The sequence below is a fragment of the Kosakonia sp. BYX6 genome, assembly GCF_038449125.1.
Lineage (GTDB): Bacteria > Pseudomonadota > Gammaproteobacteria > Enterobacterales > Enterobacteriaceae > Kosakonia > Kosakonia calanthes.
Map to the genome: position 1 here is coordinate 3,090,044 of NZ_CP151800.1, position 57,671 is coordinate 3,147,714.

A 57,671-nucleotide genomic window follows, 5' to 3' on the forward strand; every position below is an offset into this window, starting at 1 on the left:
CGCGAGATTGGTGTGGACGTGATGCGTCACGACACCAATATGCTGTTTGTCCGCGTGGGCGATAACGCCGAAGCGCTGGGCGCCTTTATGCGCGAGCGCGACGTGCTAATTAACGCCTCACCGGTGGTTCGCCTCGTTACGCATCTCGATGTGAATCGTCAGCAATTGACTGACGTCGTGCACCACTGGCAGGCATTTTTACAGCGCTAAGGAGAGAAACGTGGCGCAGCGGATACTGGTACTCGGTGCCAGCGGCTACATTGGGCAGCGGCTGATCGCGGCATTAAGCCAGCAGGGTCATCAGGTAAAGGCGGCGGCGCGCAACCTGGCGCGGCTGCAAAAACAACCTTTGCCGGGCGTGAGCTATCACGTGATTGACCTGTACTGGCCGCAGGATCTGCCCGCACTGCTCACCGATGTCGACACGCTTTACTATCTGGTGCACAGCATGGGCGAAAGTGGGGATTTCGTCGCCCATGAGCGGCAAATCGCCCTGAATGTGCGCGACGCGCTGCGTGAATCCTCGGTAAAACAGGTAATTTTCCTCAGCTCTTTACAAGCCAAAGGCCTGACGAATTCCGATCACCTTTTAGCGCGGCAATACACCGGCGATCTGCTGCGCGCGGCAGGCATTCCCGTTACCGAACTGCGCGCCGGGATCATTGTTGGCGCGGGTTCGGCAGCTTTTGAAGTAATGCGCGATATGGTATTCAACCTGCCGGTACTCACCCCACCGCGCTGGGTGCGCTCGCGAACCACGCCGATTGCGCTGGAAAATTTACTGCATTACTTGCTGGCGCTACTCAATCATCCGACGCAGGCGCACCGGGTGTTTGAAGCCGCCGGGCCGCACGTGCTGAGTTACCAGCAACAGTTTGCGCGCTTTATGGCGGTGAGCGGTGTGCATCGCCCGCTGCTGCCCATTCCGCTGCCGACGCGGCTGATTTCCGTCTGGTTTTTGCATCTCATCACCTCGGTTCCTCCAACCATCGCAAAAGCATTGATCCAGGGGCTGAAACACGATCTGCTGGCTGACGATCGGGAGTTACGCCGCCTGATCCCACAGACTTTGATCCCCTTTGATGAGGCGGTGCGCCGTACCTTACAGGAAGAGGAAAAGCTGGTGAACTCCAGCGACTGGGGTTATGACCCGCAGGCCTTTTCCCGCTGGCGCCCGCAATATGGCTACTACCCCAAACAAGCCGGTTACCGCGTAAAAACCCGCGCCAGCGCGCGTGCACTGTGGGAAGTCGTGAACCGCATCGGCGGTAAAGAGCGTTACTTTTTCGGCAACCTGCTGTGGCAAACCCGCGCCGCGCTGGACATGCTTATCGGCCATAAACTGCCGCGCGGGCGACCTGAGCGGCCTTTTTTGCAGGTCGGTGATGCGGTCGATAGCTGGAAAGTGATCATTGTTGAGCCGGAACAGCAGCTCGCTTTACTGTTTGGTATGAAAGCGCCAGGGCTGGGTCGTTTGTGTTTTACGGTGCAGGATAACGGCGATCACCGGGTTTTGGATGTGCGCGCCTGGTGGCATCCGCACGGTATGCCGGGGTTGTTTTACTGGTTGTTGATGTTCCCGGCGCACCTGTTTATTTTTCGCGGCATGGCGCAGCGTATTGCCAGGCTTGCAGAAGAAAATAGAGAAAAAGTCTGACCGGGAACGCTTTTCTTTTATCAATCCCATTGCATCGCGGCGTAATTCACGGAAAATGCCGCGATAAATGCTTTTCAACACAGTGGATTGATATGAAGGTTCTGGTCACGGGCGCAACCAGCGGTTTAGGCCGAAACGCGGTCGAGTATCTGCGTCAAAAAGGTATCGCAGTCCGGGCGACGGGTCGCAACGAAGCCATGGGCAAGTTGCTGAGCAAAATGGGCGCAGAGTTTGTGCATGCGGATTTGACCCAACTGGTCTCATCGCAGGCTAAAGTGATGCTCGCCGACATCGATACGCTGTGGCACTGCTCCAGCTTTACCTCGCCGTGGGGCACGCAAGAAGCCTTTGATCTCGCCAACGTGCGCGCAACGCGCCGTCTCGGCGAATGGGCGGTGGCGTGGGGCGTGCGTAACTTTATTCATATCTCCTCCCCTTCACTCTATTTTGATTATCACCACCATCGCGATATCAATGAGGATTTCCGCCCGGTGCGTTTCGCCAATGAGTTTGCCCGTAGCAAGGCCGCTGGCGAGCAGGTGATCGATCTGCTGGCGCAGGCCAACCCGCACACTCGCTTCACCATTTTGCGCCCGCAAAGCCTGTTCGGCCCGCACGATAAAGTCTTTATTCCGCGTCTGGCGCAGATGATGCAACATTACCGCAGCGTGTTATTGCCGCGCGGCGGCGATGCGCTGGTGGATATGACCTACTACGAAAATGCGGTACACGCGATGTGGCTGACGAGCCAACCGGCGTGCGATACGCTGCCTTCCGGGCGCGCGTATAACATCACCAATGGCGAACCGCGCTCGCTGCGCAGTATCGTGCAAACGTTGATTGATGAACTGGGTATTCATTGCCGCATTCGCTCCGTGCCTTACGCGATGCTGGATATGGTCGCCCGCAGCATGGAGCACTTTGGCGATAAGCGCGCGAAAGAGCCGGCGTTTACCCATTACGGCGTGTCGAAGCTCAACTTTGATTTCACGCTGGACATCGCACGCGCCCAGCAAGAACTGGGCTATACGCCGATGGTGACGCTGGATGAAGGCATCAAACGCACAGCGTATTGGTTGAAAGATCACGGCAAGTTGCACCGCTAATCTCATTAAAACGGCCCGGACTTTATCTCTGAAACCCGTTGGCCGTTTTTATCGATGTAAAACCACTCGCCACCGCCCAGCCCGATATGTTCTCCCTCACCCTGCGGCTTGCAGCCCGTACAAACCAACGCTTTGCCTTCCTGAAATTGCCAGGCGTAATCATATTTCGCCGCAATGTGGTTGTTAAACGCATCGTCCCAATAACCGACTTTGCCATTCTGCCGCGAGCGCACCAGCCCTTCGACAAACCAGTCTGGCCCGTTATCAAAATGAATGACCGACAGGTAACTTTCCGGCCCGCGCACATAGTAATCGGCATCCGGTAGCCCTGCCTCGCGGGTGTAATCGTACAAGCCCACCCACGACATGCCATCAACATCCTGCGTTTTGGCGAACAGCGCCGGTAAAAACACCAGTTTGCCATCCTTCAACACGGCGCAGTCGTCGAGGGTTTCGACATTGTCGGTTTTTTTATCCCAGTAAGAACAGCTAAAAGGGGGCGTTGGCGCGCCGTGTGCGGCAAAAGCCGCCATCAGCAGGGCGCCTGTGATGATGCGAAACATCATATCCATTGACCTCGTCACATAAAGGCCGGCAGGTATCATCCCGCCTGACCATATTTTTCCAGTAATGCCTCGGCAATGGCCTGGCTTTCGGCGTCAGCAACGCCGTTCCATAACGCCGGGCGAAAATGCATCTGAAACGCCATAATCACCCTTTTTTGCTGCGCGGGTGTCATTTGCGGATTGACGTCATAACCATAACGCGCCAATAAATCGAGCAGCGACGCGGTCTCCACCGGCTCATAGGCGGAACGACCATTAAGATAAAACGCCACGCGCGCCGCATCGGGCCACGCGCCAATCCCCTGTGCCGCCAGCGCTTGCCACGGGAACAGCGGGCCGGGGTCGTCTTTGCGCTGCGGGGCAATATCCGCATGCGCCACCACGTTTTGCGGCGCAATGTTGTAACGCGTGAGGATATCTTTTACCAGCGGAATCAACGCGGTAATTTGCGCTGGCGCAAACGGAGCGAACTGTTTTCCCGCCGCCGTGTTTCGCCAACCGCGGTTTTCCAGCTCAATTCCGATGGAGGTATCATTGATGCGCGTTGCGCCGCGCCAGAAACTGGGACCGGCGTGCCAGGCGAGTTCTTGCTCTGGCACCAATTGCCAGATGCGCGGTTTGCCCCGGTGCAATGGTGGGTTTGCCGGGATCAGATAATGGGCGCTGACCTGTTTATCTGTCAGCGTGGCGAGCGAAACGTCGAAGTCATCCGCCGTGTAGTGGATAACCAATACTTTGATGCGCGGATACGCTGCCTGCGCCGCATGACGGGTATCCAACTGATACCCTTCTTTATCGATAACGCCTTTTTCGCTGACACAACCCGCGAGAAGCAGCGCCAACAGCACGAATCCCCACTTTTTCATGCGCGTGTTTTCACTGCCGTGCCGCTGACGCAGACCATCAGCATGCTGCCGTCTTTCCCTACGGTTTCGTAATCGACATCAATGCCCACAACGGCATTGGCACCAAGCTGCTGCGCCTGTTCGCCGAGTTCGCGAAAAGCGATTTCACGCGCTTTGCGGAGCTCTTTTTCATAGGCGCCGGAACGCCCGCCCACGATATCGCGGATACCGGCAAAGAAATCGCGAAACACATTCGCCCCGAGAATGGCTTCCCCGGTAACGACACCGCAATATTCGACAATCGGCTGCCCTTCCAGCGTCGGCGTAGTTGAAAACTGCATAGGGTTCTCCTTTTAACGTTCAATGCGTTACCCCACACATTATCAGATCAATACACTATTCTTGAAAGGTCGTGACTTCTGAAGAGAAATAAGGAAATCAATATGCGCTATTCAGTTTTGACTCTTGTCCTGCCGTGCGCGCTGCTGTTAAGCGCTTGTACCACCGTAACGCCCGCCTTTAAGGACACCGGCACACGCAGCGGTCAGTGCGTAGAAGGCGGCCCCGACAGCGTGGCACAACAATTTTATGACTACCGCATTGCCCATCCGAAAAGCGACTGGTCGGCGCTGCGCCCTTATCTGAGTGATGATTTGACTAAAATGCTTACCGCCGCTAACCGTGATGCACGTAACAACGCGCTGCTGAAAGCCGATCCGTTCTCCAGCCGCGCGGTGACGCCGGAACACGCCGATGTCGCCAGCGCATCGACCATTCCGAATACCGATGCGCGGAATATTCCACTGCGTGTGAAGCTTAGCCAGGGCAGCCAAACGTGGCAGGATGAAGTGCTGATGATCCGCGAAGGCCAGTGCTGGGCCGTAGATGACGTGCGTTATCTCGGCGGCAACGCGCACGCCCCGGCGGGCACATTGCGCCAGTCTATTGAACACCGCTGATTATTAAGTAAACCTATCGTTAATCCCCGTAAAATGTCTGGCATTCCATGGTGAATGCCGACATTTATGCCTGGTTCCCTCGACGTTCGGTATTTTGTGCTAAGTTTAGGTAGGAACTTGGTTTCTTTTTAAGTTTTAACGCACAAATATTGCATAACTATTCTGTCAACGTTACTATTTGCGGCCTCAATTGCTATCAGACTGCTTCGATGAGTATTAAATTAAACAGCATCAATTGCTTTTATGGCGCGCACCAGGCGCTATTCGACATCACACTGGATTGCCCGCAGGGCGAAACGCTGGTGCTGCTCGGCCCAAGCGGCGCGGGTAAAAGTTCGCTGTTGCGCGTACTCAACCTGCTCGAAATGCCGCGCTCCGGCCAGTTAAGCATCGCAGGCAATCATTTCGACTTTGCAAAAACCCCGTCTGATAAAGCGATCCGTGAGTTACGCCAGAACGTGGGCATGGTATTCCAGCAATATAATCTTTGGCCGCATTTGACCGTGCTGCAAAACCTGATTGAAGCGCCGTGCCGCGTGCTCGGTTTAAGCAAAGATCAGGCGCTGGCGCGCGCCGAAAAGCTGCTGGAACGTTTACGTCTCAAACCGTATAGCGATCGCTATCCGCTGCATTTGTCCGGCGGCCAGCAACAGCGTGTGGCCATTGCCCGCGCGCTGATGATGGAACCGCAGGTACTGTTGTTTGATGAACCTACCGCTGCGCTCGATCCGGAAATCACCGCGCAGATCGTCAGCATCATTCGTGAGCTGTCGGAAACCGGCATTACGCAAGTTATCGTGACCCACGAAGTGGAAGTGGCGCGCAAGACGGCCAGTCGCGTGGTGTATATGGAAAACGGTCACATTGTTGAGCAAGGGGATGCGGGCTGCTTTGCCGCGCCGCAGACCGACGCGTTTAAATACTACCTATCTCACTGAAGACTCGGGAATAATGACAATGAAAAAAGTACTGATTGCCGCGCTACTTTCAAGCGTCAGCCTTAGCGCCACAGCAGCCCAGACCATTCGTTTCGCCACCGAAGCGAGCTACCCTCCGTTTGAATCCACCGATGCCAACAACAAAATTGTCGGCTTCGATGTGGATCTGGCCAACGCGTTGTGTAAAGAGATCGATGCCACTTGCACCTTTACCAACCAGGCCTTCGACAGCCTGATCCCAAGCCTGAAATTCCGCCGCTTCGACGCGGTAATGGCCGGTATGGACATCACCCCTGAGCGTGAAAAACAGGTTCTGTTCACCACTCCGTATTACGACAACTCCGCGCTGTTCATCGGCCAGCAGGGTAAATTCACCGGTGTTGACCAGTTAAAAGGTAAGCGTGTTGGCGTGCAGAACGGCACCACGCATCAGAAATTCATCACGGATAAACACCCGGAAATCACCACTGTTCCTTACGACAGCTACCAGAACGCGCGTCTGGATCTGCAAAATGGCCGTATCGACGCGGTGTTTGGTGACACAGCGGTGGTGACCGAGTGGCTGAAGGCTGATGCGAAACTGGCAGCCGTAGGCGATAAAGTGACCGATAAAGATTACTTCGGCACCGGCCTCGGCATCGCGGTTCGCCAGGGCAACACTGAGCTGCAGCAGAAATTCAACGCCGCGCTGGAAAAAGTGAAGAAAGATGGGACTTACCAGACCATCTATAGCAAATGGTTCCAGAAGTAATACTTAATGAACGAAATGTTTCCATTAGCAAGCGCCGCCGGGATGACCGTCGGCCTTGCCGTCTGTGCATTGATCATCGGCCTGATTCTGGCGATGATCTTTGCCGTCTGGGAGTCCGTTAAGTGGCGTCCCATTGCCTGGATTGGCACTGCGCTGGTGACACTGTTGCGTGGCCTGCCGGAGATCCTGGTCGTCCTGTTTATCTATTTCGGCTCCTCGCAACTGCTGCTGATACTCTCTGATGGCTTCGTCATCAATTTGGGTATCGTGCAGATTCCGGTGCAAGTGCAGATTGAGAACTTCGATGTCAGCCCGTTCCTGTGCGGCGTGATCGCCCTCTCCTTGCTCTACGCGGCTTACGCTTCGCAGACCCTGCGCGGAGCGTTAAAAGCGGTGCCGGACGGGCAGCGTGAATCCGGCCAAGCGCTGGGTTTAACGAAGGCGGCGATTTTCTTCCGTCTGGTGATGCCGCAAATGTGGCGTCATGCGCTGCCAGGGCTAGGTAACCAGTGGCTGGTGCTGCTGAAAGATACCGCGCTGGTGTCGCTGATAAGCGTGAACGATTTGATGTTGCAAACCAAAAGCATTGCCACCCGTACGCAGGAGCCGTTTACCTGGTATATCGTGGCGGCGGCGATCTATTTGGTGATCACGTTGTTCAGCCAGTGGGTGCTCAAGCGCATCGATCTGCGCGCGACGCGCTTTGAACGGAGGCCGGGATAATGCTTGAGTTCATGCCTGAGCTGTTCAAAGGCCTGCATACCAGCCTGACGCTGACCGTGGCGTCACTGATTGTGGCGCTGGTTTTATCGCTGCTGTTTACCATCGTCCTGACGCTGAAAACGCCGGTACTGACGCAGATTGTGCGCGGTTACATCACGCTGTTTACCGGTACGCCACTGCTGGTGCAAATCTTCCTGATTTACTACGGGCCGGGGCAATTCCCGTCGTTGCAGAACTATCCGGTGGTCTGGCATCTGCTGTCTGAACCGTGGCTGTGCGCAATGCTGGCGCTGTCGCTGAACAGTGCGGCGTATACCACGCAATTGTTTTACGGCGCGATCCGCGCAATTCCGGACGGCCAATGGCAATCCTGCGGTGCGCTGGGGATGAGCAAGAAAGACACGCTGGCGATTTTGCTGCCTTATGCATTTAAGCGTGCCCTTTCTTCCTACTCCAACGAAGTGGTGCTGGTCTTCAAAAGTACCTCGCTGGCTTACACCATTACACTGATGGAAGTGATGGGGCACGGTCAGTTGCTGTATGGACGCACGTATGATGTGACGGTATTTGGCGCGGCAGGCCTGATTTATCTGGTGGTCAACGGCTTGTTGACGCTGATGATGCGCCTGATTGAACGCAGAGCGTTGGCCTTCGAACGGCGCAACTAATTGCATAAATACCAGAAAAAGGCGAGTTAATGCATTCATTACTCGCCTTTATTTTTATCTTATGTGAAATAATTAAGCATTATTATTGAATATAAATTCAGTTGATGGCATTGTTAGCCCCATGCCTCAGACACGGCAACAACAATAAGATTGACCGACAGGAGCTTGATAATGAAAAAACTGATACTGGCCGCCCTTCTCGCAACATTCGCCGCAGGTGTCTCTGCGGCTGACAAAATTAATTTTGGCGTCTCTGCGACCTATCCACCGTTTGAATCCATGGATGCCAGCAACAAGATTGTCGGTTTCGATATCGATCTGGCGAATGCGCTCTGCAAGCAAATGCAGGCGGACTGTACCTTTACCAACCACGCTTTCGACAGCCTGATCCCGTCGTTGAAATTCAAGAAATATGACGCGGTCATTTCCGGGATGGATATTACCCCGGAGCGTAGCAAGCAAGTCTCCTTTACCGACCCGTACTACGCCAACTCCGCGCTGGTGATCGCCAAAAAAGAAGCCTTTAAATCCTTCGACGATCTGAAAGGCAAACGCATCGGCATGGAAAACGGCACCACGCACCAGAAATACCTGCAAGATAAACACCCGGAAGTGAAAACCGTCGCTTACGACAGCTATCAAAACGCGATTATCGACCTGAAAAATGGCCGTATTGATGGGGTGTTTGGCGATACCGCCGTGGTTAACGAGTGGCTGAAAACCAACCCGCAATTGGGTGTCGCGACGCCGAAAGTGACCGACGCGCAATATTTTGGTACTGGCCTCGGCATCGCGGTTCGCCCGGATAACAAAGCGCTGCTGGAGAAATTGAACGCCGCGCTGAAAGCGATTAAAGCGAATGGTACGTACCAGAAAATCAGCGATCAGTGGTTCCCGCAGTAATATTTTTGCCCGGTAAGCGCAGAACCACCGGGCGAGGTGACAAAAAAGCCGCTTGTGCGGCTTTTTTTATTGCTTAACCAATAGCGTCAACACTTCGTAATGTGCAGTATGCGGAAACATATCGAACAACTGCACTCGCGCAATGCGGTAGCCTGGCAACCGCGCGATATCGTTCGCCATCGTCGTGGCATTACAGCTGGAATAGATAATAAATGGCGGTGCCATGCGACTCAGGTATTCGCACAGTTGCGCACCAATCCCGCGGCGCGGCGGGTTGACCAGCACCAGGTCCGGCACATCGCCCTGCGCGGTGGCGAACTGCGTGGAATCCAGCGCCTGGAAATGCAGATTGTGCAGGCCAAGCGCCTGTGCCGATTGTGTCGCACAGGCGATGGCTTCCGGCGCGATTTCAATACCGGTAAGGCGCATTTCAGGCGTGGCGCAGTGCAAACCAAAGCCGCCAACACCGCAAAACAGATCCCACATATGCGCCACCGGTAACGCGCGTACCCAGTCGCGGGCAGTGGCATAAAGCTGGCTGGCAACGGTTGGGTTGGTCTGGAAAAAACTTTGCGGGCGAATCCACAGCGGCACGCCGTTGAAACTTTCCGCCAGTGCCTGCTGTTCGGTCAGGAAAATCTCTTTCTCCCCTTCCATGATCGCCATGTGCACCGGCTGAATATTCACAGAAATCACCGTCAATTGCGGTAACTGCGCCTGCAACCACGGCAGCGCGGCGCGTAACTGCTCCAGCTTCTCTTCCGAGCGCAACACAAAACGCAGCATCATACCGCCGTCTTGCTGGCTTTCGGTTAACAGCAGGTATTTCAACTCGCCGCGTTTGCGCGCCACGTTATAGGGCGTCAGCCCGGCACGGGCGATAAAGGGTTTCAGCGCCGCGAACACCGGCGCAAAAGAAGCAGGATAAAGAGAACATGAGGTGAGATCTTCTGGCGTACCGTCGCGATGCAACATGCCGAGCAGCGGTTTTTCAACACTGCCGCTGACCACCATTTTGGCTTTATTGCGAAACCCTTGTTCAGGGCCGCTGACAGGCGCGCACCACGCTTCGACCGGTAATTCCGCCAGCAAATTCTGTAGGTCGTTCATTTTGGCGGAAAGTTGCAACGAGACCGGTTGTTCGATCCACTGACAGGAACGACAGCGACCAGCATCAAAGAGTGCGCACTGCATAATAAAGCCTTTCGTTTTGCGGGGCCGGGATTGTACCACCGTTATCGCAAGCGGAAAAAGCGTCGGCTGGGCGCGGGAACAAACAGCAGAAACAGCACCAGCAGATCGGGCAATTTTTGCATCATCAGCGAGCTGAAAATCTCGTGGCGCGAACCGCCGGCAATACTGAACAATTCCGGGTAACCGTAACCCAGCGAGGCGGCCCACAAATAGCCAGTCGCGACGACTTGCGAGGCGAGGTAAAGCCAGCGCGCCCAATTCCGGCCTTTGACCACCGAAAAGGCGCAGAGGATTTCGATAAACACCAGCAGCAGGCTGCCGAGAAAAATCAACGTCAGACTCCAGGTCTGCGCGCTGCGCTGGACAAAATCCACCAAGCCGCGCAGCCCCAGTAAATTAAACACCATCAAAACATCAACACAGCGAATGATAATAATGGCGATAGCCGCCACTTGCACCAGCGCAGGTACGTTTAGCGTAGCGTGATGAGTGGTCTTCTTGAAGAACCCCAATCTGATGATTTCCCTGTGAAAAAATGCCGCGCAAGCGCGGCATCAGCGACACAATTTCCCGATTCTAATGAGTTCAGCCTTGTCTTGCACGCTGGATGTCACGGATACGTTGTTTTTCCGCGCGCGCCATCAAATACCAGGCGATCAAGCCCACAATACCCACTACGCCGAGGATCAGCGTCGCCAGCGCGTTGATTTCCGGGTTCACCCCCATACGCACGCTGGAGAAGACCAGCATCGGCAGCGTGGTCGCCCCCGGCCCGGAGACGAAACTGGCGATCACCAGATCATCCAGCGAGAGGGTAAACGCCAGCAGCCAGCCGGAAACAATCGCCGGCATGATCATCGGCAGCGTGATGACAAAGAAGACTTTCAGCGGCGTTGCACCTAAGTCCATCGCCGCTTCTTCAATAGAGCGATCCAGCTCGCGTAAACGTGAGGAGATCACCACCGCCACATAGGCGGTACAGAACGTCACATGCGCCAGCCAGATGGTCAACATACCGCGGTCGGCCGGCCAGCCAATGGCATGGGCAAGCGCGACAAACAGCAGCAGCAATGACAAACCGGTGATCACATCCGGCATCACCAGCGGCGCGGTGATCATAAAGGCAAAACCGTTGGAGCCACGGAAGCGGCCAAAACGCACCAGCACAACGCCGGCGATAGTGCCGAGGATCGCCGCCATCGTCGCCGCACAAGCAGCAATCGTCAGGCTTAACCCCACCGCGCTCATCATCGCGTCATCGCGAAACAGTTCGCCATACCAGCGCGTCGACCAGCCCGCCCACACCGTTACCAGCTTGGAACTATTGAAGGAGTAAACCACCAGCATCAGCATTGGCGCATACAGGAAAGTAAAGCCGAGCACGAGAATCAAGATACGCCAAGGCGAGCGCACTACCGGTAAAGTGTTCATTCCTGCTCCCCCGTCTGTTTCTGCTGATGTTTGTGGAACCACATGATCGGCACAATCAGCAACAGCAGCATAATGACGGCAACCGCCGACGCCACTGGCCAGTCGCGGTTATTAAAGAACTCCTGCCATAACACGCGGCCAATCATGATGCTATCCGGGCCGCCGAGCAGTTCAGGGATCACAAACTCGCCGACCGCCGGGATAAACACCAGCATGGAACCGGCGATAATCCCGCCTTTGGTCAGCGGCACAATCACGCTAAAGAAGGTTTTCAGCGGACGGGCGCCGAGATCCAGCGAAGCTTCCACCAGCGAGTAATCAATACGCGTCAGCGCGGTGTAAATCGGCAGCACCATAAACGGCAGATAGGCATAAACAATGCCGATATACACCGCCAGGTTGGTGTGCAGGATCGTCAGCGGCTGATCGATGACGCCAAGCCACAGCAGGAAATTATTCAGCACGCCGTTGTTTTTCAAAATCCCCATCCAGGCGTAAACGCGGATCAGGAACGAGGTCCACGACGGCAAAATCACCAACAGCAGCAAGATATTACGCGTCGATGACTTGCTGTGCACCACCGCCCAGGCCAGCGGGTAACCCAGCAGCAGACAGCAAATTGTCGAAATAGCCGCCACCTGTAATGACTGGAGATAGGCTTCGAAATAGAGTGGATCGTCCGTCAGTTGCAGGAAATTGCCGAGATTCAGCGTGATACTAAGTTGGCCGTCGGCCCACTCAAGCAGATCGGTATACGGCGGGATCTGGCGCGCCATTTCCGCGAGGCTGATTTTGAAAACGATCAAAAATGGCAGCAAAAACAGCAAGATTAGCCAGATATATGGCAGCGCAATCACCAGTTTACGCCCGTGGCGCATCTGCATACGCGCCAACCACAATGTCAAACCGCCCGGTTTTTCGACGCGGGCCGGTGGCTCCAGTGTACTCATCACCGCTCCTTAAACCGTCAGAACCACACAACTATCAGCATCCCAACACAGGCGAACTTCATCCCCCCAGGTTGGCGTGCCTTTACGGTAGCGATGCGCGTTCTGCAACTGGGCGCTTAACATCTGCCCGCTTTGCAAACGCACGTGATAAATAGAGAGGTCGCCGAGGTAAGCAATATGCACCACTTCGCCAACGGCAAAGTTGTAGCCATCGGCTGGCGGTTCCTCGCAGAGCATGATTTTCTCCGGGCGCAGTGCGACATACACCGGCACGTTGTCCACCACCGAAGCATCTGCATCGACTTTCAGCGGATGAACCAGCCCCGGCGAATCGATCACCAGACCGTCTTCCTGGCGCTCTTTCAACAGCCCTTCAAAGACATTCACGGAACCGATAAATTCCGCGCTGTAACGAGTAGTCGGATGTTCGTAAATCTCTTCCGGCTCGCCAATTTGCACGAACTTGCCGCGATTCATGATCGCGATGCGCCCGGCCATGGTCATCGCCTCTTCCTGATCGTGGGTTACCATCACGCAGGTCACGCCGACGCGCTCAAGGATGTCCACCACTTCCAATTGCATGCGGTCGCGCAATTTTTTATCCAGCGCGCCCATCGGTTCGTCCAGCAATAGCAATTTCGGGCGTTTCGCCAGGCTTCGGGCCAGCGCCACGCGCTGACGCTGACCGCCAGAAAGCTGGTGCGGTTTGCGTTTGGCGAATTCGCTCATGTGCACAAGGCTCAGCATTTCGGCGACGCGGCTGGTGATTTCCGCTTTCGGCAGCTTGTCCTGCTTCAGGCCAAACGCAATGTTCTGTTCTACCGTCATGTGCGGAAACAGGGCGTAAGACTGGAACATCATATTGATGGGGCGAAGATACGGCGGAACCTGCGCCAGGTCGACGCCATCAAGCATAATTTGCCCTTGTGTCGGTTGCTCAAAACCCGCAAGCATGCGCAGCAGCGTCGATTTGCCGCAGCCGGACGCGCCGAGCAGGGCAAAAATTTCGCCTTTATAAATAGTCAGGCTGACATCATCAACGGCATGCTGGCCGTCAAATGATTTGGTCAGGTTACGAATTTCCAGCAGCGGCGTCAGATCCTTGCGGCTCTTCGCCTGTGGGCGGGGAATAGCGTCATTCACTCCAGTGCTCTCCGGCATAAACATCACCCTGTTTCAACAGGTTGTCTTACAAATGACAGGACAGAGGCGCAGTACCTCTGTCCATTTTTGGGGCGACTGCACCGCCAGGGTGCAGCCCTTTCACCAGTCAGGCGATTGATTTATTTGCCACTTTTAACTTTAGTCCATGCGCGGGTTCTTACGCGGTCAATCTTCGGATCCTGGACTTTCAGTGTGAACAGCTTGGCGAAAACGTCCGGCGGCGGGAAGATTGCCGGGTTGTTACGCACTTCTTCGCTGATCATCGGTACAGAGGCTTTGTTACCGTTCGCGTAGTACACGTGGTCGCTGATATGGGCGATCACGTCCGGGCGCATCAGGTAATTAAGGAATTGATAGGCTTCGTCTTTGTTTTTCGCATCCGCTGGCATCGCGAAGACATCAAAGAACGCCAGCGCGCCCTCTTTCGGAATGGTGTAAGTAATGTTCACGCCATTCTTCGCTTCTTTCGCGCGGTTCGCGGCCTGCCAGACGTCGCCAGCCCAGCCGATAGCGACACAGATATCGCCGTTTGCCAGGTCGTTAATGTACTGGGAGGAGTGGAAGTAACGGATATTCGGACGCAGTTTCAACAGCAGGTCGGTTGCCGGACCGGTGTAATCATCCGCTTTGTTGCTGTTTGGATCTTTGCCGAGGTAGTTCAGCACGGTAGCGAAGATCTCTTCCGGTGCATCAAGGAAGGAGACGCCGCAGCTTTTCAGTTTTGCCAGGTTTTCTGGTTTCAGCACCAGATCCCAACTGTCCAGCGGCACATCGTTGCCCAGCGCGGCTTTCACTTTATCGATGTTATAGCCGATACCGGTGGTGGCCCACAGGTACGGGAAAGCGTATTTGTTATCCGGGTCGTGCTTGGCAACCATTTTCAGCACTTCCGGATCGAGGTTTTTCCAGTTCGGCAGTTTGCTCTTATCCAGCGGCTGAAACACACCCGCCGCCAGTTGGCGCTCAAGGAAACTTGCCGATGGCACGACCAGGTCGAAACCGGTGCTGCCCGCCATCAATTTACCTTCCAGCACTTCGTTGGAGTCGAACACGTCATAAACGACTTTAATGCCGGTTTCTTTTTCAAAATTTGCAACGGTGTCCGGCGCAATATAATCAGACCAGTTGTAAACATGCAGCGTCTTTTGCTCGGCGGCGAGCGTGCTGGCAGAGACAGCCATCAACGCACCCGCCACAAGACCCGATACCCATTTTTTGCTCAAGGTGGTCATATCTCATTCCTTCTGGAAAGCTCGTTAACATACGAACTAAATGTACGCGATTTAAGATATGCAAGAATCATGCATATTCTGTCACTCTGCACAGGCCGGGAGGAGAAAGCTCTTCCGGCAGACGCCGCAGGCTGCTTTAAGCACCGCAAGAATAACTGTAGCCAGGGTTTGAGGCTATAGGTCGGATTAAAAAACGCCTTTTATCAATTTTTTATGCAAGAAGAGTCTACGTGATAAGCCGTAACGCGAGGAATGAGGGTGAATAATTCTTTAAAGAAAGGTTAATTGCAGAATAAAAACATTTGTAAAGCAGCCGCCGTGGCAGCGACTGCGCTAAAGCCTGCGGGAGTCAGTGAAGAAAATTGTGCGATTCTTCGTTCATCATCAGTTCTTCTTCTTCAGGCGTGAGCAATAATTGATGTGCGTTGGCTTCCATAATCACCATGGAAATTTGCTCTTCGCTCTGGCGCATAAACCAGGCGAACTGCTCAAACACCACCCCCGGCCCTACGAATAATGACTGGCAGACGACCAGTTTTGGCAGATTATCATCCTGAATATCAAGGAACGCTTTCACGGTTAATGAACTGGCATTGATTGCCGAAAGATCTGCTGCCAGCGCCAGTAACGCAGAAGGTTTAACTTCAGCCATGGCGGTAAACAGCAAAACGTCATTAACCAGGTCGATTTTCGCATCGAACACGCCATCAAAATTTTGCATGTGCGGCAGGTGCAACGCCTGGCAATTATCGCATTCAAAAAAATTGATGCCCAATTCGTCGAGCCAATGACGCAGCGTGTCCAGACCAGGAACGACCAGTGAATCCATAAAGCAACGCTCTCTTACCGAAAAAAATTGCCCCTAGCTTACGCAAAAAGCCAGGGGCGTACCATGTGAAACGCAGGAAAATCGTCTTAGCCGCCGGTTTTCAGGCAAAAACCCGGCCGCGCGTGGCGCTCGACCCACTGGATCATGCGCCCAGCAATATCAATACCGGTGGCTTTTTCTATGCCTTCCAGCCCTGGCGAAGCGTTCACTTCCATCACCAGCGGCCCGCGGTTGGCGCGCAAAATATCTACACCCGCGACATCAAGCCCCAACGTTTGCACGGCGGTCAGCGCCATTTCACGCTCGCGCGGGGTAATGGTGGCCACTTTCGCCTGCCCGCCACGATGCAAATTGGAGCGAAAATCGCCCTCTTTCGCCCGACGCTCAATGGCGGTAACCACTTCGTTACCCACCACCAGGCAGCGAATATCGCAGCCTTTCGCTTCAGCGATAAATTCCTGCACCAGAATATGGGCGTTCAGGCCGCGAAACGCGTCGATCACGCTCTCTGCCGCCTGACGGGTTTCCGCCAGCACCACGCCGATGCCCTGCGTGCCTTCCACCAGTTTCACCACCAGCGGCGCCCCACCCACCATCTCGATCAAATCGCTGGTATCGTCCGGCGAGTGGGCAATGCCGGTAATCGGCAGGTCAATGCCCTGGCGTGCCAGCAACTGCAATGAACGCAGTTTGTCCCTGGCGCGGGTAATGGCCACGGATTCATTGAGCGGGTAACTGCCGAGAATTTCGAACTGGCGCAGCGCCGCCGTGCCGTAAAAAGTGATAGCCGAACCGATACGCGGGATCACCGCGTCAAAATGGGGGAGCTGGCGGCCTTTGTAATGAATCGACGCCGCCGCCGGGCTGATATTCATATAACAGGAGAGAGGATCGAGGATCTCGATCTGATGCCCGCGCTGCATCGCGGCTTCGCGCAGGCGTTTACATGAATAGAGCGTTCCATCCCGGGACAATATGGCTATTTTCACCCTGCACCTCTCGCAGAAGACCTGTCGAAACTTGCGTATGATACACGCAGCCGCATACAGGATGAACGGGAATTAGCGCGTCGCCCATCCCTGTTTATGCAAGTAATCAAGAATAAAAGGCCGATTCTCTTTAATGATGGTGCGACGAATATGGTCACTCCAGGTATCGCGCCGCGTATTGCTGCCACGCATTAAATAATAGTGGGCGATCTCGTCGTCATATTGCGCAAGCGCGTCTTGATTCAGCGGCTGGTAGTGATTTTCATGCACCAGCAGTTGCGCGGGCATGCGCGGTTTCTGGCCCGGATCGTCCGCTGGCCAACCGAGGCAAAGACCGAACAGCGGCAGAACGTGTTTCGGCAGTTGCAACAATTTACCCACGGCTTCAATGCTGTTGCGAATACCACCGATATAGACGCCGCCAAGCCCGAGCGATTCCGCTGCGGTAAAGGCATTTTGCGCCATCAGCGCGGTATCGACCACGCCAAGCAGCAATTGCTCCGCAAGCCCTGGGTTCGCCTCCGGGCAGATTTGAAAGTTACGGTTAAAATCGGCACAAAACACCCAGAACTCGGCGGCCTGCGCCACATGTTGCTGCCCGCCGGTGAGCGTCACCAGTTGCGTGCGCATTGCGCGGTCAGTGATGCGGATAATGGAACTGCATTGCAGAAAACTGGAACTCGACGTGGCCTGCGCGCTGGCGATGATCGCTTCACGTTGTGCTTCGGTAACAGGCTGGTCGGTGAAATGGCGAATGGAACGATGGGCGCACAGCAATTCAATCGTTGGTGTCATGTTGAATAATCCCCCGGATAAATAAGACCTCCAGTATAGACGAAGCCGCTCCGGGCGTTGTAACAGGAAATTGCCCCGAAAGGTTGCGGAGATTTCTGCAACAGGCACAACCTTCTTTCCATACGCAAACGTGAAGGCCAGGATAACGGTCATTCACCTTCAGAATTGGGAGATAGTATGTTTGCTGTCATTTTTGGTCGCCCTGGTTGCCCATACTGTGTGCGTGCAAACGCACTGGCTGAGAAACTGACCGCCGAGCGTGATGACTTCAATTATCGCTATGTTGATATCCACGCCGAAGGCATCACCAAAGCCGATCTGGAAAAAACGGTCGGCAAACCCGTGCAAACTGTGCCGCAGATCTTCCTCGATCAGCAGCACATTGGCGGTTGCACAGAGTTTGAAGCATATGCCAGAGAGCATTTCGGCCAGCTTGCCTGACCGCTCTTCGCCCCCTCAACCGGGGGGCATTTTGTTTATGCCCGCTTGCGTTGCTTAGCGATCTTATGAACAAACCAGCAACACAACCCACCCATTCCACACCAGAAAATCGCGCTAAACAGCCAGGCAACTTCCTGCCAGAACGAGCGTACAGGACTTAACATCAGATGAATCAACAGATAACAGATTGGTGCTGCCAGAGCCGCCCCGATCACCGACACAATGGCTCTGCGGCGGCGGGCAACTAACCCCGCGATAACACCGGGTACAACAAAGAGCAGTAAACCGAATTCAGGATCGCCGGACGCAGGCAGTGCGTCCTTCATATTTATGACCAGAAAGAGGCAAACCGCGATAAAAAGTAAAGAGCAACAAATAACGCCGACCCAACTTCGCCTATTCTTCAAACAATCCTCCTGACTTTTTTCTATCGCACGTTAAATCGTTCAAAAGAATGTCCGGACAGATAAAGCGTTGCGGCTCTCCTTGCCAGAAAAGGCACCCGCGCAAATACGCGATTCTCACTAGCCGTTGTAATCTAATGCGATTAAACTAACGGCCTGTTTTTGTTTTGCGAGAAATGTCTGGTGTTGCACCGCTTTTTTCATACGCCAGCGCATAAGCAAAACACTAGCTTAAATACCCATTTCTTTCAACAGCTTACAAGTAAACAAGAAGTTAGCCTCCGTGAATATAAACGTCGCAGATTTGTTAAATGGGAATTACATACTGTTATTGTTTGTCGTACTCGCGCTTGGACTTTGCCTCGGTAAATTACGTCTTGGTTCAGTACAACTCGGTAATTCCATTGGCGTTTTAGTAGTTTCCTTATTATTAGGCCAGCAGCATTTCAGCATAAACACGGATGCCTTAAATCTGGGTTTTATGCTGTTTATTTTCTGTGTTGGCGTTGAAGCCGGCCCCAATTTTTTCTCTATTTTTTTTCGCGACGGCAAGAATTATCTGATGCTGGCGTTGGTATTAGTCGGCAGTGCACTGTTGATTGCATTGGGTCTTGGCAAACTGTTTGGCTGGGATATCGGCCTGACGGCCGGGATGCTGGCAGGTTCGATGACCTCCACACCGGTGCTGGTCGGCGCGGGCGATACGCTGCGGCATTCCGGCATGGAGAGCGGGCAGCTTTCCAGCGCACTGGATAACCTCAGCCTCGGTTACGCATTAACGTATTTGATTGGTCTGGTGAGCCTGATTTTCGGCGCGCGCTATTTGCCGAAACTGCAGCATCAGGATTTGCAGACCAGCGCCCAGCAGATCGCCCGCGAGCGAGGGCTTGATACCGACGCGCATCGCAAAGTTTACCTGCCGGTGATCCGCGCTTATCGCGTGGGGCCAGAACTGGTGGCGTGGGCGGATGGCAAAAACCTGCGCGAGCTGGGCATTTATCGTCAGACCGGTTGCTATATCGAGCGTATTCGCCGCAACGGCATTCTCGCTAACCCGGACGGTGACGCGGTGCTGCAAATGGGTGATGAGATTTCACTGGTAGGTTACCCGGATGCGCATGCGCGCCTCGACCCCAGCTTCCGTAACGGCAAAGAGGTGTTCGACCGCGATCTGCTGGATATGCGCATCGTCACTGAAGAAGTGGTGGTGAAGAACCACAACGTTGTCGGTCGCCGCCTGGCGCAGTTAAAACTAACCGATCACGGTTGCTTCCTCAATCGCGTGATCCGCAGCCAGATTGAAATGCCGATCGACGACAACATAGTGCTCAACAAAGGGGATGTGTTGCAGGTCAGCGGCGATGCCCGTCGCGTAAAAACAATCGCCGACCGCATTGGCTTTATTTCGATTCACAGCCAGGTGACCGACCTCCTCGCCTTCTGCGCCTTCTTTATTGTTGGCCTGATGATCGGCATGATCACTTTCCAGTTCAGCACCTTCAGTTTCGGCGTAGGTAACGCCGCAGGTTTACTGTTTGCCGGTATCATGCTCGGCTTCCTGCGTGCCAACCATCCGACGTTCGGCTATATCCCGCAGGGCGCGCTGATGATGGTAAAAGAGTTCGGTCTGATGGTGTTTATGGCCGGCGTTGGCTTAAGCGCCGGTAGCGGCATTAGCAACGGGCTTGGCGCGGTTGGTGGACAGATGTTAATTGCCGGGCTGATCGTAAGCCTTGTGCCAGTGTTGATTTGCTTCCTGTTCGGCGCTTATGTGTTGAAGATGAACCGCGCCCTGCTGTTCGGCGCGATGATGGGGGCACGCACCTGTGCCCCGGCGATGGAGATCATCAGCGATACCGCGCGCAGCAATATTCCAGCGCTGGGTTATGCCGGAACTTATGCGATTGCCAACGTGCTACTGACATTAGCGGGGACACTGATCATCATCATCTGGCCGGGTCTCGGATAAGTCTGAAGCTGAAAAATATTTCAGTTATGCGCAGAACTTTTTTCTGGGGTGTCAGTCATAACTAGTGCCACTGCTTTTCTTTGATGTCCCCATTTTGTGGAGCCCATCAACCCCGCCGATTAGGTTCAAGGTTGATGGGTTTTTTGTTGCCTTTTTTCCAGGTCTGCTTCAAAACGGCATCTTGAACCATATCGCCCACAAGACATAAACCCCGCCAATCATAAAGAACAATCGATATCCCCAAATGATGGCGGATTCCCGGCGCAGGTAGAATTTCAGCGGGTTACGGTGCAAGTTGGCGGCATTGTAGGTTTCATGGAAATGCGTCATTTTCTGCGCGCCTTTGCTGACCAGTGCGATGAAGAAACTCGTCATCATAATCATCAGCACAGCCATATAACCTTTCAGCGCCATGCCGACACTCTTAATGACCCACAGGCTGGTATCTTTATGTACAACGACAACACCCTGCTTTTTCAGAGCGATGGCCGCAAAGCTCAGTACCAGATGCACGGCGATCAGAATGCCAAAATGCTTCGCATTAGTAGCAAATGTGTTCTTTAAGGTGACCCCGAAGATCCAGGCGAAAAACACCACCGACGACACCAACCACATCACTGTATCTAAAATCATTCCTGACCTGTTTGATAGTTAAAAGAGAGCATTAGCGTCGCTATTTTTTCATTAATAACAACATGTTGCACATCAAAGCCCCGCTATCCGCTCAACCATTGTGCGAATCTCTTCACGTTGTAGCGGCTCGCGGTCAACCACAAAGTGCAGCGTCATTCCTTCGATAAAGGCGTCCAACGCGCGTGCCGTCACGGGATCAAACCAGTGCTCCAGCGTGGTCTGGCTGGTGCGCATCCAGTTTTGCATGACACTCTTCAGCGTCGCCTGGCGGCTCATAAATGCATAAAGCTGATACATCAGTTCCATATTGCGCGCAGTGGTGACTTGCGCGCTGTGAATCAGCCCGGTGATCGCTTCGCATGCCTGCGCGGGGCTGTCGACGCCGTCGAAAAACGCCTGATATTGCGCAGACATCTGCTGCGTAAAGCGATTAAACGCCTCTTCGAGCAGCGCGTCGATGCCGGAAAAATAGTAGGTCATCGAGCCAAGCGGAACATCCGCGCAGCCCGCGATTTTGCGATGCGTTACTGCCTGAATGCCATGCTCAGCAATCATATCCAGCGTCGCTTCAAGAATGCGTTCGCGCCGCTGGGGGTCATTAGGACGTCGGGCCATAAATCCTCTCACTCGTTTATGTACAAATGTACACTTACTTGCTACTGTTTTCGCATCTTTTCATTCATCGATGTGAAGTTATGACTGTTAATGCCTCCCGAAAAGCCCTGCGACACCGCCTGTGGGCGCTGTTTACCTTCTTCTTTTTACCCGGTTTATTAATGGCGTCCTGGGCCACGCGCACCCCGGCAATCCGCGATATTTTATCCGTCTCCACCGCGGAAATGGGCGCGGTGCTGTTTGGCCTGTCGGTCGGTTCAATGAGCGGCATTCTCTCTTCGGGATGGCTGGTCAAACGCTTCGGCGCGCGCAAAGTGATCCGCGCCAGCATGTCATTCTCGGTTATCGGGATGGTGATTTTAAGCATTGCCTTATGGTTCGCCTCTCCGTTGCTGTTCGCTTTTGGCCTCGCTTGCTTTGGCGGCAGCCTCGGAGCGGGAGAAGTGGCGATGAACATTGAAGGCGCCATCGTCGAGCAGGAGATGAATAAAACCGTGCTGCCGATGATGCATGGCTTTTATAGCTTCGGCACCTTAGTCGGCGCGGGTATCGGTATGTCTTTAACTGCTTTCGGCGTCGCGGCGAATGTGCATATTTTGCTGGCTGGCCTGGTAGCAATCGTGCCGATTATATTGGCGATTACTGCTATCCCGGATGGAACCGGGAAAAACTCGGCGGAAGATAATGCGCGCGGCAAACAAGGCAGGCCGTTCTGGCAGGATACACAACTGCTGTTAATTGGCGTGGTGGTGCTGGCGATGGCGTTTGCCGAAGGTTCCGCCAATGACTGGCTGCCGCTTTTGATGGTGGACGGCCACGGGTTCAGCCCCACTTCCGGGTCGCTTATCTACACCGGTTTTACGCTTGGTATGACGACAGGCCGGTTCTGCGGCGGCTGGTTTATTGACCGTTACAGCCGCGTGGCGGTGGTTCGCGCCAGCGCGTTAATGGGTGCATTGGGGATCGGCCTGATTATCTTTGTCGACAGCGCCTGGGTGGCGGGTGTGTCGGTTATTCTGTGGGGACTTGGCGCCTCGCTCGGTTTCCCGCTCACTATTTCGGCAGCCAGCGATACCGGCCCGGATGCGGCCACCCGCGTCAGCGTGGTTGCCACCACCGGCTACTTGGCATTCCTCGTTGGTCCGCCGCTGCTCGGTTTCCTTGGCGAGCACTACGGTTTGCGCAGTGCGATGATCGTCGTGTTAAGTCTGGTGCTGGTCGCCGCTCTGGTCGCCCGCGCGGTCGCCAAACCGGCAACAGAAGCGCAGGCCGAACTGGGGTGATAACCCGGCGGCGGCCTGCGTGGCTGCCGCCTTAGCCATCCAGAGAATTTCCCACGCGTTTATCACGCAGGAACACCACCATTAAGCCCAGCCATACTACGCCGTTGAGCAAATTGAAGACGCTGAACAGACCATTGCCGCCGATTAACCAGGCGTGTTTACTGATCTCAATCCCGACGGTAAAGATGAACATCTGCAACATGCCCATCGCTGCTGAAACCGTGCCTTTACTCATCTCGCTGGCAAACAACGTCAGACGCACCAGCCCAGCGTTGGCCAGGCCAATGCCGAAAGCGTAAAGACTCAACCCGGCGGTCATCCACAAATACGCATGCGACGATGCCACCGTAGCGACCGCGGCCAGCAGCAAACCCGCAGCAATCGGCCAGCCGCCTAAAATAATAAGCGAACGCACGGTGCGGCGAGACGTCAGGCGCGCCAACACCAGGTTACCGGCGATTAAGGCGCCGAAAATCGGCACCTGCAACAGCCCATATTCATAGCTGCTAAGCTGCTCGCCGCTGATGATGATAATTGGCGACTGGGCAATCCACGCCAGCAATGGCAGGCTAACAAACCCGGTCGCCAGCGCCCCGGCGACAAAACGCAGGTTTTTCATCACTTCGGCGTAATCGCGCCATAAAGTTTTGAACGAGAGTTTCTCACCGAGCCGGGTGGCAGTTTCAGGCATCGCCCGTTGTAACCCAAAGAAAGAGACCGCCGCCAACATCGCGAAGAGCACAAACATCCCCTGCCACGGCGCGGCATGCACCCACGCGGCGCCGACTAACGGGCCAAGCAGCGGCGCAATCAACGCCACATTCGCCATTAGCGCGGTGATCTTAATGCACACGGCCTCTTCAAAAGACTCCTGTATCGCCGCGTAACCCACCGCGCCAATAAAACAGAGGCTGATGCCCTGCAAAAAGCGCAGCAGCGTAAATTGTTCGATGGTTTGCGCCAGCAGTGTTGCGAGGCAGGTCACGATAAACCACACCACCCCGGTGAGCATGACGGGCCGGCGACCAATTCGGTCGGACAGCGGCCCAAGCAGCCACTGTAAAAACATGCCGCCCGCCAGATAAGCGGTCATTGAGGTCGGCACCCACTCAATCCCCGCGTTGTACTGCTCCACCACCGTCAGCATGCCGGGTTGAATCATATCGTTGCCGATATAGGTGGAGAATTCGTAGAGCACCAGGCAGAGGGGAAATAACAGCGCCCGTCGTCCCAGACGTTGGCCGGAAAGGGTATGGTTTTGCATGCAATCTCTTCATCAATGAAAAATCGCGCAGAGTGTAATCAAAGCGACCCGGCGGCGATAGCGAATTATTTATCAAAAACAGATACCGCACCTTTTCACTCGTTTAAGGTTCGCTTAAGTGACATGGCGTAACGTGAATCCAGGAATCGTCTAACTCTCAGACGAGTAAGACAAAACCGCTTTACCGTGTGCCGCCCCGCTTTTAAGGTGAGCGCTTTACTAAATTTGCATTGTTTCATCAAAGAGTAACAAACCCATGTTAGAGAGCCTGAATTACACCCTGTTCTACTGGATAAACGCCACGCCAGACTCTCCGCGTTGGCTTATCGCGTTAGCCGTGTTTGTTGCAAAAGATCTTATTAATATTGTTCCACTGCTGGCCGCAGGGCTCTGGTTGTGGGGACCGCGCAACCAGGTGACCGCGCAGCGCCATCTGGTGATTAAAGTGGCGCTGGCAATTATCGCCAGCCTCACGCTTTCATGGATTTTAGGCCATACCTTCCCGCACGATCGGCCTTTTGTTAATCATGTGGGTTACAACTTCTTGCCGCACTCGGCGGATGACTCATTCCCGAGCGATCACGGGACGGTGATGTTCACCTTCGCTGTCGCTTTCCTCGCCTGGCACCGTTTTTGGTCCGGCGCGGTGCTGATGGTTATCGGTCTGGCGATTGCCTGGTCGCGGGTGTTTTTGGGTGTCCACTGGCCGATGGATATGCTCGGTGGTCTGTTGGTGGGAATGTGCGGTTGCCTGACGGCACAAATCCTGTGGCAGCGCTTTGGCACGGTGCTTTACCGCAGTGTGCAGCAGCTTTACCGCCTCTGTTTTGCCGTATTGATCCGCCGCGGCTGGGTACGTGACTAAGCGCCAGGGCGCAGGTAAGATGAACGCCCTGCTCAATGCAGGGCTTTCTTTTATTCAGGTGAGATATGGAAACAAGACGCGACGACCGAATAGACCAGCTATTAGATGCGCTTAAGCGTAGCGACAAACTGCATCTCAAAGAGGCAGCCACGCTGCTTGGCGTTTCCGAGATGACCATTCGCCGCGATCTCAGCACCAACAGCGCGCCCGTCGTTTTGCTTGGCGGTTACATTGTGCTGGAACCGCGCTCCGCCAGCCATTATCTGCTGAGCGATCAAAAAAACCGGCTGGTGGAAGAAAAACGTCGCGCGGCAAAACTCGCCGCAGGCCTGTTGCAACCGCATCAAATGGTTTTTTTTGACTGCGGCACAACCATGCCGTGGGTTATCGACGCCATCCCTCACGATTTGCCATTTACCGGCGTCTGCTACTCCCTGAACACCTTTCTGGCATTGCAGGAAAAACCGCTCTGCCGCGCGATTCTGAGCGGCGGCGAGTTCCACGCCAGCAACGCGGTTTTCAAGCCGTTGAACTTCAACGAAACGCTGAGCAACCTGCGCCCGGATATCGCCTTTTATTCGGCGGCCGGCGTCCACGCGCAACAGGGCGCGACCTGTTTTAATCTTGAAGAGTTGCCGGTCAAGCACTGGGCGATGTCCAGCGCGCAATACCACGTGCTGGTGGTCGATCACAGTAAATTTGGCAAAGTTCGCCCGGCCAGCATGGGGCCACTAAACCGTTTTAACATGATTATCAGCGATTGCCGCCCGGACGAAAGCCTGGTGAATGCGGCGAAAAGCCAGCATATCAAACTGCTGTACTAACCGTGCCCGCCAGGGCACGGCTATTGCGCACTCAGGAGAACCAGCTGCCAAACCACTGGTGGAACTTCAGCAGGACAAAATCCCACATCCGCCCTAAGAAACCGGCTTCGTTCACCGCTTCCATCACCACCAGCGGACGCTGTTCAATGGTTTTGCCATCCAACTGGAAGTCAATGGTGCCCACGACCTGCCCTTTGCTCAGCGGCGCTTCAAGCTGCGGCTGCGTTAAGGTATAGCTCGCTTTCAACTTGTTTAACTGCCCTTTGGGGATGGTAATCGAGCCGCTGTCGCCCGCGCCCAGCTTCACTTCGCTGTTATCACCGAACCACACGCGCTGGTTAACGAAAGCCGCATCAGGCTTGATAGGCGTCACGGTATCGAAGAAACGGAAACCCCAGGTGAGCAATTTTTCCGACTCATTAAAGCGAATGCGGTCGGTTTTCGCCCCCAGCACCACGGAAATCAACCGCATATCGCCCTGCGTTGCCGATGCCACCAGATTGTAGCCCGCGCCTTCTGTGGTCCCGGTTTTCATGCCGTCCACATTCATGCCGGTGTTCCACAACAACCGGTTACGGTTTGGCTGGCGAATTTTGTTAAATGTGAACTCTTTCTCTTTGTGGATGGCGTATTCATCCGGCACATCGCGAATCAAGGCTTTGCCAAGCAGCGCCATATCGCGCGCGGTACTGAATTGCCCCGGCGCGTCGAGCCCGTGGACGGTTTTAAAGGTGGTATTAGTGAGACCCAGTTTCTGCGCATAACTGTTCATCAGGCTGACGAAGGAGTCCTGGCTACCCGCAACGAAATCGGCAATCGCGATGCTGGCATCATTGCCTGACTGAATAATCACACCTTTGTTCAAATCCGCCACTGAAACCTGGTCGCCCGGTTTCAGGAACATCAGCGAAGAACCGCGCAACACCGGATTTCCGGTCGCCCAGGCGTCTTTGCCTACAGTAACGGTGTCGGTGAGATGGATTTTCCCGGCTTTTAGCGCCTGGCCGACCACATAGCTGGTCATCAGTTTGGTCAGGCTGGCAGGATCGAGTTTTTCGTCGGCGTTGCCTTCCGCCAGCACTTTGCCGCTGGCGTAATCCATCAGGATCCACGCCCTGGCATCAACCGGCGGCGCTGTCGGGGTTTGTTCAACTGCATATAACGAAGGAGAGAAAAGTACCAACAGCGCAGAGCCTGCTACCAGGCCGCGAAGGGATAAAGAGAAATGCTTCATATAGGCCACCCGAGTATCCATTCAATAAAACGTCACACACCGTGTCGCAACAAACGGTGAGTAATAGCGCACAAACGAAACGAAAAAAACCGCGACTGGGTAAAGTTATTAAAGTTTATGCAATAACAGCGTGTTGCGCTCCCTTTGTGCAATCTTTTTCTGATCCGTTGCCAGAACGTTAACTTTCGCCCACGATGAATAGCACGAAGACATTCAATTGCGCAGGGGTAAAAATGATAACGCTGTGGGGCAGGAATAATTCAACCAATGTCAAAAAAGTTCGCTGGCTGCTGGAAGAGCTGGAGTTGCCATATGAGCATATTCTGGCGGGCGGGCAGTTTGGCCTTAATCACGATCCCGAGTTTCTGGCGATGAACCCGAACGGCCTGGTGCCGTTGCTGCGCGATGACGAGACCGACATTGTGCTGTGGGAATCCAACACCATCGTGCGTTATCTCGCCGCCCAATACGGTCAGCGCCGCTTGTGGCTTGATGCGCCCGCCGAGCGTGCGCAGGGGGAGAAGTGGATGGATTGGGCGCTCGGCACGTTGGCACCGAAACATGGTCCGCTGCTGATGGGGCTGGTGCGCACGCCGCCGGAAAAACGCGACAACGCCGCACTGGAAACGACAAAGCACGCCCTTGAAGATCTTTTCGCCCTGCTTGATAACGCACTGGCAAAAGAGACGTGGCTTTCCGGCGAGGCGTTCGGCTGTGGCGATATCGCCGTCGGCCCGTTCGTTTACAACCTCTTTAATATCCCTGGTTTGCGCTGGACGCCGCGCCCCCATTTACAACGCTGGTATGCGCAGCTTTGTGAACGGCCGGGGTTCCAGAGCGCGGTCATGATTCCGGTGACCTGAAGAGGGTGATGCCGGAGGTCTGATCGCCGGATGGCTTGATTGCCGGATGGCGGCTACGCCTTATCCGGCCTACGATCCGAGCAATGTTTGTAGGCCGGGTGAGCGATTAGCGCTATCCGGCAACATCACGATGCCGGGCTCACCTTCCACAACTCGCCATCGTTCTCATCGGTTAACACATATAAATACCCATCCGGTCCGACGCGTACATCGCGAATGCGTTGCTTACGATCGCCGAGAATGCGGCCATCTTCGGTCACTTTGTCGCCATTGACCGTCATCACGATCAAATCTTCATCTTTCAGCGCGCCGATAAAGAGTTTGTTTTTCCACTGCGGAAAGGTGTCGGCGTTGTAAAACGCCATTCCGCTGATGGCCGGCGATTTCTCCCAATAGAAGACCGGCTGCTCAGTTCCAGCGACGATCTCGCCTTTCGCTTCCGGGATTTTCAGCCCGCTGTAATTAATGCCCCACGTCGCAATCGGCCAGCCGTAGTTTTTGCCTTTTCCGGGAATATTGATCTCATCGCCGCCGCGCGGACCGTGCTCATTGAGCCACAGCGCGTTGCTCCACGGGTTCATCGCCATGCCCTGCGGGTTGCGAATACCGTATGACCAGATTTCCGGTCGCGCGCCCTGTTTACCGACAAACGGGTTATCGTCTGGCACTTTGCCTTGATCCGTCAGCCGCACCAGCTTGCCCTGCAATTTATCCAGATCCTGCGCCGTTGGGCGTTGGTTATTCTCGCCAAGGCCAATCCACAAATAGCCTTTGCCATCAAACACCAGACGACCGCCAAAATGGTTACCCGTCGAGAGTTTGGGCTGCTGGCGAAACACAGTCTGGAAATCTTCAAGGCGTTTGAAATCCTCGCTCAGGCGACCATAGCCAACGGCGGTTCCGGCTTTGTCGTCATTCCCGGCTTCAGCATAGCTCAGCCATACCCGGCGGGACTGGGTGAAATCCGGCGCCAGCGCCACATCCAGCAAGCCCCCCTGCCCGTGCGCCCAGACTTTCGGCACACCGGTAATAGGATCGGAAAGCCCTTTCCCCTCCTGCCAATGGCGCAACTGACCGCCGCGCAAGGTAATCAACATACCGTGATTATCCGGCAGAAAAGCCAGCGCCCAGGGGTGCTCAAGCTTGGTTTGTAATACATCAACTTTCACCGCCGGAGGCGCGGCAAACACAGAGGTGGTCAGCAACAGTAAGAACAGGGGGACACGGCGCATACTGCACTCCTTTATTAAGCGATGAGACTGGATAAAGGTTAGCCATCAGATGACCGGGCGGGCGGGCTTTTACAAAAGCTTAAATAATAAAGGGGAGTTTCCTCCCCTTATTTCGTCAATCCCGGTCTCAGGCTTCTTCAAGCGGCGAATGCTCGCGAAGATACTGGATGCTGTAATCGAGAATATTCAGCGAACGTTCCAGTTTGTCGACATTGACAGAGATGTAAGTTGGGCAATCTTGTCGCCCGCTCATTAAAGAGACTGCCGCAGAAGAGAGTGCTTCCTCTGCCCGGTACATCGCACTGCGCGAGTCGCTGTCTGCCAACTCTTGCAATCGCTCGCCCTTATCGCGGATCTCAAGAGCCAATGCAAAGCAACTCTCTCGCAGACGATCATTTTCACTGATCGACATATACCCTTTTGCTTTGCGCATCTGGATATACGCCGCAAGGTTAGTTCTGGCGGTAATCAACTTCATCAGCAAACGACGTGCGAGTTCATCAGCGGTCATACTAATACCTCCCTTGTCAGCTATTGGGCAGATTAATATTATGATCGTTTTTTGTACAAAGGTGCGGAACCGGTCAATAATTGTTCACTTCTGACATTCATTTACATTTCACCCCCGGCACACCTTTTATTCCCAACGGGTTGCTTGCATATCAATCACAAAACGGTACTTCACATCGCCTTTCAACATGCGGGCAAATGCGGTTTCGATCGCTTCACCGGCGATCATCTCAATGTCTGCGGTAATGTTGTGTTCACCGCAGAAATCCAGCATCGCTTGTGTTTCCTGGATGCTGCCAATCGACGAACCGATGATGCTCAAACGGCGGAACACCATGGGCGTGACATTCGGCGCGGCATGTGGTTGATCCGGGATCCCCACCAGCACCAGGCGACCATTGGTTTTTAACGTCGCCAGATACGGGTCGAGATTGTGCGGCGCAGGCAAATTAACTAAGGCCTTGGCGAAATAAGGGCAAAGTACCCAACGTCCTTTGCATTTACCGTTCCTGATGATGAAGTTATCAATTCAGGAATCACTGGGCTCAGGCGATCCTGAACCCATTTCCTCGATTTCAGCGTCAATTCCGTTAAACTTATCCTTTTTATTGGTTAACACTTAACAACGGATTACCAAAATTTTTTAGATACGCTTTGCCGAATTCACTCGTTGCATAATCATTTAAATGGCCCACATCGCGATAAAGAGGGATACCATTTATTTCTGTTTTACAAATACCTTCAGGGCACTGTACTTTTTTGGGATCCACAATAATCAATGAAGGATATTTGATCTGAAGAGACGAAAACATCTTATCCGTCCAATTATTGTCACTGACATTAGGGTTCGGATTACAAACACCAGGGATATATTCACTTCTGGTTTTATAGTGTTCATAAAAGCATGTCAAAAAATCTTTTGGCATCGCAAACATTGTTTTTATTAAAATAGGTTTAGCATTAGCGCTAATAATTTCTTTTATTGCTTTCTCGGTCGCCTCTTCAATAACGCCAATCGATTCTGCACGTGTCGATTTGTGGTCAACATCATATCTGACATTAAATGCTGCGTAATTTTCCCAGACCTGAGAAATAATTACATATTTGTATTTTTGGCTGCGGATAGCATCATAATATTGCTTAACATTCTCATGGCAAACCTGGTAATAAGCACCTTTATAAGTATACAGGTCAGAGTGATAAACATTCGGCACAGCCAAACAAAGAGACGTTGCTTTCATATCAACAAGTACATGCGCATCCCGCCCCATTAAATCAAAGAAATTCCAATACTGATTAGAATGAGAATCTCCCATTAATAACGCACGTGTTTCAGATTTCTTATCACCCACCACACAGGCCATATCCGTTCCGACAACGTTTTCATTCATACATTTCTGCCGGTTTTTTAATTGAGTAGACGTCAATACGTGATTAATATAATTCAACGACTTACCGAAACGAATATAGCTAAACCCATCGAAATATTTGCTGACAGGCATAAATACTAATATTGCCAACAATGGCACAATCACCAAATAAAACAGGGATTTGATAAAACCAAGCCGTGGTTTTCTGAAGGGTTTTTCAATACAGTAGTAGCATGCCGTAGCCAGCAGCAACGCAAGAATGAGCCCAGCGATGCGCAAAGGAAGATGATCTTTCCCAAGGTAATGTAATACCGCAAAGATCGGCCAATGAAAGAGATACAGTGAGTAAGAGATCGAACCAATCCATACAAGAGGAGCAAATGACAGGCATTTATTGACCAATGAACCTGCATTAGCTCCACTAATAATTAGCACTGCTGTGCTTAAGCAAACAACCAGTGTATAAACATTAGGGTATCCCAATATAATTTCACCCTTCATTCCCACAAATAGTATCGCGAACAAAGAAATAAGGGAGAGGAAGTTCTGTACCAAAACGTGTGGTTTTCTCATGCTCGATAAATATAAACAACTACCTACCCCGATCATGAACTCAAACAGTCTGAATGCAAAAAAGTAATATGTTTTGGTTGGGTGTGAATATGAATAATGATAAGTAATATAAATGCCTATCACAGTAATAACAACTGCAATAAGTTTTAGCTTTTTTGCATTTATTTTTTTACTTACCAGCAAGCATATAACAGGAAATATAAGATACCATTGCCATTCAATGGATAGCGACCACGTATGCAACAATAACATTGAATTAGCATCGGGTGCAGCATATCCAGTTGTTTCATCACCAAAATATCGGTTGGACACCACTAATATAGTTTGTTTAATACTTTTCAGAAACGGTGCATAATCGGATGGTAGATAAAAAACCGTCGCAATGATTAATGAGAATAAAATCATTGTTAGCATTGCGGGTAAGAGTCGCCACATCCTGCGGAGATAAAACTGACCAAAACTAAATTCACCTGCTTCAATGCTATTCTTTATTATTGTTGAAATAAGAAAACCAGAGATAACAAAGAAAATATCCACCCCGATAAAACCGGAAGGGAAAACAGCAAAACCAGCATGAAAAAAAAGAACCAGCAATACAGCAACAGCCCTTAATCCATCAATATCAGAACGGTACTTCATCCGTAATCCTGCAACTTAAATATAAATTCCGCATTCTACACGAATCACCCAAAATATGGAAAACAGAGATGCTTTGCTACTGCATTCAATAAATGATAAAGCGTTTAGCAACGATTAATCTGCCCTTAATCTAAATATTTATCCTGAAGATCTGTAATTCACTATCGCATTTTCTTCACAACGGATTATTCAACCAACATCCTGTTTAGTACTTTCTGAAAGCATTCACAGGATAAGCAGTCTCTGTGGATCAAGTTCTTTCGAACCGGAGAACACTGGAGTGATGGAATCAAGCATCTCAGACCCAGCAGGCTCGCCATTCCCCTCCTCCGACACACTTTTCCCTAAGTTCAGTACTATCTTCGTAGATAAGCTTTTAATTATTTCTGACATCAGCAGCGGGAAACGTCACAAAACGCATATCGCGAGAAGGGGGAGTAACGATGATCTTGCCTTACATCATTTCGATTTCCGATGAAAGACTGGCGGCCATCCGGGCAAAGGTTGAAGCCTACGACTGGAGCCAATTTCCCGACGCAGGTGGTTGGTCTGCGGGTGTCGGCATTAAAGATCTTAAGCGGCTAATGGCTTATTGGCGCCAGCATTATGACTGGCGCGCCGTTGAGCGAGATCTCAATACATTCCCCCACTTCATTACCAATATCGACGGCAATCACATCCATTTTGTGCATGTGAAAGGTGACGGGACAAAACCGCCAGTCTTGCTGTTGCATGGCTGGCCCGGTAGTTGGCTTGAGTTCAGGGAGATCATCGCCCCGTTGGCGGCCGACGGGCATGACGTCGTTGTCCCCTCGCTTCCCGGTTTCGCCTTCTCGAGGCCTGTTACGTCACCCCTCGGCCCACGAAAAGTCGCCGCGCTGATGCATGAACTGATGGGACGTCTGTTCGCGGATACGCGCTATCTCATTCAGGGCGGTGATTGGGGCCAGGGCATTGCGATATGGGCGGCGCATGACCGCCCGGAGGCGCTGCTCGGTATCCACCTCAATATGCTGGATGTCTTTGCCAGTGATGTTGAACCCCAGAACGACGAAGAGAAAGCCTACGTCGCGAACCGCGAAGTCACTACTGAGTGGGAAAGTGGATACAAGCATGAACAGTCGACGCGCCCCCAGACGCTGGGCGTGGCGATGGCGGACAGCCCGGTCGGCGCGGCAGGTTGGATGCTGGAGAAGTTCGGAAAATGGGCCGACTTGCCAACAACTGAGGACGGCAGCCCGGATATCTGGAGCAAATTCACCGAGGAGCAGTTGCTCACCAACATCATGCTCTATCTTGCGCCAGCCTCTTTCGTGACCGCGACATGGCTCTATTTCGGCACTCGCCTGGAGGGATCGCAGTCGCTGCCCGCCGGCAGTTTCATCCTCGTACCAACAGGCGTCGCGGCGTTTCCGGATCCTGTTTTTGCACCGCCGCCCCGCTCTTTTGCCAATAAGACTTACAACATTGTGCACTGGAGCGATATGCCCAGCGGCGGCCATTTTGCGGCAATGGAAGAGCCACAATTGCTCCTGGCCGATTTGCGAACGTTCATCGCCACAGTGACAGCAACGCACTCCTGAGGATAACGCCGCGCCGGGCAATTTTGCGCATCAGCGCGTGCACGTCCCCCTATAAATTCAGGCAATAGCCCTGTACAATCCCTGCCCTAAGATCCTATAACTGATTACTTTTTGAACTATGAGCAATGTGAACCCGCAGCCGAAAATCGGCTTTGTCTCTTTAGGCTGTCCGAAAAACCTGGTGGATTCTGAACGTATCCTCACGGAACTGCGTACCGAAGGCTACGATGTTGTGCCGAGTTACAACGATGCCGATATGGTAATTGTGAATACCTGCGGCTTTATTGACAGCGCGGTGCAAGAGTCACTGGAAGCCATCGGCGAAGCGCTGAACGAAAACGGCAAGGTCATCGTGACGGGCTGCCTGGGCGCGAAAGAAGATCAGATCCGCGAAGTACATCCAAAAGTGCTGGAAATCACCGGGCCACACAGCTACGAGCAGGTGCTTGAGCATGTTCACCATTATGTGCCGAAACCGCAGCACAACCCCTTCTTAAGCCTGGTGCCAGAACAAGGCGTGAAACTGACGCCACGCCACTATGCTTATCTGAAAATTTCCGAAGGCTGTAACCACCGTTGCACGTTCTGCATTATCCCGTCGATGCGTGGCGATCTGGTGAGCCGCCCCATTGGTGACGTGCTGGCCGAAGCGAAACGTCTGGTCAATGCGGGCGTAAAAGAGCTGCTGGTTATCTCTCAGGACACCTCCGCGTACGGCGTGGATGTGAAACACCGTATGGGCTTCCACAACGGCGAGCCGGTAAAAACCAGCATGGTTGGCCTGTGTGAGCAACTGGCGAAACTCGGCGTCTGGACGCGTCTGCATTACGTCTACCCATATCCGCACGTTGACGATGTGATCCCGCTGATGGCGGAAGGCAAAATCCTGCCTTACCTCGATATCCCGCTGCAACACGCCAGCCCGCGTATTCTGAAACTGATGAAGCGCCCCGGTTCTGTTGATCGCCAACTGGCGCGCATCAAACGCTGGCGCGAGATCTGCCCGGAGCTGACGCTGCGTTCGACCTTTATCGTTGGTTTCCCTGGCGAAACCGAAGAAGATTTCCAGATGCTGCTGGATTTCCTGACCGAAGCGCGTCTGGATCGCGTTGGCTGCTTTAAATACAGCCCGGTGGAAGGCGCAACCGCCAACGAACTGGCGGATCAAGTGCCGGAAGAGGTTAAAGAAGCGCGTTGGAACCGCTTTATGCAACTGCAACAGCAGATCTCCGCTGAACGTCTGCAAGAAAAAGTCGGCCGCGAGATTCTGGTGATTGTCGATGAAGTGGACGAAGAAGGCGCGATTGGCCGCAGTATGGCAGATGCGCCGGAAATCGACGGCGCGGTCTACCTGAACGGCGAAACCAATGTTAAACCGGGCGACGTAATCCGCGTAAAAGTGGAAAACGCCGACGAGTATGACCTTTGGGGCACGCGCGTTTAAGAAGTGCAAAACCCGGCAGCCGCCGGGTTTTTTATTATTGCCCCACCCCGTAGCCCGGATAAGGCACTGGCCGCCATCCGGCGAAACACCCGCCATTGCCAGCAAACGCCTGATGGCGCTGATTGCCTGATGGCGCTGCGCTTATCAGGCCTACAAGTCAGTCCTACAAATCAGGCCTACAAATTTTACCCTTTGATTTTCGGGTCCAGCGCGTCGCGCAGGCCATCGCCCAGCAGGTTAAACGCCAGCACCGTCAGGAAAATCGCCAGCGACGGAAACAGCGCCACATGGGGAGCAATCACCATATCGGCGCGCGCTTCATTGAGCATCGCGCCCCACTCCGGCGTTGGCGGTTGTGCGCCCATGCCCAGAAACGACAAACTGGCGGCGGAGATAATCGACGTACCAATACGCATGGTGAAATAGACAACAATCGACGACACCGTGCCGGGCAGAATGTGGTGGAACAAAATCACCGCGTCGCTGGCGCCAATGCTACGGGCGGATTCGATAAAGGTTTGCTGCTTCAGCACCAATGTGTTGCCGCGCACCAACCGGGCAAAAGCCGGAACGGAAAAAACCGCCACCGCGATGATCACATTCGCCATGCCGCTACCCATCACCGCAACTACCGCAATCGCCAGCAAAATACCGGGGAAGGCGAACAGCACATCGCAAACGCGCATGATAATGCGATCCCACCAGCCTTCGTAATAGCCCGCCAGCAGCCCGAGTACCGTGCCAATGGCGGCGCCAATTAGCACCGCAAAGACACCGGCCGCCAGCGAAATCTGCGCGCCGACCAGCACGCGGCTTAAGATATCGCGCCCCAGCGAATCCACACCAAACCAGTGCACCAGCGACGGCCCTTCGTTGAGCCGGTCGTAGTCAAAATAGTTCTCCGCATCGAACGGGGCGATCCACGGCGCAATCACCGCCAGCAGGATCAACAGCAGTACAAACAGCCCTGCGGTCATGGCAATCGGCTGGCGGCAAAAACGTCGCCAGAACTCATGCCACGGAGTACGCACATGACCCGGTTTGACCGCGGGCATGGCGTTTAAAATCGCCTGTCGACGCCAATTTAACAATCGCATCCTTACTTGTACCTGATAGCGGGATTAAGAGCGGCGTAGAGCACATCCACCACTAAGTTGATAAGAATAAACTCCAACGAAAAGAGCAGCACTTCGGCCTGAATAACCGGGTAATCACGCATTTCAACGGAATCCACCAGTAAACGGCCAAGTCCAGGCCAGTTAAAGACTTTCTCCACCACAATCGAGCCGCCGAGCAAAAAGCCGAATTGCAGCCCCATCATCGTCACCACCGGAATCATCGCATTGCGCAAGCCGTGCTTGAGGATCACCCAGCGCTCGCTTACCCCTTTGGCGCGCGCGGTGCGCATATAGTCTTCATTGAGCACGTCGACAAACGAGGCGCGGGTGAAACGCGCCATCACCGCCGCCACCGCCGCGCCGAGTGTTAATGACGGCAGAATATAGTGCCGCCAGGTGTCGGCGCCGACAGTCGGCAACCAGCCCAACTCCACGGAAAAGACCTGCATCAGCAGCATCCCCAGCGCAAAAGCAGGGAAAGAAAGACCCGTCACCGCCAGCGCCATTCCTAAATGATCCGGCCAACGGTTGCGCCACACGGCGGCGGCGATACCTGCGCCCAGCCCGAACAGCATTGCCCAGATCATGCTGCTGATGGTCAACAACAGCGTCGGCATAAAGCGGCTGGCGATCTCCTCCACCACCGGGCGGCGGGAGGCCATCGAAATGCCAAAATCCCCCTGCACTACGTTTGAGATGTAATCCCAGAACTGCACCCACAGCGGCTGATCCAGCCCCAGTTGGCGGCGCACCAGTTCAATAACCTGCGCGTCAGCCTCTGGCCCGGCAATCAGCCGCGCCGGATCCCCCGGGAGCAAATGCACAAACAGAAACACCAGTATGGCCACAATCAGTAACGTTGGGATCAGGCCCAGCAGGCGTTTAATTATATAATTCAGCATGTTATTTTCCCTCACCCCGCCTTCAATCCGGCAAGGAGGAGTGAGTTATCTATTGCAAATCGGCGTTGTCAAAACTAAACCCGGTATCGGGCATGATGTAAAAACCGGTCAGCTTCTTGTTGTGCGCCGAAACCAGTTTTTCCACCACTAGCGGGACCCACGGCGACTGCTGCCAGATGATATCCTGCGCCTGTTTGTAGAGCCGCTCTTTCTCATCCGTGCTGGTGGTTTTCAGCGCATCGGCAAAATCTTTATCCACTTGCGGATTGCTATAGAACGCGGTATTGAACTGCGTTGGCGGCCAGTTCCATGAAGCAAACAGCGGCGATAACGCCCAATCCGCTTCGCCAGTCGACGCCGACCAGCCAGTATAAAACATGCGCACACCGCTCTGTTTCTGCCCTTTGGCTTCCACTTCCGCCGCGCGCTGCCCGGCGTCCATTGCCGTGACCTGAACTTTAATCCCCACCTGCGCCAGTTGCTGCTGGGTAAACTGCAATACTTTCTGCGCGGTGCTGTGGTTGTGCGACGACCACAATGTGGTGCTAAAGCCTTGCGGGTAACCGGCCTCTTTCAGCAGTTCGCGGGCTTTCGCCGGATCGTACGGCCACGGTTTGTAAGCCTGCGAATACGCAATGGACGGCGGTAATACGCCTGTTGCCGGTGTCGCGAAACCGGCGAACGCGACTTTTACCAACGCCGGGCGGTTGATGGCGTAGTTAATCGCTTCACGCACTTTGGGGTTATCGAACGGCTTTTGCGTCACGTTCATGCTGATGTAGCGCTGCATGATCGACGGGCTGGCAACCAGCTCCAGCTTGCTATTTCTTTTCAGCACTTCCGCCTGTTCATACGGAATGGGAAACGCAAACTGCGCTTCGCCGGTTTGCAGCATCGCCGCGCGGGTGTTGTTGTCCACCACCGGACGCCAGGTGATAGAGTCCAGCTTCGGCAGGCCTTGCTGCCAGTAACCGGCAAACTTCTTTACCTTCACAAAATCGGTTTGGTTCCAGGCATCCAGCGCGTAAGGCCCGGTACCGACCGGGTGAAAACCGATCTCGTTGCCATATTTTTTGAGCGCCGCCGGGGAGATCATCGCAGTGGCCGGGTGCGCGAGGATATTGATAAACGCCGAGAACGGCTGTTTCAGGGTGATTTTGACCGTGCTGTCATCCACGGCTTCGGTCTTGCCGATGTTTTTATAGAGGTTATAGCGCTTCAGGCTGTTGGCCGGGTTGCTGGCGCGATCAAGGTTCGCTTTTACTGCCGCGGCGTTGAAATCCGTTCCATCCTGGAACTTCACCCCTTTGCGCAGTTTGATGGTGTACGCCAGCCCATCATCAGAAACGGTATAACTTTCTGCTAAAACGTTTTGCAGCTTCATATCTTTATCGAGGCCGAACAGCCCCTGATAGAAGGATTTCGCCACTGCCTGCGACAACGTGTCGTTGGCGTCATAGGGATCAAGAGTGGTGAAATTGGATCCCACAGCGACAACCACGTCTTTCGCGGCGAAGGACGGTACGGCGGTCAGCGCGAACACCACGCCTGCAACGACCCGCCAGTGTCGGGAAATGATTTGTGCCATGTTGCTCTCCTGGAGAACCCTGTCGGTAATCAATTAAAAACGAGATTGCGTGCTGCCGGGCGTCGACCTGGCGACGAAATGCCCCGGCCCCACGTTTTGCAACTGTACGCGTTGCATTGACTCGCCGCGCTTGCGGATATTGCTGGGCATATCATCCGATAACAGCACCCGCTGCGCCGGCTGATGCGCCGGATCGGCGACCGGAACCGCCGACATCAGTTTACGGGTGTACGGATGCTGCGGGTTTTCAAACACCGCGCGTCGGGGGCCAATCTCAACAATCTGCCCCAAATACATCACCGCTACCCGGTGGCTAATGCGCTCCACGACGGCCATATCATGGGAGATAAACAGAAACGCGATCCCCAACTCACGCTGCAAATCGAGCAACAAGTTGATAATTTGCGCGCGAATTGACACATCCAGCGCCGAGACGGATTCATCCGCCACGACCACACGCGGGTTCAGGGCCAGCGCGCGGGCAATGCAAATGCGCTGGCGCTGGCCGCCGGAAAACTCATGCGGGTATCGCCAGGCGTGTTCCGGCTTCAGCCCGACGCGCTCCAGCAGCCACTCGACGCGCTGGCGACCTTCGGCTTCACCGAGCAAGTTATGCACGCGCAATGGCTCGATAATCGAATCGCCCACCGTCTGGCGCGGGTCGAGCGATGCGTAAGGATCCTGAAAAATAAACTGAATATCCCGGCGAATCAGCTTCATTTTGTGGTCGGAAAGCGTATCAATGCGCTCGCCGTTAAAGGTAATCGAACCGCTCTGGCTTTCCACCAGCCGCAGCAGCGCACGCCCGGTGGTCGATTTACCGCTGCCGGATTCCCCCACCAAAGAGAGCGTTTCGCCGGGCCACAGATCAAAACTGACGCCTTCGACCGCGTGCACTTCTTTGGTGACGCGGTTGAGTATCCCGCTGCGCAGCGGGAAGCGTGCCACCAGATCCCGCACCTGCAAAATCGGCTCGCCCGGCACCACGGTATCTTGTTCGGTTTCCGGCTCCTGATGCTGGGGGTTCTTCGAGGAAATCAGCGGGAAGCGGCGCGGAAGATTGCTGCCATTCATCGCGCCGAGTTTCGGCACCGCCGCCAGCAGCGCTTTGGTGTACGGGTGTTGAGGGTCGCGGAAAACCTGGCCGACATTGCCGCTTTCCACCGCTTCACCTTGGTTCATCACCAGCACGCGATCGGCGATATCCGCCACCACGCCCATATCGTGGGTGATAAAAATCACCCCCATCGACATCTCTTTTTGCAGCACGGCGATGAGTTGCAAAATCTGCGCCTGAATTGTCACATCCAGCGCGGTAGTGGGTTCATCGGCAATCAACACCGCAGGCCGACATGAGAGCGCCATGGCGATCATCACGCGCTGGCGCATACCGCCAGAAAGCTGATGGGGAAAGCTGGAGAGAATGGATTGCGCTTCCGGAATGCGCACCAGATCGAGCATCCGCCGCGCTTCGGCCATCGCATCGTCGCGCCCGAGCTTTTGGTGCAGGCGAATCGACTCGGCAATCTGTTCGCCGACCGGAAAAACCGGGTTCAGCGAGGTCATCGGCTCCTGAAAAATCATCGCGATATCCGCACCGCGCACGCTGCGCATTTGCGAGGAAGAGAGTTTGTTCAGGTCGACTTTCTGGCGGTTGCGGCGCGTCAGGCGCATATGATCGCAGCTCACTTCGCCGCCCGCCTGCTCAATCAGGCGCAACAACGATAATGCGGTGACGGATTTACCGGAGCCGGATTCGCCGACAATCGCCAGCGTTTCACCCCGTTTCAGGGAAAAAGAGAGGTTGCGCACCACCGGGGTCAGTTGTTTGTCATGGCTGAATGCGATATTCAGATTGCTGACGTCGAGTACGACGTCAGCGTCTGCTTCAAACCCTTGCGACACCCCGCTCTCCTTATTCACGGTAAATCCCCACACTTGGCGCGTCGCCTGCGTAACCCCAGGCGCGATACATACCTTCGCTGTTAAATGGCAGCGCAACGTTCCCTTCACGATCGACAGCAATCACCCCGCCGCTGCCGCCCAACGCCGGTAATTTGTCCATCACCACCGCTTCACAGGCTTCATGCAGGCTGAATCCGCCGTATTCCATCAGCGCGGCGATATCGTAAGCCGCCAGCGCGCGAATAAAGACTTCGCCGGTGCCGGTACAAGAGACGGCGACATTGGCGTTATTGGCATAACATCCGGCACCCGGCAATGGGCTGTCGCCGACGCGACCCGGCAGTTTGTTGGTCATTCCACCGGTGGATGTCGCGGCGGCCAGGTTGCCGTGTTTATCCAGCGCAACCGCCCCGACGGTGCCAAATTTGTTGCGCTCATCGAGTGGCGCGGAACCGTGATCGAGCACGGTTTCCCCGGCTTCCCTCGCCTGGAGCAGTTGCGTAAAGCGTTCCGGGGTGGAAAACAGGCTCGGTGAAACCGCCTCAACGCCATGGGAAAAGGCAAAATTCTCCGCCCCTTCACCAATCATTAACACGTGCGGGCTTTGCTCCATCACCAGACGCGCCGCCAGCACCGGGTTGCGTAAGCGGCTGACACCCGCCACCGCCCCGGCCTTCAGGGTGATGCCATCCATCACACAGGCGTCCAGTTCATGGGTTTCATCGCGAGTAAACACCGCGCCGATTCCGGCGTTAAACAACGGGCACTCTTCCAGTAGCCGCACCGTTTCAGTGACGACATCCAGCGCGCTTTCGCCCGCTTCCAGCATCCGTTGCCCGGTTTCAATAATCGACGAGAGCACCTGTACGTAACGCTGCTCTTTTTCCGGGCTCATCTCAGCGCGGCTGATAGCTCCCGCCCCGCCGTGTAGTGCGATTACCGCTTTAACCATGTTTTCCGCCCGGTTTTCTCTGAACTGAGAACGATTTCTGAATATAGGAAGTCGTTACAACGATGTAAAGCGAAGTGATAACAATGGGGTAGAAGCAAGTCATGTTGACCCCTCTCCTTTTCTGCCATAATGGCCGCTTCAACGCGTTGACTGGATATTAACTATGGAATCCTCAAATGGCCTGATCTCCCTCGAAACGGCCCTGTCACAGATGCTGTCACGCATTTCACCGCTCACAGAGTGCGAAACTCTGCCGCTGGTGGCCTGTTTTGGCCGCGTGGTGGCGCAAGATATTATTTCTCCGTTGAATGTGCCGGGTTTTGATAATTCGGCAATGGATGGTTATGCCGTGCGCCTTGCCGATATCAAGAGCGGCAACGCCTTGCCGGTGGTGGGGAAAGCCTTTGCCGGGCAGCCGTTCGACGGCGCCTGGCCTGCGGGCACCTGCGTGCGCATTATGACCGGCGCGCCAATTCCCGCCGGGTGCGACGCGGTGGTGATGCAAGAGCAGACCGAACAAACCGATGCAGGCATCCGTTTTACTGCTGAGGTGCGCGAAAACCAGAACATTCGCCGCGCGGGCGAAGATATCGCCAAAGGCGCCAGCGTCTTTGCCGCCGGAACCAAACTGACCGCCGCCGAACTGCCGGTGCTGGCGTCACTCGGCATTGCGCAAGTGGATGTAGTGCGTAAAGTGCGTGTGGCGCTATTTTCCACCGGTGATGAGTTACAACTGCCCGGCCAGCCACTGGCGGCGGGGCAAATCTACGACACGAACCGTTTGTCGGTGCACCTGATGCTGGCGCAATTAGGCTATGACGTGATTAACCTCGGCATCATCCCGGACGACCCACAAAAGCTGCGCGACACCTTTATCGCCGCCGACATCCAGGCCGATGTGGTGCTGAGCTCCGGCGGGGTTTCGGTCGGTGAAGCGGATTACACCAAAACGATCCTTGATGAATTGGGCGAAATCGCCTTCTGGAAACTGGCGATCAAACCGGGTAAACCGTTCGCCTTTGGCAAGCTGAAGAACAGCTGGTTCTGCGGCCTGCCGGGTAACCCGGTTTCCGCCACGCTCACCTTTTACCAACTGGTGCAACCGCTGCTGGCGAAACTGAGCGGAAATACCGCAGATACGCAACCGTTGCGTTTTCGCGCCCGCGTGGTGGGCCGCCTGAAAAAAACGCCGGGTCGCCTGGATTTCCAGCGCGCGGTGTTAAGCCGTGGCGAAGATGGCACGCTCGAAGTGCGCACCACCGGGCATCAAGGCTCGCATATTTTTAGCTCCTTCAGCCAGGGCAACTGCTTTGTGGTGCTGGAGCGTGAGCGCGGCAATGTCGAGGCGGGCGAATGGGTGGAAGTGGAGATGTTTAACCATCTCTTCGGAGGCTAAAGATGGTCGAAGAACTCAGCGATGCGGAGATGATGCGTTACAACCGGCAGGTTATTCTGCGCGGTTTTGATTTCGACGGTCAGGAGCGGTTAAAAGCAGCGCGCGTGCTGGTGGTCGGCCTCGGTGGTCTGGGCTGCGCCGCCGCGCAATATCTGGCGGCGGCGGGCGCCGGAAACATGACGCTGCTGGATTTTGATACCGTCGCGCTCTCGAACCTGCAACGCCAGACGCTGCATGGCGATGCGGATATTGGCAAGGCGAAAGTCGATTCTGCCTGCGAATCGCTGCAGCGTATTAACCCCCATGTGCACTACACGCCGATCAATGCGCTGCTGGATGAAGACGCGCTGTTCGCGCAGATTGCCGCGCACGATATCGTGCTCGATTGCACCGATAATGTCGCGATCCGTAACCAGCTCAATGTGGGCTGTTTTCAGCATAAAGTCCCGCTGGTTTCCGGTGCGGCAATCCGCATGGAGGGGCAGATCAGCGTCTTTACCTGGGGCGAAAATGCGCCGTGTTACCGCTGCCTGAGCCGCCTGTTTGGTGAAAATGCGTTGACCTGCGTGGAAGCCGGCGTGATGGCACCGCTGGTCGGGGTGATTGGTTCCTTGCAAGCGATGGAAGCCATCAAAGTGCTTACGCAGTATGGCACGCCTGCGGCAGGCAAGATCCTGATGTACGATGCGATGACCTGCCAGTTCCGCGAAATGAAACTGTTGCGTAATCCGGGCTGCGAGGTTTGCGGCGGTTAACCCTTCTTGTGCCGGAGACTGATTTGCCGGATGGCGGCTAACGCCTTATCCGGCCTACAAATTCGTGGGCAGTGGTTAACGTTTGAGGCGTAGGCCTGATAAGCGCAGCGCCTCAGGCGCGTTTTTAAAGCTCGACTCGCGTCACAATAACTTTCATTCGAAAGTTATTTAATCTCCATATGAAAAATATGGAGATGCTTCATGATTTTCAACATTCAGCGCTATTCCACCCATGATGGCCCCGGCATTCGCACGGTGGTGTTTCTCAAAGGCTGCTCGTTAAGCTGCCGCTGGTGCCAGAACCCGGAAAGCCGCGCCCGCACGCGCGAGGTGCTGTTTGACCCGCGCCTTTGTCTTGCCGGTTGTGATTTGTGCCAGCACGCCGCGCCAACAGTGATTGAACGCGCGCTGGATGGTTTGATGATCCACCGCGAAAAGCTCAATGATGAGACGCTCAACCCCCTTACCCACTGTTGCCCGACGCAGGCATTAAGCGTTTGCGGCGAAGTGAAATCCGTTGATGAAATCATGGCGACCGTCTTGCGCGATAAACCGTTTTACGATCGCAGCAGCGGCGGTCTGACCCTTTCCGGCGGTGAACCGTTTATGAACCCGCTGTTGGCGCAGGCGCTGTTAGCGGCCAGTCACCAGCAACACATTCATACGGCGGTGGAAACCTGCCTGCACGTGCCGTGGCGCTATATCGAACCTGCGCTGCCGTTTGTTGATCTTTTCCTGGCTGATTTAAAACACGTTGATGAGGCCGCGTTTCAGCGCTGGACCGGCGGTTCGGCAAAGCGCGTGCTCGACAACCTGAAGCGCCTGGCGCAAGCGGGTAAGAAAATGACGATTCGCGTGCCGCTGATCCCCGGTTTCAACGCCGACGAAGCCTCCATCAAAGCCATCACGACGTTTGCCGCCGACGAGTTACACGTCAGCGACATCCACTTTCTGCCGTATCACACGCTGGGCATCAATAAATATCGCCTGCTCGGCGAACCCTACACCGCACCTGAAAAGCCGCTCGACGCGCCGCAATTGCTGGCGTTTGCCGAGGATTTTGCCCGCCAGAAAGGACTGACGGCGACATTACGAGGATAAAACAATGACCACACTGCAATTAGACACGCTGACCGACCGTATCAAAGCGCATAAAACCGCGCTGGTGCACATTGTCAAACCGCCGGTCTGCACCGAGCGCGCACGTCATTACACGCACATCTATCAAAAGCATTTGGATAAACCGCTTCCCGTACGGCGCGCGCTGGCCCTGGCACACCACCTGGCGCAGCGCACCCTCTGGATCAAACATGACGAACTGATTATCGGCAACCAGGCAAGCGAAGTCCGCGCCGCGCCCATCTTCCCGGAATACACCGTGTCGTGGATTGAAAACGAAATTGACGCGCTGGCCGATCGCCCCGGCGCCGGTTTTGCGGTAAGCGATGAGAACAAGCGCGTGCTGCATGAGGTTTGCCCCTGGTGGCGCGGGCAAACGGTGCAGGATCGCTGCTACGGCATGTTTACCGACGAACAAAAAGCGCTGCTGGATACCGGTATTATCAAAGCCGAAGGCAATATGACCTCCGGGGATGCGCATCTGGCGGTCAATTTCCCGCTATTGCTGGAAAAAGGGCTGGATGGTTTGCGCCATCAAGTGGATGAGCGCCGCACGCGCATTAATCTGACGAACCTCGACGATCTGCACGGCGATCAGTTCTTAAAAGCCATTGATATTGTGCTGAACGCGGTCAGCCTGCATATCGAACGGTTTGCCGATCTGGCGCGCAAAATGGCCGGGGAAGAGCGTCGGCAAAACCGCCGCGACGAACTGCTGGCGATGGCGGAAAACTGCCTGATCATTGCTCATGAACCGCCCAAAACCTTCTGGCAAGCATTGCAGTTGTGCTATTTCATCCAGTTGATTTTGCAGATTGAGTCCAACGGTCACTCGGTGTCGTTTGGCCGCATGGACCAATATCTTTACCCGTTCTATCGCCGCGATGTTGAACTGCATCAGTCACTGTCACGCGAAGCGGCCATTGAGCTGCTGCACGGTTGCTGGCTGAAGTTGTTGGAAGTGAACAAAATCCGCTCCGGCTCCCACTCCAAAGCCTCGGCGGGCAGCCCGCTCTATCAAAACGTGACGATTGGCGGCCAGCAGTGGCACAACGGCGAGGCACAGGATGCGGTCAATCCGCTTTCTTACGCAATCCTCGAATCCTGCGGTCGCCTGCGCTCAACGCAGCCGAACCTCAGCGTGCGTTACCACGCCGGGATGAGCAACGACTTTCTCGACGCCTGCGTGCAGGTGATCCGCTGCGGCTTTGGCATGCCGGCGTTCAATAACGACGAAATCGTGATCCCGGAATTTATCAAACTCGGCGTCGAACCCGCTGATGCCTACGATTACGCGGCGATTGGCTGTATTGAAACCGCGGTCGGCGGCAAGTGGGGCTACCGTTGCACCGGCATGAGCTTTATCAACTTTGCCCGCGTGATGCTGGCCGCGCTGGAAGGCGGTCGCGATGCCACCAGCGGCAAGGTTTTCTTGCCACAAACGCAGGCGCTTTCGGCGGGCAATTTCCACACTTTCGACGACGTTTTGCAGGCGTGGGATGCGCAGATTCGCTATTACACCCGTAAATCCATTGAGATTGAATATGTGGTCGACACCATGCTGGAAGAGAACGTGCCGGATATTCTCTGCTCCGCGCTGGTCGATGACTGCATTGAACGAGCGAAAAGCATTAAACAAGGCGGCGCGAAATATGACTGGGTTTCCGGCTTACAGGTGGGTATCGCCAACCTGGGCAACAGCCTGGCAGCGGTGAAAAAACTGGTGTTCGATCAGGGCGCGATCGGCCAACAACAACTGGCAGACGCGCTGGCGGCGGATTTCGACGGCCTGACCCACGAACAGCTTCGCCAGCGGCTGATCAACAGCGCGCCGAAATATGGCAATGACGACGACAGCGTCGATGCCCTGCTGGTTCGCGCGTATCAGACCTATATTGATGAGCTGAAGCAGTATCACAATCCGCGTTATGGTCGCGGGCCTATCGGCGGGAATTACTACGCCGGTACGTCGTCCATTTCCGCTAACGTGCCGTTTGGCGCGGCGACAATGGCCACGCCGGACGGGCGCAAAGCGCACACACCGTTGGCGGAAGGCGCCAGCCCCGCGTCCGGCACCGATCATTTAGGGCCAACGGCGGTGATCGGCTCCGTCGGTAAACTGCCGGTCAGCGCGATCCTCGGCGGTGTGCTGCTTAACCAGAAGTTGAACCCGTCAACCCTGGAGAATGACAGCGATCGGCGCAAATTAATGGCGCTGCTGCGCACCTTTTTCGAGGTGCATAACGGCTGGCATATTCAGTACAACATTGTTTCGCGCGAGACGTTGCTGGAAGCAAAAAAACACCCCGATCAGTACCGCGATTTGGTGGTGCGCGTCGCCGGGTATTCGGCGTTTTTCACCGCCCTGTCGCCGGATGCGCAGGACGATATTATTGCCCGCACCGAACATTCGTTGTGATGTCATTTTTTAGAAAAAATCACCTCAGCTTTTGACCAAGTCTCCGTAGGCCGGGTAAGGCGTAACCGCCACCCGGCGTTTTGTTTGTACTTTCGAATGAAATAAGATTTGTGCTTTTGGTCACATTCTCTCTAGAATGTCTGTCGTCGCAGTTACATTCAGGAGCGCTATGTATGACCGTCAAAGTTATCGTCACTGATATGGACGGAACTTTCCTTGATGACGCCAAGCAGTACGATCGCACGCGATTTATGGCGCAATTCGAGCAACTTCGTGAGCGTAATATTGAGTTCGTTGTCGCCAGCGGCAACCAGTATTATCAACTGATCACCTTTTTCCCGGAGCTTAAAGAAACCCTCTCCTTCGTCGCCGAAAACGGCGCGCTGGTTTACGAGCACGGTCAAAAATTGTTCCATGGGGAACTGACCCGCCACGAAGCCCAGGTGGTGATCGGCGAGTTGTTAAAAGACCCTGGCCTCAATTTTGTCGCCTGCGGCCTGGAAAGCGCTTATGTCAGCGAAAACGCCCCGGCGGAGTTTGTCGAGCTGATGTCAAAACACTACTATCGCTTAAAACCGGTGCGCGATTTCCAGCAGATTGATGACACGCTGTTCAAATTCTCATTGAACCTGCCGGACAGCGATATTCCGCAACTGATTGACGAACTGCACGTCTCCCTCGACGGCATTATGAAACCGGTGACCAGCGGCTTTGGCTTTGTGGATTTGATTATCCCTGGCCTGCATAAAGCCAATGGCATTACGCGTCTGCTTAAGCGCTGGAAAATGTCACCACAAGAATGCGTGACCATCGGCGACAGCGGTAATGACGCAGAAATGCTGCGCATGACCGATTTCTCCTTTGCGATGGGCAACGCTGGCGACGCGATCAAAGCCATCGCGCGCCATCAAACCGATGACAATAACCACCAGGGCGCGCTGAATGTGATTCAGGCTGTACTCGACAACACCGCTCCGTTCGACCGCTGATCTTCTGCCGACGCGCAGGCGTCGGCCCTTCCTCGCTTTTTTCTTCTTTGTGCAACGTTTGTGCAGCGCATCAAGTTTTTAAACTTGCATTAACTTCTTTTTAACTTAAATTATCATCTGTAAGTTTAAATACTTTCGAATGAAAGATGAGAGGTTCATATGGCTTTTACCCACGAGACGCTACCCGCCGATCACAAAGCGTCTATCCGTCAGATGAAACAGGAACTGCGTGCACAACTCGGCGATGTGCCGTCCCTCTTTAACCAACTGAGTGAAAAAATTGCCCGCCGGGTAGCCGAAATCAACGCGCTGAAAGCGCAAGGCGAATCTGTCTGGCCGCAAATTGCCTATGCCGACATTGCACAAGGGAAGGTAAGCGAAACGCAGCGGGCATTGATCAAACAGCGCGGTTGCGCGGTGATCAAAGGCCACTTCCCGCGCGAACAAGCACTCGGCTGGGATCGCTCGATGCTCGACTATCTCGATCAGAATCATTTCGATGAGGTCTACAAAGGCCCCGGCGACAGTTTCTTCGGCACGCTGGAGGCCTCACGCCCGGAAATCTACCCGATTTACTGGTCGCAGGCGCAAATGCAGGCGCGCCAGAGCAACGAAATGGCTGCCGTACAATCTTTCCTCAATCGCCTGTGGCGCTTTGAAAGCGGAGGCCGCCAGTGGTTTGATCCGGATGTCAGCGTGATCTACCCGGATCGCATTCGCCGCCGTCCACCGGGCACCACCTCAAAAGGCCTGGGCGCACATACGGATTCCGGCGCACTCGAACGCTGGTTGCTACCAGCTTATCAACGGGTTTTCGCCCATGTTTTTAACGGCAATTTAGATGCTTACGATCCGTGGGATGCCGCGCACCGTACTGAAGTGGAAGAGTACACGGTGGATAACACCACCAAATGTTCGGTGTTTCGCACCTTCCAGGGTTGGACGGCACTGTCGGATATGATCCCCGGCCAGGGTTTGCTGCACGTGGTGCCGATCCCGGAAGCGATGGCCTATATTCTGCTGCGCCCGTTACTGGACGATGTACCAGAAGACGAATTGTGCGGCGTTGCACCGGGGCGCGTGTTACCGGTGTCTGAGAAGTGGCACCCGCTGCTGATTGAAGCGCTGACCAGTATTCCGGCGCTGGAAGCCGGTGATTCGGTATGGTGGCACTGCGATGTGATTCATTCGGTGGCGCCGGTTGAGCATCAACAAGGCTGGGGGAATGTGATGTATATCCCCGCCGCGCCGCTGTGCGAGAAAAACCTCGCCTATGCCCGCAAAGTGAAAGTGGCGCTGGAGCAAGGCGCATCGCCGGGGGATTTTCCGCGGGAAAATTACGAAAGCGATTGGTCAGGCCGCTTTACGCTGAACGATCTGAATATTCATGGCAAACGCGCGCTCGGCATTGAGGTTTAATCGTCGTACAGCCCTTCCCGCGCCACGGCGGTGCGTTGCTGTCCTGGACGTATCCGCCGTACCGATTCGCGCACCGCAAGTTGGCCGTTAAGCAGTAAAGATCCGACCGTTGCCTGCGGGCGAATCAACCGCTGCTGCAACAAATGCACCGCTTCAACGCCCAGTTCATCGCGCGGCACATGCACCGCCGTCAGCGGCACATCCTGAATGGCCGCCAGGTTAAAGGCATCAATACTCATCACCGAAACGTCTTGCGGAACGCGCAAGCCGCGCTGTTGCAGCGCGCGAACCGTGCCCTCCGCCATAAAATCACCGCCCACCAGAAACGCGGTCGGCGTTTTGTGCGCCGGATCGTCAAGCCACTCCGCCACCCGCAGTTCCGCTTCTTTGGCGCTAAAACTCGGGACGGTAATCAAATCCCGTTTGCTGTTAAAACGCAGATTGTGCTGCTGCCAGGCTTCCTTAATGCCCGCCAGGCGCAAATCCATGGTGTAACGGCGCAGGCACATCACATTCACCATATCGCGATGGCCCATATCAAACAGGTAACGGGCGGCAAACTCGCCAATGGTGCGGTGATCCGGCGCGATAGACGGTAAACGCATGCGCCCATCGCGGCAGTTAATCAACACGCAAGGTTTGCCGATATCGGCTGCCAGCTCATGAATATGCGGATCGTCGATGCCGAGCAGAATCGCCGCCTGGGTTTCCGGCGCATTCATACGGGCGTGAAACGCATTGGCATCGCTGTCTAACTCCTCCAGCGCGCAGTAACGCAGCCGCACGTCGTGGGGATCTAACGCTTTGTTAATGCTCTGAATAACGCGGTAATAGAAGATATCGGAACGCTCGTCGAAAGCGCGCTGCGGCGCGAAGACAACCAGGTTATTCAGCAGCAAACGCCCGGCGGCGATACCCTCCATCACCCCCAGTTCACGGGCACAAGCCAGCACAGCGACGCGGGCTTTTTCACTGGTATTCGCTTTTCCCGCCAGCACGCGGGAAACAGTGCTGGTCGACAAGTCCGTTCGGCGGGCAATTTCGCTGATTTTGAGCTTTTTATCCATTCTGTGATCTTGCTCCATTTGTGAAATGGCAAAATTTTCATGAACTGAAAAGCCTGTTATTCATGGCATGACCGCGAGTTTGCCGTAACTTTTTGCCCATTGATGAGAATCCTTGCACAAAATCCGCTTTAGCGACCGTTTTTTCTCCCGCAAGTTAAATCACCCCTACAAAAACGCGATGCGGAGAAAAAAATGAGCCAGGGCATTAACAACGATGTGGCGGCAGCCAGCAGTCGCCGGATAATCAAGAAATTACGCTGGTGGATGCTGGTTCTGTTTTTATTTGGCGTGACGGTGAACTACATCACCCGGAACTCTCTGGGTATTTTGGCCCCAGAACTGAAAACCAGTTTGGGGATTACTACCGAACAATATTCCTGGATTGTCGGCGCGTTTCAGTTGGCCTATACCCTTTTCCAGCCGCTGTGTGGGTGGCTGATTGACGTGATTGGCCTGAAAATCGGCTTTATGGTGTGCGCCATTATTTGGGCGCTGGCCTGTATTTTCCACGCTGGCGCGAGCAGTTGGCTGCATCTGGCGATTTTGCGTTTCACCATGGGCGCGTCGGAAGCGGCCGCCACCCCGGCGAACGCCAAAACCATCGGTGAATGGTTCCCGAAATCCGAGCGTCCGGTTGCCGCAGGCTGGGCAGGCGTTGGCTTCTCGATTGGCGCGATGCTCGCACCGCCGATTATCTACTTTGCCCATTCGTCATTTGGCTGGCAGGGCGCGTTTATGTTTACCGGCGTGCTGGCGCTGCTGTGGGTAATTTTGTGGTGGGCGTTTTATCACAACCCCGACAAACACCCGAACCTCAGTAAAGAAGAACTGGCTTTTATTCAGCAAGATAACGAACCGCCCGCCGTTAAACTTCCCTTCCTGACCGCGCTGAAAACCGTCTCGAAAAACAAACGCTTTTACGGTATCGCCATCCCGGCGTTTATGGCCGAACCCGCGTGGGCAGTGCTGAGCTTCTGGGTGCCGCTTTACCTGGCAAAAGAACACGGAATGGATTTGAAACAAATCGCTATGTTCGCCTGGTTGCCGTTCCTTGCCGCCGACTTAGGCAGCATCGCGAGTGGTTACCTTACCAAACTGTATACCCGCTGGTTCGGCTGTACTCGCGTTAACTCGGTGGTGGCCAGTTCGGTGACCGGCGCTTTCCTGATGATTTCGCTGGCGGTGGTCGCCATCACCCGCGATCCGTACATCACTATTGTGCTGATTTCAATTGGCGGCTTCGGTCACCAGATCATCTCCTGCATGTTAAGCGCGCTGGTTGTTGAGTCCTTCGACAAAGGCCAGATGGCGACGGTAAACGGCATGCGCGGTTCGGCGGCGTGGATCGCGAGCTTCCTCTTTTCCCTGTTGATTGGCGTTACCGCCGACAAGATTGGCTTCAACCCGCTGTTTATTGCCATGGGTTTCTTTGACCTGATTGGCGCTCTTTTCCTGGTAGCATTTATTGCTGAACGTCGCGCAAAACGCGCCTGATTGTGGATGTCTGATATGAAAACCCTGAAGAACTGGACGTTACAAAAACAGACCGCTCACCATGTTGAGCTGCTGGTGGACGGGCAACATACGCTGTGCCTGTATGTACTGGAAGAGAACCTGTTCCGCGTGCTGCTCAAACGTAAAGGCGAGCTGGCGCTGGACAGAACATGGAGCATTGCCCCGAAAGAAGATGTGCCGTGGGAAGGCCGCTCGCGTGAGGATTTGTCGGGCTTTAGCCTGCCGAAATGGTCACTGAGCCAGCAGCAGGAAACGCTGACGCTAGAGAGCGAAAAACTGCGCGTGACCGTGCACCAACCGCTGTGGCTGGAGTGGCATTACCGCGATGAAGCCGGTGCCTGGCAGTGGCTGGCGAGCGATCGCCCCACCAGCGCGTATCTGATTAACGCGCACGGCGACGGCGTGGCGCACTATCTGAGCCGTAAAAAAGAGGAGCGATTTTACGGTCTCGGCGAGAAAGCAGGCAACCTGCAGCGCACCGGCCAGCGCTATGAAATGCGCAACCTGGACGCGATGGGGTATAACGCGGTGAGCACCGATCCGCTGTACAAACACATTCCGTTTACCCTTACCCACCGCGACGATATCAGCTACGGCCTGTTTTACGACAACCTCAGCAGTTGCTGGTTGGATCTGGGTAATGAAATCGACAACTACCATACGGCGTATCGCCGCTGGCAGGCGGAAGCCGGTGATATTGATTACTACATGTTTACCGGCGCGCGGGCGTTGGATGTCACCAAAGCATTTGTCCGGCTGACCGGTAAAACCCTGTTCGGGCCGAAATGGAGCCTCGGTTACAGCGGTTCAACAATGCACTACACCGATGCGCCGGATGCGCAAAACCAGCTAATGAACTTTATTCGCCTGTGCGAAGAACACGCGATTCCGTGCGATTCGTTCCAGCTTTCTTCCGGCTACACCTCGATTAATGGCAAGCGCTATGTCTTTAACTGGAATGACGACAAAGTGCCGCAGCCAAAAGTGATGAGCCAGGCGTTCCACGATGCCGGACTGAGACTGGCGGCGAATATCAAACCGTGCCTGTTGCAGGATCACCCGCGCTATGACGAAGTGGCGGAAAGAGGCCTGTTTATTCGCGATTCCGAAACCGATGCGCCGGAGCGCTCCAGCTTCTGGGACGATGAAGGTTCGAACCTTGATTTCACCAACCCACAGACCATCGCCTGGTGGCAGGAAGGCGTGACGACGCAGTTACTGGAGATGGGCATCGACGCCACCTGGAATGACAATAACGAGTTTGAAGTGTGGGACGGCGAAGCCCGCTGCCAGGGTTTTGGTCGTGAAATCGCTATTAAACATATTCGCCCGGTGATGCCGCTGTTGATGATGCGCGCCTCAATGGAAGCGCAGCAGCGTTTCGCACCGCAAAAACGCCCGTACCTGATTTCCCGTTCCGGCTGCGCCGGGATGCAGCGTTATGTGCAGACATGGAGCGGCGATAACCGCACCAACTGGGACACGTTGCGCTACAACACACGGATGGGCGTGGGGATGAGCCTGTCCGGTTTGTATAACGTTGGGCATGATGTCGGCGGTTTTTCCGGCGATAAACCGGATGCCGAATTGTTTGTGCGCTGGGTACAAAACGGCGTAATGCATCCGCGTTTTACCATTCACTCGTGGAATGATGATCAGACCGTCAATGAGCCGTGGATGTACCCGGCCATTACGCCGCTGATCCGCAGCGCCATTGAACTGCGCTATCGTCTGCTGCCCTATCTTTATACGCTGTTGTGGCAGGCACATGCCGATGATGAGCCGATGTTGCGCCCGACCTTCCTCGATCATGAGCACGATGCGCAGACGTTTGAAGAGTGTGACGATTTCCTGCTTGGCCGCGATATGCTGGTCGCCAGCGTAGTCGAACCAGGCCAGCGCGAGCGTCGCGTCTGGCTGCCGGCCAACGATAGCGGCTGGTACGATTTTTATTCCGGCGCCTGGTACGCGCCAGGCCAGTGGATCACGCTGAATGCACCGCTGGAAACACTGCCGCTGCTGGTGCGCGCGGGCGCAGGTTTGCCGTTAAGCGAACGCATTACCCATGTCGATGCAAAAGCGGATACTAGCCGAGAATTACAGCTATTCCCGATAAAAGGCGCAGGCCGCACCCACGGTTTGCTGTTCGAGGATGACGGTGAAAGCTGGGGATATAAAGACGGAAACGCGCTGTGGCTGGCGTGGGAAATGGTGTGCACGGGCAGAACGATTGATGTGCAGATCAACACCCGCGGCGATTATCGCCCGGCATGGAAAGCGTTGAAAGTGACGTTGCCCGTCGGCGAAAAACGCCAGTTGTTGATCAATGGCGTGGCGGCGCAGGAGTGGGTGTTGAGGTAAAAAATGCCGGATGGCGGCTGCGCCTTATCCGGCCTACGTTTCATTCATCATTTACCTCAGTATTTCGCGTTGCAGGAAGGCAGCAAACCTGCAACGTGAAAGACGACGGTAAATTTACTCGATGCCCTGGCTACGCAGATAATCTTCGTAATTGCCTGAGAAATCGACCACGCGTTGCGGCGTAATCTCAATCACACGCGTTGCCAACGAGCTGACAAACTCGCGGTCGTGAGAAACGAAAATCAACGTGCCTTGATACATCTCCAGCGCCATGTTCAGCGATTCGATAGATTCCATATCAAGGTGGTTGGTCGGTTCGTCCATTACCAGGATATTCGGTTTATCCATCATTAACTTGCCGAACAGCATACGGCCTTTCTCACCACCGGAAAGCACCTTCGCTGGCTTTTTGATATCGTCCTGGCTGAACAGCAAACGCCCGAGGATGCTGCGCACCGCTTGCTCGTCGTCGTTTTCCTGTTTCCACTGACTCATCCACTCGAACACCGTCAGATCGTTATCGAAATCGGCAGCGTGATCCTGCGCGTAATAACCAATGTGGGCGTTTTCCGACCACTTAACCGTGCCGTGATCCGCAGCCAACTCACCCACCAGTGTTTTCAGCAGCGTGGTTTTGCCCACGCCGTTGGTCCCAAGAATGGCAACTTTTTCGCCGACTTCCAGCAGCAGGTCGACGTTTTTAAACAGCGGGCCGTTATCAAAACCTTTGGTGAGTTGCTGCACTTCCAGCGCGTTACGGAACAGTTTCTTGTCCTGCTCGAAACGGATAAACGGGTTCTGACGGCTGGAGGCTTTCACTTCATCAAGCTTGATCTTGTCGATCTGACGAGCGCGAGAGGTTGCCTGGCGGGATTTCGAGGCATTCGCACTAAAGCGGCTGACGAAGGATTGCAGTTCGGCGATTTGCGCTTTCTTCTTGGCATTATCTGCCAGCAGACGTTCACGTACCTGCGTTGCCGCCGTCATGTATTCGTCGTAGTTGCCCGGATACACGCGCAGCTCGCCGTAGTCGAGATCCGCCATGTGGGTGCAAACCATGTTCAGGAAGTGACGGTCGTGCGAAATGATGATCATGGTGCTGTCACGCTCGTTCAGCACCTGCTCCAGCCAGCGAATGGTATCGATGTCCAGGTTGTTGGTCGGTTCATCGAGCAACAGGATGTCCGGGTTGGCGAACAGCGCCTGCGCCAGCAGCACACGTAATTTCCAGCCGGGTGCGACTTCGCTCATCGGGCCGTAATGTTGCTCAACCGGAATACCGACGCCGAGCAGCAGTTCGCCCGCGCGCGCTTCTGCGGAGTAACCGTCCATTTCGCCATAGAGCACTTCAAGATCGGCGACTTTGTAGCCATCGTCTTCACTCATTTCCGCCAGGCCGTAAATGCGGTCGCGTTCCTGTTTCACTTCCCACAGTTCCGCGTGGCCCATGATCACCGTGTCGAGCACGCTGAACTCTTCAAAGGCGAACTGATCCTGGCGCAGCTTACCGATGCGTTCGTTCGGATCGAGTGAAACGTTACCCAGCGTCGGCTCTAAATCGCCGCCGAGGATTTTCATAAAGGTGGATTTGCCGCTCCCGTTAGCGCCGATCAGGCCGTAACGGTTGCCGCCGCCAAATTTGACGGAAATGTTTTCAAACAGCGGCTTGCTGCCGAACTGCATGGTGACGTTGCTGGTGACTAACACGGAGATATCCTGAAATATGTGACAAACGCCATATTATGCCACAATTCCGAATTAGATGCCCGCCCGCTGTCAGGCCGCTAAACTACAGCAAAAGGGGAAAAAAGTGTGATTTCGTAAACATCCGAATTCCCCTGGACGGTGGAATGCACATATAATGCGCTTCCTGCATTCTCAACCCAACGGCCAGTGTGGCAATAATCTCGCACAACATGAATATGAAATTAATGACTCTTTTCGCGGCGGCCTTTGCTGTCGTGGGATTTTGCAATAGCGCGTCTGCTGTTACTTATCCGCTGCCGACCGATGGCAGCCGTCTGATTGGCCAGAACCAGGTCGTCACTATTCCTGAAGGCAATAACCAACCACTGGAATATTTTGCGGCTGAATACCAGATGGGTCTGTCCAACATGCTGGAAGCAAACCCGGGCATTGACGCCTACTTGCCGAAAGGCGGCACTGTGATGAACGTTCCGCAGCAGTTGATTCTGCCGGACACCGTTCACGAAGGGATTGTGATCAACAGTGCCGAGATGCGTCTCTACTACTACCCGAAAGGCACTAACACCGTCATCGTGTTACCGATCGGTATCGGTCAGTTGGGCAAAGATACGCCGATTGCCTGGACCACCAAAGTCGAACGTAAGAAAGCCGGCCCGACCTGGACGCCGACGGCAAAAATGCATGCTGAATACGTTGCGATGGGTCAACCACTGCCGCCTGTTGTTCCGGCAGGCCCGGATAACCCGATGGGTCTGTACGCGCTTTACATTGGTCGCCTGTATGCGATTCACGGCACCAATGCCAACTTCGGTATCGGCCTGCGTGTAAGCCACGGTTGTGTGCGTCTGCGTAACGACGACATCAAATTCCTGTTCGACAATGTGCCGGTCGGTACGCGCGTACAGTTTATTGATGAGCCGGTAAAAGCGACCACCGAACCGGATGGCAGCCGTTACATTGAGGTTCATAACCCGCTGTCCACCACCGAAGCACAGTTCACCGGCGGCGAAATC

At 54.5% G+C, this 57,671-nt stretch carries 53 protein-coding genes and 1 pseudogene (2 of these 54 running past the window's edge); 26 read left to right on the forward strand and 28 right to left on the reverse strand.

Features of this window, described 5'->3' with window-relative positions; translation table 11 throughout:
* The 3 genes from ltaE to AAEY27_RS14505 form a co-directional block, all read left to right on the forward strand.
* Nucleotides 1-210, forward strand: the final stretch of a protein-coding gene (gene ltaE / locus AAEY27_RS14495) for a low-specificity L-threonine aldolase (protein ID WP_342321336.1). It extends 789 nt beyond the left edge of the window; 210 of the gene's 999 nt are visible here — the last part of the coding sequence; its start codon lies beyond the left edge, outside the window; the stop codon is at nucleotides 208-210.
* 10 nt (nucleotides 211-220) lie between these two features.
* On the forward strand, nucleotides 221-1,657 hold the full coding sequence (locus AAEY27_RS14500; RefSeq protein ID WP_342321337.1) for a DUF2867 domain-containing protein: 1,437 nt from the start codon (nucleotides 221-223) through the stop codon (nucleotides 1,655-1,657).
* Nucleotides 1,658-1,749: 92 nt separating this feature from the next.
* On the forward strand, nucleotides 1,750-2,763 hold the full coding sequence (locus AAEY27_RS14505; RefSeq protein WP_342321338.1) for an NAD-dependent epimerase/dehydratase family protein: 1,014 nt from the start codon (nucleotides 1,750-1,752) through the stop codon (nucleotides 2,761-2,763).
* Nucleotides 2,764-2,768: 5 nt separating this feature from the next.
* On the opposite strand, the gene AAEY27_RS14510 is transcribed toward AAEY27_RS14505, so the two are convergent.
* Genes AAEY27_RS14510 through AAEY27_RS14520 form a run of 3 tightly spaced genes read right to left on the reverse strand, consistent with a single transcriptional unit; the run spans nucleotide 2,769 to nucleotide 4,515 of the window.
* Nucleotides 2,769-3,335 (reverse strand): hypothetical protein, encoded by a 567-nt coding sequence (locus AAEY27_RS14510; RefSeq protein ID WP_342321339.1) that lies wholly within the window; start codon nucleotides 3,333-3,335, stop codon nucleotides 2,769-2,771.
* Between the two features lie 29 nt (nucleotides 3,336-3,364).
* Complete coding sequence (locus AAEY27_RS14515; RefSeq protein WP_342321340.1) at nucleotides 3,365-4,195, reverse strand: N-acetylmuramoyl-L-alanine amidase; 831 nt, start codon at nucleotides 4,193-4,195, stop codon at nucleotides 3,365-3,367.
* Nucleotides 4,192-4,515 carry a heavy metal-binding domain-containing protein gene (locus tag AAEY27_RS14520; RefSeq protein WP_342321341.1) on the reverse strand — a complete coding sequence of 108 codons (324 nt, stop codon included), beginning with the start codon at nucleotides 4,513-4,515 and terminating at the stop codon, nucleotides 4,192-4,194. Before AAEY27_RS14520 ends, AAEY27_RS14515 begins: the two co-directional genes overlap by 4 nt.
* A gap of 102 nt (nucleotides 4,516-4,617) precedes the next feature.
* Here AAEY27_RS14520 and AAEY27_RS14525 point away from each other — a divergent pair, with 102 nt between their 5' ends.
* From AAEY27_RS14525 to artJ, 6 genes are all read left to right on the forward strand, one after another.
* Nucleotides 4,618-5,133, forward strand: a complete 516-nt coding sequence (locus tag AAEY27_RS14525; protein ID WP_342321343.1) for a lipoprotein — start codon at nucleotides 4,618-4,620, stop codon at nucleotides 5,131-5,133.
* Nucleotides 5,134-5,342: 209 nt separating this feature from the next.
* On the forward strand, nucleotides 5,343-6,071 hold the full coding sequence (gene artP, locus AAEY27_RS14530; protein WP_342321344.1) for an arginine ABC transporter ATP-binding protein ArtP: 729 nt from the start codon (nucleotides 5,343-5,345) through the stop codon (nucleotides 6,069-6,071).
* Between the two features lie 19 nt (nucleotides 6,072-6,090).
* Nucleotides 6,091-6,822: an arginine ABC transporter substrate-binding protein ArtI gene (artI, locus tag AAEY27_RS14535; RefSeq protein WP_342321345.1), complete on the forward strand. Its 732-nt coding sequence runs from the start codon at nucleotides 6,091-6,093 to the stop codon at nucleotides 6,820-6,822.
* A gap of 6 nt (nucleotides 6,823-6,828) precedes the next feature.
* Nucleotides 6,829-7,545, forward strand: coding sequence for an arginine ABC transporter permease ArtQ (gene artQ / locus AAEY27_RS14540; protein ID WP_342321346.1), 717 nt, complete (start codon nucleotides 6,829-6,831; stop codon nucleotides 7,543-7,545).
* The gene (gene artM, locus AAEY27_RS14545; protein WP_342321348.1) at nucleotides 7,545-8,213 is read left to right on the forward strand and encodes an arginine ABC transporter permease ArtM; all 669 of its coding nucleotides are present in this window, start codon (nucleotides 7,545-7,547) and stop codon (nucleotides 8,211-8,213) included. The genes artQ and artM overlap by 1 nt, the downstream gene beginning before the upstream one ends.
* Before the next feature lie 171 nt (nucleotides 8,214-8,384).
* Entirely contained in the window at nucleotides 8,385-9,116 is a 732-nt protein-coding gene (artJ, locus tag AAEY27_RS14550) for an arginine ABC transporter substrate-binding protein ArtJ (RefSeq protein WP_342321349.1), read from the forward strand.
* A 66-nt stretch (nucleotides 9,117-9,182) separates the two neighbouring features.
* Here artJ and rlmC read toward each other — a convergent pair whose 3' ends face one another.
* The 9 genes from rlmC to nfsA form a co-directional block, all read right to left on the reverse strand.
* Nucleotides 9,183-10,310, reverse strand: a complete 1,128-nt coding sequence (rlmC, locus tag AAEY27_RS14555; RefSeq protein WP_342321350.1) for a 23S rRNA (uracil(747)-C(5))-methyltransferase RlmC — start codon at nucleotides 10,308-10,310, stop codon at nucleotides 9,183-9,185.
* Nucleotides 10,311-10,351: 41 nt separating this feature from the next.
* A complete protein-coding gene (locus tag AAEY27_RS14560; protein WP_342321352.1) occupies nucleotides 10,352-10,822 on the reverse strand; it encodes a YbjO family protein in 471 nt (156 codons plus the stop codon).
* Nucleotides 10,823-10,895: 73 nt separating this feature from the next.
* A complete protein-coding gene (gene potI / locus AAEY27_RS14565; protein WP_342321353.1) occupies nucleotides 10,896-11,741 on the reverse strand; it encodes a putrescine ABC transporter permease PotI in 846 nt (281 codons plus the stop codon).
* Complete coding sequence (potH, locus tag AAEY27_RS14570) at nucleotides 11,738-12,691, reverse strand: putrescine ABC transporter permease PotH (RefSeq protein WP_342321354.1); 954 nt, start codon at nucleotides 12,689-12,691, stop codon at nucleotides 11,738-11,740. The genes potI and potH overlap by 4 nt, the downstream gene beginning before the upstream one ends.
* Before the next feature lie 9 nt (nucleotides 12,692-12,700).
* Nucleotides 12,701-13,834: a putrescine ABC transporter ATP-binding subunit PotG gene (gene potG / locus AAEY27_RS14575; protein WP_342325587.1), complete on the reverse strand. Its 1,134-nt coding sequence runs from the start codon at nucleotides 13,832-13,834 to the stop codon at nucleotides 12,701-12,703.
* Between the two features lie 140 nt (nucleotides 13,835-13,974).
* A complete protein-coding gene (potF, locus tag AAEY27_RS14580; protein WP_342321355.1) occupies nucleotides 13,975-15,087 on the reverse strand; it encodes a spermidine/putrescine ABC transporter substrate-binding protein PotF in 1,113 nt (370 codons plus the stop codon).
* A gap of 349 nt (nucleotides 15,088-15,436) precedes the next feature.
* Nucleotides 15,437-15,916, reverse strand: coding sequence for a YbjN domain-containing protein (locus AAEY27_RS14585; RefSeq protein ID WP_342321357.1), 480 nt, complete (start codon nucleotides 15,914-15,916; stop codon nucleotides 15,437-15,439).
* Nucleotides 15,917-16,002: 86 nt separating this feature from the next.
* Nucleotides 16,003-16,905, reverse strand: coding sequence for a 30S ribosomal protein S6--L-glutamate ligase (gene rimK, locus AAEY27_RS14590; RefSeq protein ID WP_342321358.1), 903 nt, complete (start codon nucleotides 16,903-16,905; stop codon nucleotides 16,003-16,005).
* A gap of 72 nt (nucleotides 16,906-16,977) precedes the next feature.
* The gene (nfsA, locus tag AAEY27_RS14595) at nucleotides 16,978-17,700 is read right to left on the reverse strand and encodes an oxygen-insensitive NADPH nitroreductase (protein WP_342321359.1); all 723 of its coding nucleotides are present in this window, start codon (nucleotides 17,698-17,700) and stop codon (nucleotides 16,978-16,980) included.
* A gap of 177 nt (nucleotides 17,701-17,877) precedes the next feature.
* On the opposite strand from nfsA, the gene AAEY27_RS14600 reads away from it, so the two are divergent.
* Nucleotides 17,878-18,141, forward strand: a complete 264-nt coding sequence (locus AAEY27_RS14600; RefSeq protein WP_342321360.1) for a GrxA family glutaredoxin — start codon at nucleotides 17,878-17,880, stop codon at nucleotides 18,139-18,141.
* Nucleotides 18,142-18,176: 35 nt separating this feature from the next.
* Here AAEY27_RS14600 and AAEY27_RS14605 read toward each other — a convergent pair whose 3' ends face one another.
* The gene (locus AAEY27_RS14605; protein WP_342321362.1) at nucleotides 18,177-18,548 is read right to left on the reverse strand and encodes an inner membrane protein YbjM; all 372 of its coding nucleotides are present in this window, start codon (nucleotides 18,546-18,548) and stop codon (nucleotides 18,177-18,179) included.
* A gap of 280 nt (nucleotides 18,549-18,828) precedes the next feature.
* Between AAEY27_RS14605 and AAEY27_RS14610 the strand changes: the two genes are divergently transcribed.
* On the forward strand, nucleotides 18,829-20,514 hold the full coding sequence (locus tag AAEY27_RS14610) for an aspartate:alanine antiporter (protein ID WP_342321364.1): 1,686 nt from the start codon (nucleotides 18,829-18,831) through the stop codon (nucleotides 20,512-20,514).
* 168 nt (nucleotides 20,515-20,682) lie between these two features.
* Here AAEY27_RS14610 and AAEY27_RS14615 read toward each other — a convergent pair whose 3' ends face one another.
* Entirely contained in the window at nucleotides 20,683-21,147 is a 465-nt protein-coding gene (locus tag AAEY27_RS14615) for a hypothetical protein (RefSeq protein ID WP_342321365.1), read from the reverse strand.
* Between the two features lie 72 nt (nucleotides 21,148-21,219).
* The gene (locus AAEY27_RS14620) at nucleotides 21,220-21,762 is read right to left on the reverse strand and encodes a TetR/AcrR family transcriptional regulator (protein WP_342321366.1); all 543 of its coding nucleotides are present in this window, start codon (nucleotides 21,760-21,762) and stop codon (nucleotides 21,220-21,222) included.
* Nucleotides 21,763-21,842: 80 nt separating this feature from the next.
* Between AAEY27_RS14620 and AAEY27_RS14625 the strand changes: the two genes are divergently transcribed.
* On the forward strand, nucleotides 21,843-23,045 hold the full coding sequence (locus AAEY27_RS14625) for an MFS transporter (RefSeq protein WP_342321367.1): 1,203 nt from the start codon (nucleotides 21,843-21,845) through the stop codon (nucleotides 23,043-23,045).
* A gap of 31 nt (nucleotides 23,046-23,076) precedes the next feature.
* On the opposite strand, the gene AAEY27_RS14630 is transcribed toward AAEY27_RS14625, so the two are convergent.
* Nucleotides 23,077-24,309 carry an MFS transporter gene (locus AAEY27_RS14630; protein WP_342321368.1) on the reverse strand — a complete coding sequence of 411 codons (1,233 nt, stop codon included), beginning with the start codon at nucleotides 24,307-24,309 and terminating at the stop codon, nucleotides 23,077-23,079.
* A gap of 256 nt (nucleotides 24,310-24,565) precedes the next feature.
* On the opposite strand from AAEY27_RS14630, the gene ybjG reads away from it, so the two are divergent.
* Together ybjG and deoR are read left to right on the forward strand one after the other, a co-directional pair.
* Nucleotides 24,566-25,174 (forward strand): undecaprenyl-diphosphate phosphatase, encoded by a 609-nt coding sequence (gene ybjG, locus AAEY27_RS14635; RefSeq protein WP_342321369.1) that lies wholly within the window; start codon nucleotides 24,566-24,568, stop codon nucleotides 25,172-25,174.
* 65 nt (nucleotides 25,175-25,239) lie between these two features.
* Nucleotides 25,240-25,998 carry a DNA-binding transcriptional repressor DeoR gene (deoR, locus tag AAEY27_RS14640; RefSeq protein ID WP_342321370.1) on the forward strand — a complete coding sequence of 253 codons (759 nt, stop codon included), beginning with the start codon at nucleotides 25,240-25,242 and terminating at the stop codon, nucleotides 25,996-25,998.
* A gap of 31 nt (nucleotides 25,999-26,029) precedes the next feature.
* Here the strand turns inward: deoR and dacC are convergent, their stop codons facing one another.
* Nucleotides 26,030-27,232 carry a serine-type D-Ala-D-Ala carboxypeptidase gene (gene dacC / locus AAEY27_RS14645; RefSeq protein ID WP_342321371.1) on the reverse strand — a complete coding sequence of 401 codons (1,203 nt, stop codon included), beginning with the start codon at nucleotides 27,230-27,232 and terminating at the stop codon, nucleotides 26,030-26,032.
* A gap of 233 nt (nucleotides 27,233-27,465) precedes the next feature.
* Between dacC and AAEY27_RS14650 the strand changes: the two genes are divergently transcribed.
* On the forward strand, nucleotides 27,466-28,095 hold the full coding sequence (locus tag AAEY27_RS14650; RefSeq protein WP_342321372.1) for a glutathione S-transferase family protein: 630 nt from the start codon (nucleotides 27,466-27,468) through the stop codon (nucleotides 28,093-28,095).
* 125 nt (nucleotides 28,096-28,220) lie between these two features.
* On the opposite strand, the gene AAEY27_RS14655 is transcribed toward AAEY27_RS14650, so the two are convergent.
* The 4 genes and pseudogenes from AAEY27_RS14655 to AAEY27_RS14670 all read right to left on the reverse strand — a co-directional run bounded on the left by AAEY27_RS14655 (nucleotide 28,221) and on the right by AAEY27_RS14670 (nucleotide 32,419).
* Nucleotides 28,221-29,327 carry a PQQ-dependent sugar dehydrogenase gene (locus tag AAEY27_RS14655; protein WP_342321374.1) on the reverse strand — a complete coding sequence of 369 codons (1,107 nt, stop codon included), beginning with the start codon at nucleotides 29,325-29,327 and terminating at the stop codon, nucleotides 28,221-28,223.
* Between the two features lie 127 nt (nucleotides 29,328-29,454).
* Nucleotides 29,455-29,838: a biofilm formation regulator BssR gene (locus AAEY27_RS14660; protein ID WP_342321375.1), complete on the reverse strand. Its 384-nt coding sequence runs from the start codon at nucleotides 29,836-29,838 to the stop codon at nucleotides 29,455-29,457.
* 126 nt (nucleotides 29,839-29,964) lie between these two features.
* Nucleotides 29,965-30,279, reverse strand: a pseudogene (locus AAEY27_RS14665) (zinc-binding dehydrogenase); the annotation flags it as partial.
* Nucleotides 30,280-30,442: 163 nt separating this feature from the next.
* A complete protein-coding gene (locus AAEY27_RS14670) occupies nucleotides 30,443-32,419 on the reverse strand; it encodes an acyltransferase family protein (protein WP_342321376.1) in 1,977 nt (658 codons plus the stop codon).
* Between the two features lie 443 nt (nucleotides 32,420-32,862).
* Here AAEY27_RS14670 and AAEY27_RS14675 point away from each other — a divergent pair, with 443 nt between their 5' ends.
* Complete coding sequence (locus AAEY27_RS14675) at nucleotides 32,863-34,002, forward strand: epoxide hydrolase family protein (RefSeq protein ID WP_342321377.1); 1,140 nt, start codon at nucleotides 32,863-32,865, stop codon at nucleotides 34,000-34,002.
* Between the two features lie 118 nt (nucleotides 34,003-34,120).
* Nucleotides 34,121-35,446, forward strand: a complete 1,326-nt coding sequence (gene rimO / locus AAEY27_RS14680) for a 30S ribosomal protein S12 methylthiotransferase RimO (RefSeq protein ID WP_342321379.1) — start codon at nucleotides 34,121-34,123, stop codon at nucleotides 35,444-35,446.
* Between the two features lie 185 nt (nucleotides 35,447-35,631).
* Here the strand turns inward: rimO and gsiD are convergent, their stop codons facing one another.
* Genes gsiD through iaaA form a run of 5 tightly spaced genes read right to left on the reverse strand, consistent with a single transcriptional unit; the run spans nucleotide 35,632 to nucleotide 41,911 of the window.
* A complete protein-coding gene (gsiD, locus tag AAEY27_RS14685; RefSeq protein WP_342321380.1) occupies nucleotides 35,632-36,543 on the reverse strand; it encodes a glutathione ABC transporter permease GsiD in 912 nt (303 codons plus the stop codon).
* A 2-nt stretch (nucleotides 36,544-36,545) separates the two neighbouring features.
* Entirely contained in the window at nucleotides 36,546-37,466 is a 921-nt protein-coding gene (gene gsiC / locus AAEY27_RS14690; protein ID WP_342321381.1) for a glutathione ABC transporter permease GsiC, read from the reverse strand.
* A gap of 49 nt (nucleotides 37,467-37,515) precedes the next feature.
* A complete protein-coding gene (gene gsiB / locus AAEY27_RS14695; RefSeq protein WP_342321383.1) occupies nucleotides 37,516-39,054 on the reverse strand; it encodes a glutathione ABC transporter substrate-binding protein GsiB in 1,539 nt (512 codons plus the stop codon).
* 33 nt (nucleotides 39,055-39,087) lie between these two features.
* On the reverse strand, nucleotides 39,088-40,959 hold the full coding sequence (gene gsiA / locus AAEY27_RS14700; protein ID WP_342321384.1) for a glutathione ABC transporter ATP-binding protein GsiA: 1,872 nt from the start codon (nucleotides 40,957-40,959) through the stop codon (nucleotides 39,088-39,090).
* A gap of 10 nt (nucleotides 40,960-40,969) precedes the next feature.
* Nucleotides 40,970-41,911 (reverse strand): beta-aspartyl-peptidase, encoded by a 942-nt coding sequence (iaaA, locus tag AAEY27_RS14705; protein ID WP_342321386.1) that lies wholly within the window; start codon nucleotides 41,909-41,911, stop codon nucleotides 40,970-40,972.
* Between the two features lie 163 nt (nucleotides 41,912-42,074).
* Between iaaA and moeA the strand changes: the two genes are divergently transcribed.
* The 6 genes from moeA (at nucleotide 42,075) to AAEY27_RS14735 (ending at nucleotide 50,008) form a co-directional block, all read left to right on the forward strand.
* Nucleotides 42,075-43,307 carry a molybdopterin molybdotransferase MoeA gene (moeA, locus tag AAEY27_RS14710; protein ID WP_342321387.1) on the forward strand — a complete coding sequence of 411 codons (1,233 nt, stop codon included), beginning with the start codon at nucleotides 42,075-42,077 and terminating at the stop codon, nucleotides 43,305-43,307.
* A 2-nt stretch (nucleotides 43,308-43,309) separates the two neighbouring features.
* Complete coding sequence (gene moeB, locus AAEY27_RS14715; RefSeq protein WP_342321388.1) at nucleotides 43,310-44,062, forward strand: molybdopterin-synthase adenylyltransferase MoeB; 753 nt, start codon at nucleotides 43,310-43,312, stop codon at nucleotides 44,060-44,062.
* Between the two features lie 201 nt (nucleotides 44,063-44,263).
* Entirely contained in the window at nucleotides 44,264-45,163 is a 900-nt protein-coding gene (locus AAEY27_RS14720) for a glycyl-radical enzyme activating protein (protein ID WP_342321389.1), read from the forward strand.
* Between the two features lie 4 nt (nucleotides 45,164-45,167).
* Entirely contained in the window at nucleotides 45,168-47,600 is a 2,433-nt protein-coding gene (locus tag AAEY27_RS14725) for a formate C-acetyltransferase/glycerol dehydratase family glycyl radical enzyme (RefSeq protein ID WP_342321390.1), read from the forward strand.
* Between the two features lie 173 nt (nucleotides 47,601-47,773).
* On the forward strand, nucleotides 47,774-48,589 hold the full coding sequence (locus AAEY27_RS14730) for a Cof-type HAD-IIB family hydrolase (RefSeq protein ID WP_342321391.1): 816 nt from the start codon (nucleotides 47,774-47,776) through the stop codon (nucleotides 48,587-48,589).
* A 159-nt stretch (nucleotides 48,590-48,748) separates the two neighbouring features.
* Complete coding sequence (locus tag AAEY27_RS14735) at nucleotides 48,749-50,008, forward strand: DUF1479 domain-containing protein (protein WP_342321393.1); 1,260 nt, start codon at nucleotides 48,749-48,751, stop codon at nucleotides 50,006-50,008.
* Here the strand turns inward: AAEY27_RS14735 and AAEY27_RS14740 are convergent.
* Complete coding sequence (locus AAEY27_RS14740; RefSeq protein ID WP_342321395.1) at nucleotides 50,005-51,075, reverse strand: LacI family DNA-binding transcriptional regulator; 1,071 nt, start codon at nucleotides 51,073-51,075, stop codon at nucleotides 50,005-50,007. The two genes, AAEY27_RS14735 and AAEY27_RS14740, sit on opposite strands and share 4 nt — an antisense overlap.
* Before the next feature lie 192 nt (nucleotides 51,076-51,267).
* Here AAEY27_RS14740 and AAEY27_RS14745 point away from each other — a divergent pair, with 192 nt between their 5' ends.
* On the forward strand, nucleotides 51,268-52,569 hold the full coding sequence (locus AAEY27_RS14745; protein WP_342321396.1) for an MFS transporter: 1,302 nt from the start codon (nucleotides 51,268-51,270) through the stop codon (nucleotides 52,567-52,569).
* Between the two features lie 15 nt (nucleotides 52,570-52,584).
* Complete coding sequence (locus AAEY27_RS14750) at nucleotides 52,585-54,951, forward strand: glycoside hydrolase family 31 protein (RefSeq protein WP_342321397.1); 2,367 nt, start codon at nucleotides 52,585-52,587, stop codon at nucleotides 54,949-54,951.
* A gap of 114 nt (nucleotides 54,952-55,065) precedes the next feature.
* On the opposite strand, the gene AAEY27_RS14755 is transcribed toward AAEY27_RS14750, so the two are convergent.
* Nucleotides 55,066-56,658, reverse strand: a complete 1,593-nt coding sequence (locus tag AAEY27_RS14755) for an ABC-F family ATPase (RefSeq protein WP_342321399.1) — start codon at nucleotides 56,656-56,658, stop codon at nucleotides 55,066-55,068.
* Between the two features lie 209 nt (nucleotides 56,659-56,867).
* Here AAEY27_RS14755 and ldtB point away from each other — a divergent pair, with 209 nt between their 5' ends.
* Nucleotides 56,868-57,671 carry the 5' portion of a L,D-transpeptidase gene (gene ldtB, locus AAEY27_RS14760; RefSeq protein ID WP_342321401.1) on the forward strand. Its footprint extends 117 nt past the window's final position, so 804 of the gene's 921 nt are visible here — the first part of the coding sequence; the start codon lies at nucleotides 56,868-56,870; the stop codon falls past the right edge of the window.

Bases quoted from the DNA above. Each gene is read 5' to 3' on its own strand.
- AAEY27_RS14525 (WP_342321343.1), top strand. From the start codon at position 4,618: ATGCGCTATTCAGTTTTGACTCTTGTCCTGCCGTGCGCGCTGCTGTTA.
- AAEY27_RS14655 (WP_342321374.1), bottom strand. From the start codon at position 29,327: ATGCGCCGTGTCCCCCTGTTCTTACTGTTGCTGACCACCTCTGTGTTT.
- AAEY27_RS14750 (WP_342321397.1), top strand. From the start codon at position 52,585: ATGAAAACCCTGAAGAACTGGACGTTACAAAAACAGACCGCTCACCAT.
- AAEY27_RS14675 (WP_342321377.1), top strand. From the start codon at position 32,863: ATGATCTTGCCTTACATCATTTCGATTTCCGATGAAAGACTGGCGGCC.
- artI (WP_342321345.1), top strand. From the start codon at position 6,091: ATGAAAAAAGTACTGATTGCCGCGCTACTTTCAAGCGTCAGCCTTAGC.
- AAEY27_RS14735 (WP_342321393.1), top strand. From the start codon at position 48,749: ATGGCTTTTACCCACGAGACGCTACCCGCCGATCACAAAGCGTCTATC.
- rlmC (WP_342321350.1), bottom strand. From the start codon at position 10,310: ATGCAGTGCGCACTCTTTGATGCTGGTCGCTGTCGTTCCTGTCAGTGG.
- AAEY27_RS14625 (WP_342321367.1), top strand. From the start codon at position 21,843: ATGACTGTTAATGCCTCCCGAAAAGCCCTGCGACACCGCCTGTGGGCG.
- AAEY27_RS14520 (WP_342321341.1), bottom strand. From the start codon at position 4,515: ATGCAGTTTTCAACTACGCCGACGCTGGAAGGGCAGCCGATTGTCGAA.
- AAEY27_RS14620 (WP_342321366.1), bottom strand. From the start codon at position 21,762: ATGGCCCGACGTCCTAATGACCCCCAGCGGCGCGAACGCATTCTTGAA.
- deoR (WP_342321370.1), top strand. From the start codon at position 25,240: ATGGAAACAAGACGCGACGACCGAATAGACCAGCTATTAGATGCGCTT.
- AAEY27_RS14740 (WP_342321395.1), bottom strand. From the start codon at position 51,075: ATGGATAAAAAGCTCAAAATCAGCGAAATTGCCCGCCGAACGGACTTG.
- artJ (WP_342321349.1), top strand. From the start codon at position 8,385: ATGAAAAAACTGATACTGGCCGCCCTTCTCGCAACATTCGCCGCAGGT.
- AAEY27_RS14615 (WP_342321365.1), bottom strand. From the start codon at position 21,147: ATGATTTTAGATACAGTGATGTGGTTGGTGTCGTCGGTGGTGTTTTTC.
- dacC (WP_342321371.1), bottom strand. From the start codon at position 27,232: ATGAAGCATTTCTCTTTATCCCTTCGCGGCCTGGTAGCAGGCTCTGCG.
- AAEY27_RS14725 (WP_342321390.1), top strand. From the start codon at position 45,168: ATGACCACACTGCAATTAGACACGCTGACCGACCGTATCAAAGCGCAT.
- moeB (WP_342321388.1), top strand. From the start codon at position 43,310: ATGGTCGAAGAACTCAGCGATGCGGAGATGATGCGTTACAACCGGCAG.
- AAEY27_RS14505 (WP_342321338.1), top strand. From the start codon at position 1,750: ATGAAGGTTCTGGTCACGGGCGCAACCAGCGGTTTAGGCCGAAACGCG.
- nfsA (WP_342321359.1), bottom strand. From the start codon at position 17,700: ATGACACCAACGATTGAATTGCTGTGCGCCCATCGTTCCATTCGCCAT.
- gsiB (WP_342321383.1), bottom strand. From the start codon at position 39,054: ATGGCACAAATCATTTCCCGACACTGGCGGGTCGTTGCAGGCGTGGTG.
- rimO (WP_342321379.1), top strand. From the start codon at position 34,121: ATGAGCAATGTGAACCCGCAGCCGAAAATCGGCTTTGTCTCTTTAGGC.
- iaaA (WP_342321386.1), bottom strand. From the start codon at position 41,911: ATGGTTAAAGCGGTAATCGCACTACACGGCGGGGCGGGAGCTATCAGC.
- potI (WP_342321353.1), bottom strand. From the start codon at position 11,741: ATGAACACTTTACCGGTAGTGCGCTCGCCTTGGCGTATCTTGATTCTC.
- gsiD (WP_342321380.1), bottom strand. From the start codon at position 36,543: ATGCGATTGTTAAATTGGCGTCGACAGGCGATTTTAAACGCCATGCCC.
- potH (WP_342321354.1), bottom strand. From the start codon at position 12,691: ATGAGTACACTGGAGCCACCGGCCCGCGTCGAAAAACCGGGCGGTTTG.
- gsiC (WP_342321381.1), bottom strand. From the start codon at position 37,466: ATGCTGAATTATATAATTAAACGCCTGCTGGGCCTGATCCCAACGTTA.
- AAEY27_RS14515 (WP_342321340.1), bottom strand. From the start codon at position 4,195: ATGAAAAAGTGGGGATTCGTGCTGTTGGCGCTGCTTCTCGCGGGTTGT.
- artP (WP_342321344.1), top strand. From the start codon at position 5,343: ATGAGTATTAAATTAAACAGCATCAATTGCTTTTATGGCGCGCACCAG.
- AAEY27_RS14510 (WP_342321339.1), bottom strand. From the start codon at position 3,335: ATGGATATGATGTTTCGCATCATCACAGGCGCCCTGCTGATGGCGGCT.
- artM (WP_342321348.1), top strand. From the start codon at position 7,545: ATGCTTGAGTTCATGCCTGAGCTGTTCAAAGGCCTGCATACCAGCCTG.
- AAEY27_RS14730 (WP_342321391.1), top strand. From the start codon at position 47,774: ATGACCGTCAAAGTTATCGTCACTGATATGGACGGAACTTTCCTTGAT.
- AAEY27_RS14585 (WP_342321357.1), bottom strand. From the start codon at position 15,916: ATGGATTCACTGGTCGTTCCTGGTCTGGACACGCTGCGTCATTGGCTC.
- AAEY27_RS14745 (WP_342321396.1), top strand. From the start codon at position 51,268: ATGAGCCAGGGCATTAACAACGATGTGGCGGCAGCCAGCAGTCGCCGG.
- AAEY27_RS14720 (WP_342321389.1), top strand. From the start codon at position 44,264: ATGATTTTCAACATTCAGCGCTATTCCACCCATGATGGCCCCGGCATT.
- AAEY27_RS14670 (WP_342321376.1), bottom strand. From the start codon at position 32,419: ATGAAGTACCGTTCTGATATTGATGGATTAAGGGCTGTTGCTGTATTG.
- artQ (WP_342321346.1), top strand. From the start codon at position 6,829: ATGAACGAAATGTTTCCATTAGCAAGCGCCGCCGGGATGACCGTCGGC.
- moeA (WP_342321387.1), top strand. From the start codon at position 42,075: ATGGAATCCTCAAATGGCCTGATCTCCCTCGAAACGGCCCTGTCACAG.
- potF (WP_342321355.1), bottom strand. From the start codon at position 15,087: ATGACCACCTTGAGCAAAAAATGGGTATCGGGTCTTGTGGCGGGTGCG.
- AAEY27_RS14600 (WP_342321360.1), top strand. From the start codon at position 17,878: ATGTTTGCTGTCATTTTTGGTCGCCCTGGTTGCCCATACTGTGTGCGT.
- AAEY27_RS14630 (WP_342321368.1), bottom strand. From the start codon at position 24,309: ATGCAAAACCATACCCTTTCCGGCCAACGTCTGGGACGACGGGCGCTG.
- AAEY27_RS14650 (WP_342321372.1), top strand. From the start codon at position 27,466: ATGATAACGCTGTGGGGCAGGAATAATTCAACCAATGTCAAAAAAGTT.
- AAEY27_RS14660 (WP_342321375.1), bottom strand. From the start codon at position 29,838: ATGACCGCTGATGAACTCGCACGTCGTTTGCTGATGAAGTTGATTACC.
- ybjG (WP_342321369.1), top strand. From the start codon at position 24,566: ATGTTAGAGAGCCTGAATTACACCCTGTTCTACTGGATAAACGCCACG.